This window comes from Pseudomonas sp. AG1028 (genome assembly GCF_007993955.1).
GTDB lineage: Bacteria > Pseudomonadota > Gammaproteobacteria > Pseudomonadales > Pseudomonadaceae > Aquipseudomonas > Aquipseudomonas straminea.
On record NZ_VIVP01000012.1, the window covers coordinates 1 to 56,544 of the forward strand.

Consider the following 56,544-nt stretch of genomic DNA (forward strand, 5'->3'; position numbering starts at 1 on the left):
ACGAATTGCTTGATTCAGTTGTTAAAGAACGTTTGGCTGAAGCTTTCGTCTCAACCGAGGCGCGCATCTTACAGCACCCTCATTTGCTGTCAAGCTGTTTTTGAAGAATTTTTTCTTTCTTCTCAACACCTTGCAGCGCCCGACCAGACCATCTTCTCCCCAGCGGGAGGCGCATTCTACAGCGTTACAAACCGCTGTCAACACCCTCTTTTACCGCCTTCGATCAACCTGACCGAAACACCAACAGAACCACTCAAACCGCCCTGTCGATGCCGGCGCATTCTACTCGAATTCGCCGTCCGTGCAACCTTTTATTTTCGTCTAACTCGTTGATCTACAAGGAGTTTTCAGATCAGGCTGCGCCGGAAGTGGTGCGCATTATAGGCCCCTCGAAACTCAGGTCAAGGGGTTATTTACGCTTTTATTCAGTTTTCAGCGTAACCCGCGCGAAAGCCTTCTTGCCGGCCTGGCAAACGTGGGTAGCGCCCAGCTTGAATACGAAGCTGCGATCAACCACCTGACCATCCACACGCACACCGCCGGAGCCGAGGAGATCACGCGCGACCGCCGCGTTCTTCACCAGGCCTGCTTTATTAAGCAGCGCGGCGATCGGCATATCGTCTCCAGCGGCCAGCTCGACCTCTGGCAGATCTTCAGGCAGCTCGCCATCCTTCATACGATTACCGGCAGAACGGTGGGCTGTAGCCGCCGCCTCTTCGCCATGAAAACGCGCGACGATTTCTTCGGCCAGCTTGATCTTGATATCACGCGGGTTCGCGCCAGCTTCCACGTCCTTCTTGAATTGATCGATCTCGTCCATGGTGCGGAAGCTGAGCAATTCGAAGTAACGCCACATCAGCGCATCCGGCATGGATACCAGCTTGTTGTACATGACGCCGGGTGCTTCCTGAATGCCGATGTAGTTACCCAGCGATTTGGACATTTTCTTCACGCCATCCAGCCCCTCAAGCAGCGGCATGGTGACGACGCACTGGGAAGACTGGCCATAAGCGCGCTGTAGCTCGCGCCCCATCAGCAGGTTGAATTTCTGGTCTGTGCCGCCGAGTTCGACATCGGCGCGCAGCGCCACGGAGTCGTAGCCCTGCACGAGCGGGTAAAGGAACTCGTGGATGGCGATCGGCTGGTTGCCGGTGTAGCGTTTGTCGAAGTCATCGCGCTCGAGCATGCGCGCCACGGTGTACTGAGAGGCCAAGCGAATGAAGTCGGCCGGCGTCAGCTCGTTGATCCAGGTGGAGTTGAAGGCAACCTCGGTCTTGGCCGGATCGAGGATCTTGAATACCTGAGCCTTGTAGGTCTCGGCGTTCTCCAGCACCTGCTCACGGGTCAGCGGTGGGCGCGTGGCGCTCTTGCCGCTAGGGTCACCGATCATGCCGGTGAAGTCGCCGATCAGGAAGATCACCTGATGCCCCAGATCCTGAAACTGGCGCAGCTTATTAATAAGCACAGTGTGCCCCAGGTGCAGGTCTGGAGCAGTCGGGTCGAAGCCAGCCTTGATACGCAGCGGCTCGCCGCGCTTGAGCTTTTCGACCAGCTCAGCTTCAACAAGGACTTCTTCTGCACCGCGCTTGATTAGCGCGAGCTGCTCTTCAACCGACTTCATAGGACTCACAGCCACCAGATTCAAAGGGGAGCCAACCATACAAGATCGCCAACAAATGACAAGTTTTGCCCTGCATCGCACATAACGGGCGCCGGCCATCACCTATAGGGTTGCCTCGATGTAGATTTGGTTATATTTTATACAGTTACTGCATATTCATCAGTATCTTCTTTTTCCTCTTCATCTTTTCACTTCACAAAAAGCAGCCCTATGACCTCTACAACTAAAGCGCCGCCGCTCTATCCAAAGACACACATCATCGCAGCCAGCGGCGTCGCCGCCCTTCTAAGTCTCGCTCTTCTGGTGTTTCCCTCCCGCGAAGTAGAAGCAAAGAAAACCTTTCTCAACCTGGACATGGACAACGGTTCCGAACAAGTCCAGCAGAATCTCCCCATCAATCAGGCAGGCGCCGACGCTCAGGTAGAAGCCGACTCACCGTTCGCACAGATAGAAGGTAGCGACGATTCGCAGAATGCCGAGATCGATGCCGACCCCGAAGTTGCCGAGCAGGAGCCTGAGGACCCACGCAACAAGACAGTCACCGTGGCCAATGGCGACACCCTCTCCACGGTCTTCAGCAAGGTCGGCCTGCCCGCCAATACCGTGCATGACGTGATCAACAGCAGCAAGGAAGCCAGCCAGCTGAGCCGCCTCAAGGTCGGCCAGGAGCTGCAGTTTCAGCTGAGCGAGGACGGCCAGCTGGAAAGCCTGCACAGCCAGCTAAGCGACCTGGAAAGCATCAGCCTCAGCAAGACCGACAGCGGCTATGACTTCAAGCGCGAGATGGTCAAACCGGATGTGCACGAATCCTACGCCCATGGTGTGATCAACAGCTCGCTGTTCGTGGCTGCCAAGCGCGCCGGCCTGTCCCACAATCTGACCATGGACCTGGCCAACATCTTCGGCTATGACATCGACTTCGCCATGGATATTCGTGAAGGCGACGAATTCGAAGTCATCTACCAGAACAAGAAGGTTGGCGACAGATCGGTCGGCACCGGCAACATTCTCTCCGCGCGCTTCACCAACCGCGGCAAGACCTACACGGCGGTCCGCTATACCGACAAGCAAGGCAACGTCAGCTATTACGATGCCGACGGCAACAGCATGCGCAAGGCCTTCATCCGTACGCCGGTAGATTTCGCGCGCATCAGCTCGCGCTTCTCCAACGGCCGCAAGCACCCGATTCTCAACAAGATCCGCGCTCACAAGGGTGTCGATTACGCCGCGCCGCGCGGTACGCCAATCAAGGCTGCCGGTGATGGCAAAGTCATCCTCGCTGGCCGCAAAGGCGGCTACGGCAACACCATCGTGTTGCAGCACGGCAGTCGCTACCGCACCCTTTATGCACACATGCAGGGTTTCGCCAAGGGCGTACGCACAGGCGGTACCGTCAAGCAGGGCCAGATCATCGGTTACATCGGCACCACTGGCCTGTCGACTGGCCCACACCTGCACTACGAGTTCCAGGTCAATGGCACCCACGTCGACCCGCTGAGCCAGAAGCTGCCCATGTCCGATCCGATCGCCCGCCAGGAGAAGCAGCGTTTCCTGCAGACGAGCAAGCCGCTCATGGCACGCATGGATCAGGAAAAAGCCACCATGCTCGCCCTCAACAAGCGCTGATCCCATGCTGTATCTCGGCGTGATGTCCGGTACCAGTCTCGACGGGCTGGACATCGCCCTTGTCGAGCAAGGCGAGCGCACTCGATTACTCGCCCACCACTACCAAGCCCTTCCAAATGATCTTCGCCAGCAACTGCTCGATTTGTGCAGCTCTGGCGCGGATGAGCTCGCCCGTGCGGCGCTCGCCGAGCAAGCCTGGGCAAGACTGGTCGCCGAGGGTGTCAACAGCCTGCTGCGCGAGCAGAACCTGCAGCCAGACGCCATTCGCGCCATCGGCAGCCACGGCCAGACCGTCCGCCACGAACCAGCGCGCGGTTTCACCATCCAGATCGGCAACCCTGCTCTGCTGGCCGAACTGACCGGCATCACCGTGGTGGCCGACTTCCGCCGACGCGACGTGGCAGCAGGCGGCCAGGGTGCGCCGCTGGTGCCAGCCTTCCATGAAGCGCTGTTCGCCAGCCCCGGCTCGGCCCGAGCCATTCTCAACGTCGGCGGTTTCAGCAACCTCAGCCTGCTAGAGCAAGGCAACCCCGCCAAGGGTTTCGACTGCGGGCCGGGCAACGTGTTGATGGATGCGTGGATTCACCATCACCTCGGCAAGAGTTATGACAAGGATGGTGCCTGGGCTGCCAGCGGCACCGTGCAACCCGAACTGCTGAAAGCGCTGCTGGCGGACCCGTTCTTCCAGACCACCGGACCTAAGAGCACCGGGCGCGAGCTGTTCAACATGCCCTGGCTGTTGCAGCAGCTGGCCACACAGCCGGCCTATCAGCCACAAGATGTTCAGGCCACCTTGCTGGAGGTTACGGCTACCAGCATCGTCAGCTCACTGCTGCAGGCACAGCCGGATTGCAGCCAACTGCTGGTCTGCGGTGGCGGCGCCCATAACAAAGCACTGCTGGAACGCCTGCAAGCGCTGCTGCCCGCGAGTGAGGTGAGCCGCACCGACGATCACGGCGTTCCCGCTGATTGGGTGGAGGCCATGGCGTTTGCCTGGCTTGCTCACTGCTGCCTCAACGGCATCCCCGCCAATAGGCCGGAGGTCACTGGCGCCAAAGGCCTGCGAGTGCTCGGCGCCATCTACCCGGCCTGAACAACGCCCAAACAAAAACGCCGCGCAGATGCGCGGCGTTTTCATATGACTCAGGACTCAGATCGAGAACGATGAACCACAACCGCAGGTGGTGGTCGCGTTGGGGTTCTTGATCACGAAGCGCGAGCCTTCGAGGCCTTCCTGATAATCCACTTCCGCACCGGCCAGGTACTGGAAGCTCATCGGGTCGACGACCAGGCTGACGCCCTCGCGCTCGACGATGGTGTCGTCATCGGCCACTTCTTCATCGAAGGTGAAGCCGTACTGGAAGCCCGAGCAACCGCCGCCCGTGACGAACACGCGCAACTTCAGGCGCGGATTGCCCTCTTCATCAACCAGGCTCTTCACCTTGCTGGCTGCACCCTGCGTGAACTGCATCGCAGCGGCAGGGGTGAAGGTTTCGACGCTCATGTTCTATCTCCCGGCGCCAGGCGCCAATACTGCGTGGTAGCGCTGTATTATCCGCTTACCCTACAAAACTGGTCAACTATTGAGCGTCATCCACGCGCTCGGGCAGCTCCAGTGGTCGGTCCTGCTCCTTGATCGGCCGCAGGCCGCCTTCAACCTGAGCGCCCATGGCCATTTCCATCAGGCCATAGTAGAGATTGCCGCGAACCCGGGCCTTGGCACCCAGCTCGACATGCTGGCTGGCGTAGACATCGCCAACGATCTCGCCATCGATCACTACATGGGGTGCGCGCACCTCGCCTTCAACCTGTCCTTCGGCGCTGACCCGCACCAAACCCTGCTCGGTGAGCAGGTCGCCGAGCACCTTGCCGTCGATCTGCACCGCGCCCTGGAACTCCAAGTTGCCGCGAAACACCGCACCCGCAGCGATCAGGCTGGTCTTGCCCGTGAAGCGCTGCATGTCTGCCTTTTCCTTGCCTTTATTCCACATGGCGAACCATCACCTATCCGTCAGTCCAATCGATTTGACGCTCGACGGCTTTTCCACCCTCGACATCAGCCTTGATACGTATGCGCTTGGGCACGAAGCCCGCAGGAAGTCTCAGTTCCCCCAGGCGGCCACCGTCGGGAATCGCCTGCAGATGCTTGAATGCGAAAGGAATCGCCTTGTCGGTTGAGCCTTCCGGCAGATCACCACTGAGCTGATTCAGTGGCAGGCTCTTCACCTTGCCGTTCAGGCTGCCTTCCAGCTGCACGTTCAAACGCCCCTGCAGGGGTTTGTCATCCTTGCCGATGCGGCTGAGCATGAGTTTGAAACGATAGCCCCCCGCAGACTCGCCTGGGTGAATATCGAAACTACGGATCAGCAGGCCATTGACCTTGCTGTCCGGGGCCAGCACGCCCTTGTAGAAAGCCAGCTCCTGTTGCTGTTTGAAGTTCTGTTCTTCCAAGAGCTTGATGGTCTGGCGGCTCTGTTCGTTGGACTGATGCGCCAGTTGCTCGCCGCTGCTGGCGACGGCCACGCGCTGGCGCAGTTCGTCGAGCTCGCGCGCCTGCTCATCGACCTGCACCTGCATCTGCTCGAATGTCTCGGTCCGCTGCTCGGAAGACCTGGCCTGCCACTCACTGCCCGCATAGAAGGCGGCCGGCACCGCTAGGAGCAGCACCACCAGCACAACCCGCAGGCGCCGCTCCTGTGCCCGATTGCTGGGGCGAACCTCCCAACCCGACATCAGCTTAGGTGCCCAGGCACACTGCAAGCGCCCGCAGGCGTTGCCATCGTAAACAAGGGAGAAACGTACATCGGGTGCCTCGAAAACAGTCGTCAAAGATCTGGATGATAAGGCTCACCCCGCCTGCGGCCAACCGTCTTGATGACTATTGAGATCACGGGCACTAGTATCGCAAGCCCCATCCGAGAAAAGGAACGGCAATGCTTTATCTGTGGCTCAAAGCCCTGCACATCGTCGCCATGGTCTGCTGGTTCGCCGGTCTCTTCTACCTGCCACGACTGTTCGTTTACCACGCCATGAGCGAGGACGAAGCAAGCCGCGAGCGTTTCAGCATCATGGAGCGCAAACTCTATCGGGGCATCATGACACCGGCGATGATCGCCACGCTGGTATTCGGCGTCGGCCTCTTGATGCTGGCGCCCGCCTGGATGAGCCAGGGCTGGATGCATGCCAAGCTGGCCCTGGTGATCCTCCTGGTCGGTTACCACCACACGTGCGGCGCCATGTACAAACGCCTGGCCCGTGGCGAGAACAAGCGTAGCCACGTGTTCTACCGCTGGTTCAACGAGGTGCCGGTGCTGATCCTGATCGCCGTCGTCATTCTGGTCGTGGTCAAGCCATTCTGATCCGCCGATGCGTCCTCGCTAGCAAGCTGAGAACCACCGCTCAGCCACATCGAAAATCGCCTCGCCGCCACTTGCCGAACGAATGGCGGCGGGATAGCTTCGGCGATCACTATTGTGCCTGCAGGCAAGGACGCGCATGAGCCAGATCCGCTACAAGATCGTTTTCGATGGAAGCCTGATGCCAGGCAACTCTCTGGACGAGGTCAAAGCCAACCTGGCCAGCCTGTTCAAGAGCGACAGCGCGCGCATCGACGCCCTGTTCGGTCGCGGCCCGGTAGCTATCAAACGTGACCTGGATGAAGCCCAGGCCGAGCAGTATCTCAATGTTCTGCAACGTGCCGGTGCCCGCGCTCGCAAGGAGCCGGATCTTACCGCCGCGCTGAGCCTGGTCGAAACCGATGAAGAAAAGGCCGTCAAGGCGGAACAGGCGCAGCCGCCACAAACCTCGATGACCTGTCCCAAATGTGGTCACACCCAACAGACCGCAGCAGAGTGCTCGGCGTGTGGTGTGATCATCGAGAAATACCTGGCCCGCCAGGCGGCCTTTGCAGAAACGAGTGCACAGCGGCCAGCGCCGGTTACTGCCGCTCAGCCACAGACGCCCTACTCGCCGCCCCGCGCGGATATCGATCCTTACGCTGGCCAGGTTGGTGAGCTGAAGATCAATTCGTTCAAAGGTCGTATCGGCCGCATGCGTTACCTGGCCTGGTCACTGGGGCTGCTGTTCGGATTTATTGCCCTCATGGCCGTACTTTCAGCGCTCACGACCGTGGCAGAAACCCTGAGCAGCATCCTGGCGATCGTCGCCTTCATTGGCCTGCTGGTGTTCAGTGCGCAGATCGGCGTGCAACGCCTGCACGACATGGGCTGGTCCGGCTGGTTGTGGCTGCTCAATGTGGTACCGCTTATCAGCAGCGTATTCTGGATCGTCATGATGGTGGTGCCAGGCCCTGCCGGCAGCAACCGCTACGGTCCGCCGCCACCGCCCAACAGCCTGGGCGTGAATCTGGTCGCCGGTATCTTTCTGATTCTGTTCATCGGCGGTCTGCTGATGATCTTCCTCAGCGGTTTCGCCATGCTCGCCGTGTTCGGTGGCTTGTTCGGGGAACTGCTCAAAGGCAGCTGATCGGCTGCCGGGCAGTTTATTTTCTTCGAAGCGCCCGCGATTGCAGCGCCGACAGGTCAGTTGCGGATAGGCTATGCACCTGAACTGTACGGTGTCTGGAGAACCTCATGTCACGTTATGCCCTGGTTACCGGTGCCTCGAGTGGCATCGGCCTGGCGCTGGCCGAAGCGCTGGCCCGCCGCGGGCGTAATCTGATCCTCGTGGCGCGCAAGCGCGATGCGCTGGAAAGCATCGCCTACGAGTTGACCCAACGCTTTTCCGTGGACGTGCTGTTTCGCGTCTGCGACCTCAGCGAACCCTTACAACTCTCCGGGCTGCTCCACGAGCTGGAGCAGAACGGCCAGGTCATCGAGCTGCTGGTGAACAACGCTGGTATCGGTAGCGGCGGCGCCTTCGTCGCGCAGGACTGGCGCCGCGAACAGCAGTTGCTGGAACTCAACGTTTTGGCCCTGGCGCGGCTTTGCCATGCCATCGGCACGGTGATGGCAGCGCGCGGCCATGGGCAGATTCTCAATATCGCCTCGGTCGCTGCCTTCCAGCCCGGCCCTTGGATGAGCAGCTATTACGCCAGCAAAGCCTACGTGCTGCATTTCTCCGAAGGTCTACGCGAGGAGCTGCGCCCGCATGGCGTGAAGGTCTCGGTACTCTGTCCGGGCCCGACCCACAGCGCCTTCTTTCGCAATGCGCAGCTCGACGCCTCGTCGCTCGAGCACGGCAAGCTGATGCTCAGCGCCGAAGAGGTGGCATTGATCGCCGTCCGCGGCCTGGAGCGCAATCGCGCGATCATCGTGCCCGGTTGGCGCAATCGCCTGCTGACGATGGCGCCGCGGCTGTTCCCGCGTTGGCTGGTGCGCCGCATCGCAGCGCGCCTCAATCGCCGCTTCGGCCGGGCCTGACTCAGTTGGCGCTGACCGTCCGCCCGCGCGCCCAGGCCCGCAGTTCGGCGAGGCGTTCGGCCATGATCACCGACAGCGGCGAGGTGGCCTGAATGCCGCGCAGCAGAGTGCCGGTATCGACCGACTGCTGCTGCGCCTGGGCGGCATACAGGGCACTGACCACCACCTGCTCGATCTCGGCGCCGGAAAATCCCTCGGACGCCACCGCCAGCTGCGCCAGATCGAAGGCCGAAGGCTCCAGCTCGCGGCGCTGCAGGTGGATACGGAAAATCTCGGCGCGGATTTCGGCCTCCGGCAGATCGACAAAGAACAGCTCGTCGAAACGACCCTTGCGCACCAGCTCCGGTGGCAAACGGTCGATCACGTTGGCGGTGGCGACCATGAACACCGAGGACTTGCGCTCGGCCATCCAGGTCAGCAGCGTACCTAGTACGCGCTGGCTGACGCCGCCGTCCTGATCACCACTGGCCAGGCCCTTTTCGATCTCATCGACCCACAGCACGCACGGCGACATCTGCTCGGCCAGCGCCAGCGTCTCACGCAGGTTGCGCTCGGTCTCACCGAAGAACTTGTTGTATAGGCAGCCGAAATCCAGACGCAGTAACGGTAGTCCCCACAAGCCGGCGACTGCCTTGGCGGCCAGGCTCTTGCCTGAGCCCTGCACGCCGACCAGCAGCACACCCTTGGGAATATCCACGCCTTCGCCGGCGAAGAAGATGCGCTGCCGCTCGCCCAGCCAGCGCTTGAGATTGCTCAGCCCACCGACATCGGCAAACCGCGCCGTATCGTGTTCGTAGCTGAGTACGCCATCGAGGTCGAGCAGCTCGAACTTGGCCTTGTTTAGCTCCGGCAGGTCTTCCTGGGTGATGGCGCCGTCGTCGCAGATCAGGTTGCGCGCCAGCAGCCGCGCTTCCGCGTGGCTCATACCGCGCAGGTTCTTGACCACCTGCTGCAGGGTGCGGTTGTCGGTACGCACCCGGCGATTGCGGTTGCGCTCGCTCCAGTGCGCCGCCTCCTCACGCACGATGGCCAGCAGCTCGTCCTCCCCTGGCAGCGCCACGTTGAAGCGCGCCGCGTAACGCTGCACCTCCGGTGGCAACCTGCAGGCATGGGACACCAGTACCAGGGTCGGCGCATGGGCACCGTCGGCCATGGCCACTTCCTTGAGCAGGCGCACCAGTTTGGGGTTGTCGTCGAGAAACGGATGCAGGTCGCACATCACGTAGAGACTGGCCTGCGGATCGGCCTTGATCAGCCGCAACGCTGCCTCGGGATCGTGGCTGCTGCCATCGGCGAAGGCCTCGCCGGCGATGTCGCCGCGCCGCAAGCCCTCGGTGATCGACCAGGTGAACAGGCTCAGGCCGCGGCGTACCGCCAGGCCGGTGAGGGTTTCCAGCACCCGCCGCTCGTCCCAGGACTCGATCAGCACCAGCTTGACCTTGGAATCAAGTACCAGCCCCAGATCGTGAATGTCGTTCTTCACAGCAACTCCTTATGCCCAAGCGGCAGCCAATAGTCCTGCCAACCACCCGCTGCGAGCAATAGGCGAATGCCGGCAGATAGAAGGGCCGCACAGTTGCGGCGGAAAGACGCTCCAAGCCGTGTACGGGCGGTTTGCGGTAAACTGCCCACTCATGTCATCGCCGGAGAGACCTCATGGCCAACGACCGCCAGTATTCGCCCGTCGACCGCCTGCTGCTGCAGGCCGATATGGCACTGCGCACGCTGCTGCCCTTCAGCGGCCAACCCTCGCGCCCGTCGCCTGCCATCGTCGAACAGGAAGCCGAGCTCGATACCCAGCAGACCCGTCATATCGCCGGGCTGATGCGCATCAACCACACCGGCGAGGTGTGCGCCCAGGCGCTGTATCAGGGCCAGGCGCTGACCGCCAGGCTGCCGCGCGTACGCGAAGCCATGGAGCATGCGGCGGATGAGGAAATCGATCACCTGGCCTGGTGCGAGCAACGCATCCGCCAGCTGGGCAGCCACCCCAGCGTGCTGAATCCGCTGTTCTACGGGTTGTCGTTCGGGGTGGGAGCAGTGGCCGGCCTGGTCAGCGACCGGGTCAGCCTGGGCTTCGTGGCCGCGACCGAGGATCAAGTGGTCAAGCACCTGGACGAACATCTGGAACAGATCCCCGAGCAGGACAACAAGTCCAGGGCCATTCTCGAACAGATGCGCAGCGATGAACTGGAGCACGCCAACAGCGCGCTGGATGCCGGCGGAGTGCGCTTTCCCGCTCCGGTCAAGCTGGGCATGACGCTGCTGTCCAAGGTCATGACCAAAACCACCTACCGCATCTGAAGCGGTCGATCACAGGGCGACGTTAAGTCGCCCTGTTCATTCAGGCGCCCAGTTCGACGATTTCGTAATCGTGGGTGATTTCCACGCCGGCGCGGCCGAGCATGATCGACGCCGAGCAGTACTTGTCCGCCGACAGTTCCACAGCGCGCTTGACCTGCGCTTCCTTCAGACCACGGCCCTTGACCACGAAATGCAGGTGGATCTTGGTGAACACCTTGGGATCTTCAGACGCGCGCTTGGCCTCCAGAAAGGCTTCGCAGCTCTCGACCGGCTGACGGGACTTCCTGAGAATGCTCACCAAGTCGAAGTTGCTGCAGCCACCCAGGCCGATCAACAGCATTTCCATAGGGCGCACGCCCAAGTTGCGGCCGCCGCTCTCGGGTGGCCCGTCCATCACGACGGCATGACCGCTGCCCGACTCGCCTAGAAACAGCGCTTCACCGGCCCATTGAACGCGAGCTTTCATCGTTGCAGCTCCTCATATGCAAAAGGCCGGCAGCTTATCACAGCGCGGCATTTGCACCGCGAGGCACGGATACTGTTAGAGTTCCCACCGTAACGTGCAACACCTCACAAATCGGACCACTGGTCGGCGCTGCCACCGATGATGATGCCGTTTTAATGGCACAATTCGATGCATGAGGTATGACGACGCTTCTGACTGATAACAACAAAGTAGTCATCCGGGCCGCACTATCAGCGCACCACCTTGCCCCGGAGCAGGACAGCGTCACCGAATTTCGCCTTTCACAGGCCTTCTTCATTTATTGGAATTCAGGCATGGTCGCTATCACGCTTACGCCCAAGGTCAAAAACTTCGACAAGCTGCTGTCCCACTGCCATCGCCGTCGCTACACGGCCAAGAGCACCATCATCTATGCCGGTGACCGCAGCGAAACGCTGTACTTCATCGTCAAGGGCTCGGTCACCATCCTCATCGAGGATGATGACGGCCGCGAGATGATCATCGCCTACCTCAACCCGGGCGACTTCTTCGGCGAGATGGGTCTGTTCTGCAAGGAAGGCGCCGAGAAAGAGCGCAGCGCCTGGGTTCGCGCCAAGACCGAGTGCGAAGTGGCCGAACTGAGTTATGCCAAGTTCCGCGAACTGACCCAGCAGGACCCGGACATCATGTTCGCCCTGGGCTCGCAGATGGCCGAGCGCCTGCGCAACACCACCCGCAAGGTCGGCGACCTGGCATTCCTGGATGTTACCGGCCGAGTAGCGCGCACCCTGCTCGACCTGTGCAAGCAGCCGGATGCCATGACCCACCCGGACGGCATGCAGATCAAGATTACCCGCCAGGAAATCGGCCGTATCGTCGGCTGCTCGCGGGAGATGGTCGGCCGCGTACTCAAGTCCCTGGAAGAGCAGGGCCTGGTGTTCGTGAAAGGTAAGACCATGGTGGTCTTCGGGACGCGATAAAAAAACGGGGCATCGATCGATGCCCCGTTTCTCTTTCAGGCCTTGGCGGCCACCGCCAGGGCTTCGACTTCAGGCCGTTTGATCAGCGCGTAGACCACACCGGTCACCAGGCTGCCCGCCACGATCGCCAGCAGATACAGCAACGCATGGTTGATGGCGTTGGGGATCAGCAGCACGAACAGGCCGCCGTGCGGCGCCATCAGCTTGCAGCCGAAGTACATCGACAGCGCACCGGTCAACGCACCACCGGCGATGCTCGCCGGGATCACACGCAGCGGATCCTTCGCAGCGAACGGGATCGCCCCCTCCGAGATGAAGCATAGCCCCAGCACGCCAGCGGCCTTGCCGGCCTCACGCTCGGTCTGGCTGAACTTGCGGCGCGCCAGCACGGTGGCGATGGCCATGCCGATGGGCGGCACCATGCCGGCAGCCATGGTCGCGGCCATCGGCGCGTAGCTCTGCGAGGCCAGCAGGCCGACCGAGAACGCATAGGCTGCCTTGTTGATCGGCCCACCCAGGTCCACGCACATCATGCCGCCGAGCAGCAGCCCAAGCAGGATGGCGTTGGTGGTGCCCATGTTCTGCAGGAACGACTCCAACGAGGCCATGATCGCGGCTACGGGCGTGCCCACCACATAGATCATCGCCAGACCGGTCACCAGGCTCGCCAGCAGCGGAATCAGCAGGATCGGCTTCAGTGCCTCGATGCTCTGTGGCAGGCGCAGCCAGCGATTCAGCGCCAACGCCAGGTAACCAGCCAGGAAGCCGGCGATGATGCCGCCCAGAAAACCAGTGCCCAGAGCACTGGCTAGCATGCCGCCGATCATGCCCGGCGCCAGGCCAGGACGGTCGGCAATCGAATAGGCGATATAGCCGGCCAGTACCGGAATCATCAGTGCGAAGGCGGCGTCACCACCGATCTTCATCAGCGCGGCTGGCAGGGTGCCCGGCTCCTTGAACGCCTCGATGCCGAACACGAACGACAGGGCGATCAGCAAACCGCCCGCCACCACCATCGGCAACATGAAGGACACACCGGTCAGCAGGTGCTTGTAGGGGCCGCTCCTGGTCGCGGGCTTGCCGCTCTCGGCGCTCTGCGCCTGTCCTGCGCCCTGCTGCAGCACGCCTTCGGCCAGCGCTTTCTGCAGCGTCTGCTTCGGCTGTTTGAGGGCGACACCCGTGCCACAGCGATAGACTTTCTTGCCGGCGAAGCGGTCGGTTTCCACTTCGATATCGGTGGCCAGCAGCACCACGTCGGCTGCTTTGATGCTCGCCTCATCGAGCAGATTGCGCGCACCGACCGAGCCGCGGGTCTCGACCTTCAGGTCGTAGCCCAGTTGCTCGGCCGCCTGTTGCAGCGCCTCGGCGGCCATGAAAGTATGCGCCACACCGGTCGGGCAGGCGGTGATCGCCACCAGTTTCGGCTTACCGTTGGCGGGTGCAGCAACCGGCGCGACCTGTTCGAGTACCTGCGCCCGCTCGGCAGCGACCAGCAGGAACTGTTGCGGATCAGCCAGTGCTTCGGACGGCGTGGACTGCACCACGCGCTTGCCGACGAAGCGCTGCAGATCCAACTCGCCGGTCTTGACCACCAGTACCAGCTCCGCCGCCTCGATGGCCGCCGCGCTCAGCGGCGAGCCAATGGCCTTGGCATCATGCACTTCGACCTGAGTGGACCAACCCAGGCGCTCGGCCGCCGCCTGCAGCAGGCGGGAACACAACACGCTGGTGACCTGACCATTGGGGCAGGCAGTAACGATCAGCACATTCATTGCAGCGACCTCTAATTATTGTTTCGACGTGACAGTCACGCCCACTTCCAGGCGGGCGAGCTGTTGCCGATCGTGAATTCCGAAACCGATTTGCGTGACTGCCTGGGCAGCGACAGCAGTGGCCAGGCGCAAGGTGCGCTCGGCAGGCCAGTCACTGAGCAAGCCATGCAGGGTGGCGGCAAGCAGCGAATCGCCGGCACCCACGGTGCTGGCCACCTCGACACGCGGCGGCTGGGCATTGAGCACGCCATGGGGGCCGAACCAGTCGGCACCTTGCGAGCCGCGCGAGAGCAGCACATGCTCGACCCCAGTGGCGCGCAGCTTGCCGACGGCGGCATCGAGTTGTTCGGACGATGCCTGCTGCAGATCACAAGCCTCGGCCAGCTCTTCCTCGTTGGGCTTGATCAGCCACGGGCTGGTCGCCAGACCGGCACGCAGCGCCGCTCCGCTGGTGTCCAGCGCTACCGGCAGGCCGGCGGCCGTCAGACGACGCAAGAATGCGGCGAACCATTCGACCGTCACGCCGCGCGGCAGGCTGCCGGCGACCACCACGGCGTCATGGCCGGCTGCGATCTCATCCAACTGGGCGAGCAGCTGCGCCTGGTGAGCCTCGTCCACCTCGGGGCCCGGCCCGTTGAGGTCGGTGATGCGTCCGTCGCGCTCGGCGAGCTTGATGTTGCTGCGCGTCTCGCCGGGCACCCGCACGAAGGCATCGGTAAAGCCGCGACGGTGCATCAGTTGCTCGAACGACGCGGCATTGGCCTGGCCGAGAAAGCCGCTGACCGTGACTTTATGGCCAAGGTCAGCCAGCACCTGGGCCACGTTGAGCCCCTTGCCCGCCGCGTGAGTGGTCATGCCCAGGCTGCGGTTGACGTTGCCGGCTTGCAGGGTGTCGAGGCTGACGGTCAGGTCCAGCGCCGGGTTGAGGGTCAGGGTAAGGATTCGCGCCATTTACTTCGCCTCCTCGACCAGCGCGCGCACCGCGGTGGCGCTTGGCAGCAGCAGCGCCTGGCGGGCCTGAGCCTGGCAGTGCTGCAGATCCAGCTCGCGCACCCGCGCCTTGACCAGCGGAATGCTGCGCGCCGCCACGCTCAGTTCGTCGACCCCCAGGCCAACCAGCAGCGGTACAGCGAGCATGTCGGCGGCCAGCTCGCCACAGACACCGACCCACTTGCCTTCGGCATGCGCGGCCTCGACGGTCATGCCGATCAGGCGCAGTACCGAAGGATGCAGGCCATCGGCCTGGGCGGACAGCGTCGGATGGCCACGGTCAATGGCCAGGGTGTACTGGGTCAGGTCGTTGGTGCCGATGCTGAAGAAGTCCACCTCGCGGGCCAGTACGGGTGCCAGCAGCGCAGCAGACGGCACCTCGATCATGATGCCCAGCTGCAGATCACTGAGCGGAATCTCCTGGCGCAGCTTGTCGACCATTTCCCGCGCGGTACGCCACTCTTCGGCCTGGCCGACCATCGGGAACATGATGCGCAGCGGGCGACCTTCGGCGGCCTGCAACAGTGCACGCAACTGGGTTTCCATGATGTCCGGGCGCTGCAAGGTCAGGCGGATGCCGCGCACACCGAGGAAGGGGTTTTCCTCTTCGGGCATCGGCCAGTAAGGCAGCGGCTTGTCACCGCCGACATCCAGGGTACGTACCACCAGCGGACGACCCTGCAGGGCGTCGAACACGCGGCGGTACTCGGCTTCCTGGGTCGCCACATCCGGCGCCTGGCTATGATTCATGAACACCAGTTCGGTACGCAGCAGCCCTACCGCTTCTGCGCCCAGTTCGACCGCGCCGACCGCCTCGCCGCTGGCGCCGATGTTCACGGCCACCTCGACGGCATGACCGTCGCGGGTGTGCGCCGGCTGCAGGCGTTCGCCATGGGCGCGCTCGCGGCGCTGCTCGCTGGCCTGCCGCTCACGCTCGGCCTGGTCCAGGGTCGCCTGGTCCGGCTGCACCCACAACTGGCCGCGGTCGCCGTCGAGCAGCAAAGCCGTACTTTGCTCCAGCAACAACAGGCTTTCACCGGCGCCGACTACACAGGGAATCCCCAGGGCACGGGCGATGATCGCGCTGTGGGCGGTCGCCCCGCCGCGGGCGGTGACGATGCCGGCCACGCGCTGGCGATCCAGGCTGGCGACATCCGACGGGCCGACTTCGCCCATCACCAGAATGTAGGGTTCGACCGGCTCCTGCGGCGCTTCGACGCCACACAGATGCGCCAGCACGCGGCGGCCAACGTCACGTAGATCTGCCGCTCGCTCGGCCAGCAGGGCGTCGTGCAGGGATTCCTGCTGCGCGGCGGCCGCTTCGATCTCGCCAATCCAGGCGGCCTGGGCGCTGGCACCGCTGGCCAGGCGCGCGTCGACATCCTCACGCAGCGCCGGGTCGCGGAGCATCGCCTGATGGGTGACGAAAATCTCGCGAATGCTGGCCTCCTCGCTGCGCTCGACCAGGCGCTGGATTTCGCCATCGATGTGCTGCAGCGCCTCATTCAGACGCTGACGCTCAGCCGCCACACCCTCGCCACGTTCAGGGTAATCCAGTTTCGGCACGCGCCGCACGAACGCCGGGCCACTGGCGATACCGGGCGAGGCCGCCACCGCATGCACACGCGAACCGGCTACCGGAGCGACGACGGTTTCCTTGGTAGGCGACTCGGCGACTGGCTCGGCAGCGTTCTCGACCTGTTCGGGCAGCGGCTCGACGTCTTCACCCAGGCCGGCGCGAACCGCCGCCTCGATGGCCGGCAAGGCCTGCTCGGCGATGGCCGGGTCGGCACTGAACTCCAATACCTGGCCGCGGCGCGCGCCGAGGGCCAACAACTTGCTCAGGCTCTTGGCCGATACGGTGGTCTCGGCGCCATCGGCTAGGCGTACGCGCACTTCACCGTCAAAGCCCTGGGCGATTTCGCTCAGGGTCTTGGCCGGGCGTGCGTGCAGACCGTGGGCGTTGGCCAGGGTGATGCGCAGGCTTGGCCAGTCGGCCGGCAGCTCGGCACCGAGCGCTTCGAGTACGCTGCGGCTAGTGGTGGCCTGGGTGAGCATGTCGCCCTGCCCGGCGATCAGCAGATCACACAGGCGCTCGAGTACCTGACGATGCCCTTCACCCAGGCAGGCCAGGCAGAACAGGCCCGCCACCGGCTGATCACCACGCTGCAGCGGCTGCGCTGGAGTCACGAACGCCAGGCCCGGGCGCTCGACGCCCTGCTCGCTGCTCAGCCACCACAGCCCGTTGCCCAGAGGCAGCGGCTCGGCCTGTACCAGATTGGCCGCGTAACCGGCGCCCGCGCAGCCGGCCTTTTTCAGCAGGCGCGCGCCCTGCCAGGTCAGCTCGTCGAGGTCGTCAGCTTGAACACTCAGATTCACCAGCTGTGCATCCAGCGCCAACTCCGGTGCGGCGCCCTGCAACAAGGCAAGGATCGCCTCGGCATCCACCGCCTCGCGCAGGGCCTGGCTCAGGTCGCCCTCGCCGAGCGCACGAGTGAGCAGTTGCAGCAGGTGCAGGTGCTCGTCGGAACGTGCGGCAATGGCGATGGCCAGGTAAACCCGCTGGCCGTCACCCCAGTCCACACCCTCAGGAAACTGGATCAGCCGCATGCCGGTCTCGAACACCTGATCACGGGTTTCCGGGGTGCCGTGGGGAATGGCGATACCCTGCCCCAGATAGGTCGACCCCTGGCGCTCCCGCGCCTGCATACCATCCAGATAACCGGCCGCCACCAGGCCGTCGGCGACCAGATTCTCGGCAAGCAGGGCCAGCGCCTGCTGCTTGTCGACGGCCTCTCGGCCCATCTGGATTTGCGAAGGGTGTAGTTCGAGCATGACGTTTTCTCCTGGAGCAAGACCGACTGCAGGCGGGCTTGGCGGACATTCTTGTTAGCTTAGTCGACTCGTTTGCTGAATCGTTTCATCTAGCACTGGCACGTTACCTGATAATGGGTAATCCTTGAAGGCCTGGCAGAGGAGATGACCATTTGAAGTTGACCGACATCGCCCGCCTGGCCGGCGTTTCTGTGACCACGGCCAGCTACGTGATCAACGGGCAGGCCGCCAAGCGTCGCATCAGCGCAGCTACCGTGCAGCGTGTGCTCGAAGTCGTCGAGGCGCACGACTATCGCCCCAACACCCAGGCCGCCGGCCTGCGCCGTGGGGAAAGCCGCTGCCTGGGGTTCATCCTGCCGGACCTGGAAAACCCGAGCTACGCGCGCCTGGCCAAACTGCTCGAACAGCGCGCCCGGGCAGCTGGCTATCAACTGCTGATCGCCAGCTCCGACGACCAGCCGGACAGCGAACGCCAGCTCATCGAACTGTTCCGCTCGCGCCGCTGCGATGCGCTGATCGTCGCCAGTTGCCTGCCCCAAGACGCGCCCGACTATCGCCATCTGGTCGCCGCCGGCACGCCAGTGATCGCCGTCGACCGCGCCCTGGATCCCGAGCACCTTTACTCGGTGGTCAGCGATGACTGTAAGGCCGGCGAGCAATTGACCCGCAGCCTGATACAGCCGGCCCAGCGCCATGCTGCGCTGATCGGCGCCCGGCTGGAATTGCCGATCAGCCAGGCCCGCGAGCAGGGTTTCCGCGAGGCACTGACCGGCTTCGACGGGTTGATCAGTGTCAGCCACGGCGAGCAGTTCAGCCGCCAGTGGGGCTACCGGCAAATGAAGGAACTGCTGGCCAAGGGCGGCCTTCCGGATGTACTGGTGACCACCGCCTACGTGCTGCTCGAGGGCGTACTCGACGCGCTGCACGAACACCCGGAGCTGGACACCCGTACCCTGCGACTCGGCACCTTCGGCGACGCCCAGCTGCTGGACTTCCTGCCGCTGCGCGTGAACGCCATATCTCAGCAGCACGAGCGTATTGCCGAACGGGTGTTCGACCGCCTGCTCGACGCCCTGGACGGCAGCTACCACCCGGGCCTGGATGCTATCGAGCGGGGTCTGAAGATCCGCCTCACCTAACGGCCTTGACGAATCTGCTGCAGTAGCGGCTCGCACTCGTTGGGCTGGTCACCACTCGGCGCGACCAGCGCCACCAGTCCGGCCGCCGGCGCGACCAGTGCTCCGAGGGCCAGCATCCCGGCACCGCGCAGTACCAGCGGCCCGGCCTTCACACCGGGGTTGGGGTTCTTGAAGGTGCCGCGCACGTAGAGCGGCGACCGCAACGAGAGGATCCGCAGTCCCTTGGACTCGGGGGTAATGGTCAGGTCGAGTTGCTCGTTGCCGAAGTTCACCGTGCCGTCCACGCCGATCAGCGCATTCTCGGTGTCGATCACCATCAGTTGCGGGCGCATCACACCTTGCTTGATGTCGAGATTGGCGGCTGCGCAGTTGATCTCCACCTCGTTGTCGCCGAACAGCCGGCCAACCAGGTAGTTGCCGACGTTCAGGCCGGCGATCTCCATCAGGTTGCGGCTGACCCGTCCGTCGTTGATCAGCAGCTTGACGTGCCCGTTGGCGCCGCCCAGCAGGGTCGCGACCGAGTTGCCGGTGCCAGTGATCGCTGCATCGCCGTTCAGCGCCCCGAGGCTGCTCTGCATCACCTCGACATTGGGGAACAGCTGACGCAGGCGGAAGTTGCGGGCCCGCAGCTGGGCCTGCGCCCGGAGCGGCGTGGCACTGCCGTCCAGGTGAAAAGTGGAATCCAGCCGGCCGCCGGCCACGCCGAAGCGCAGCGGCTCCAGACTGAGCTTACCGTCGTTGAGCACCACGTGGGTGAACAGGTCGGTGAAGGGCAGTTGCTCGCTGTGCACGATGCGCTTGCCTGTGAAACTGACGTCGGCGTCCATGTCGCGCCAGCGCTCGGTGCGAAACTCCTCCACGGGCAGCACCTTGTTACCGGGCTGAACGCTCGCCGCACCACGCTCCTTCTTCTCCGCATTGGAATCGGCACCGATCAGCGGCGCCAGGTCGGCGAAGCGCAACTGGTTGGACACCAACGCCCCGGAGAGCTTCGGTCGTGGCTTGCGGGCCACGAAGGTGAGATTGCCGTGGATGTCGCTGTCACCGATGCGGCCATTGAATTTCTCGTAGCGAAACAGCGGGCCGTCCGGATCCTGCAGTTGGGCAACCAGTCGCCCGTCTGTGGAATAGGCCGGCGTATCGGGCAGCGTAACGCCGGTCAGCGGGTACAGGTTGCCAAGGCTGGCGCCCGACAGGCGCAGACGCAGATCCAGGGCGCCCAGGTTCTTCGGATCGGTCAGGGTGCCGGCTACCTGCACCCGCGTGGTACCGGCGCGTACATCGGCCTGCACGGGGAATGGCACCTGGGCATCCTGCAGGGCCAGCAAACCGCCGATGCGGCCATTGCCGCTCAGGGCCTGGCCCTTGTAACGGCCCTTGGCCTGCCAGGCGAAGGCGTAATCCTGTGGCTTCGCGGCAGTCTCGTCTGCCTGGGTGGCCGTCTTGCCGACGATCTCGGCAAAGGCGATCGGCTTGCCGAGCGGCTCGACCTGCAGGTTCACACTGGCCTGGGAAACCTTATCGTCGACGCTGACCCGCGCCTTGTCGAAGCCGATGGTGCCGATGTCCATCACCCAGGGCGAGGCACTGTCCTCTTCCGGCTGCTCTTGCTCACCGAGATCGAAAGTCCAATTGGCGCGCCCATCGGCCAGGCGCTCCAGCACAGCATCGGCGCCGGTCAGCTGGATGCGCGGGATCGACACGGTTTTCCACAACAGCGGCAAGGGCGACAGGCTGGCTTCGACCCGCTCGAGATAAACGAAGTGCTCGCCCTTGGCCCAATCGGGGTTGCCCAGGCTAAGCTGCTCGGCAGACACGTGGGGCCAGGGCACCCAAGCGCGCAGGCCCGGCTCGTCGGCTTCACGCTGCCAGCGCACGGCGAGATTGCCCTCGATGGCGAACGGACGGTTGAGCGCTTCGGAAACCCGTGCATTGATGGTGGGCTTGAGCAGGTTCCAGTCGAACAGCACCAGAAACAGCATCAGGGCTGCGATCAGTAGCAGGAGACTGGCAAGGCACCAGCCGAGTATCTTGCGAAGACGCATCATGCGGCGGCCCCTTTTTATCGGCGATCCCCACAATCGCCGTCCCTGATCGTTCGACTGGCCAATACCGCCAATGACTCACAGAATGTTGTCATGCAGGCGCACAAACCTGCCGCCCTTACAACCTCGACCCTCGGCGGGCCCATGCAGCTGATCGACACCCATACCCACCTCGACTTCCCCGACTTCGATGCAGACCGCCAGCAAGTGCTTGCCGAAGCGCGCGCTCTGGGCGTCGAGAAACTGATGATATTGGGCGTCGAGCATGGCAACTGGCAGCGTCTGTGGGATCAGGTGCTGGCCCACGACGGACTATACGCGGCCTTCGGCCTGCACCCGGTTTATCTAGAAGGCCATCAGCCTGGAGATGTACAGCGACTGGAGCAGTGGCTGCTGGAGCGGCAAGGTCATGAGAAGCTCTGCGCGGTGGGCGAATTTGGCCTGGATTACTACTTGCCGGAGCTGGACCGCGAACATCAGCAGGTGCTGTTCGAGGCGCAACTGGAACTCGCACAACGCCTCGAGCTACCAGTTTTGCTGCATGTGCGACGCGCCCATGCCCAAGTGATCGCCACCCTGAAGCGCTTCAGGCTCAAGCGTGCCGGCATCATCCATGCCTTTGCCGGCAGCTACGAAGAAGCGCGGGAATATATGAAACTGGGTTTCAGGCTGGGATTGGGCGGTGCAGCGACCTGGCCCCAGGCCAAGCGCCTGCGCCAGGTCATCCCGCGCCTGCCGCTCGACGCCGTGGTACTGGAGACCGATTCACCGGACATGGCGCCGGCCATGTACCCGCATATCCGCAACAGCCCGGTTCACCTGCCGGCGATCTGCCGTGAGCTCGCCACGCTACTGGCGGTAGAGCCTGAGGAACTGGCCGCCGCCAGCAGCCGCAACGCCGCCGAGCTGTTCGGCTGGCGGATTTAGAAGAGCAGCGTCCACAGCGCGATAGCGGCATACCAAAGGATGGCCGCACGCACCAGCAACTGCCACAGATTGTCCAGCGTCTTCACTCCCGCTTCACCGAGGGTCGGCTCCGGCGTTTCAGCAGCGGAACGTGCCGCACCGGCTGCCAATTGCGCCGCCGAAATGTCCCAGCTCAGCACTTCATGCAGCAGGGCGCGGCTGACCGCGATGAAATTCCCGACCAGCGCGAAACTCGCCGCCAACACCCGCACCGGCAACCAGTCGAAGGCGTGACGCAGCTGCCCCGCGCGCTCACGCAGCGCCTCGGACTGGCCGTTTTCGACGATCAGCGCCAGCAGGCGATAAGCCAGCGCGGCGAGCGGGCCGAGCAGCACGTACCAGAAGATCACCGCGAAAAAGCTCTGATAGGCCTGCCAGACTAGATAGGTCTGCACGTTCGATAGCAGCGTCGACTCGCCTTCGGCCTGCACCCCCAGATCACGCTGAGCGACCAGATACGCCGCCTCGCCGTCACCGCGCCGCCAGCTGTCGCGAAACGGCCCGAGCGCGGCCAGCAGATCGCCACGGCCCAGGCTGTAGATCACCACCAGGAGATGGATCGGCAGCAGCAGCCAGCCGTAAGCCAACGGCGCCAGCAATTTCAGGACCGCAGCCAGAATCAGCAGCGGCACACCGACCAGCAGCGCGATGGCCAACCACGGCGAATCGCTGGTGGTGCCGCCACGCTCCATGCGAGCCAAGGCGCGCAGCCAGGGCTCGTCCTGCTGGATACGCTGACGCCAGGAGGAAAACTTCTCCACCCACAGCACCAGCAGCAACACCAGGAAACTCATGATGCCTCCTTATCAGTCATCAGTGACGCGCGCAGCCGCGCCCAGTCGAATGCCGGGCCTGGGTCGGTCTTGCGGCCCGGGGCGATATCGCTATGCCCACAGATGCGCGCCGATGTGATGGCCGGGTAGGCCTGCTGCAGCGTGCGCGTCAGTTGCGTTAGCGCAGCGTACTGCGCATCCGTGAACGGTAAATGATCGGTGCCTTCGAGTTCGATGCCCAGGGAAAAATCGTTGCAGTTCTCGCGCCCCTCGAAGGACGACACCCCGGCGTGCCAGGCACGATCCAGGCAGGACACGAACTGCAACATGCTGCCATCGCGTTCGATCAGAAAATGCGCCGATACCGTCATGCTGGCGATGCCGGCGAAATACGGGTGAGCATCGGCCTGCAGACAGTTGGTGAAGAACGCCTGCACCTGGCCGGTGCCGAATTGGCCCGGCGGCAGACTGATGTTGTGGATGACCAGCAGGGAAATCTCGTCCTGCGGACGCTTGTTGAAGTTGGGCGAAGGACAGTGCTGAATCCCTTGATACCAGCCGTCTTCGAGTCGCTTGCGCATAGGTGCTCCCCGAGTTTGCGCACACTCTAGGGGCTGACCAGCTTCTGGTGCAAGTCGTGGCGCGGCGCAGGATTCGGCGTCGCCCATAACGACTCACGGCCCTGACGGGCCGTGAGAAATGTATCGAGTAGAAGAATCGAGAGTGTCAGGCGCCCTTGAGGCGGCGCAGGTTGCCAATCACCGACTCCAGGGCGCGGTCGAAGAGCAGCGCATCATCGAGTAGCCTGACCGCGTTGCGGCGGAACTCCACGGCCAGGCCCATGCGGGTCTTCTCGAGCACTTTCATGCCCGTGCGGTTGACGAAGATGTACTTGCCGGTCGGCTTGATGATGGCTGCCAGCTTGCAGCGCAGCTTGTGCTCGTCGTCTTCCTGGAATTCGACCCAACTGCCGACGCGCAGGGCATCGACATAGCGCAACGACTCGTCGTCATCGGCCAGCACAGGCTCGTCCTGCGGCTCGCTGCGCGGTTGCCCCGGCGCTTCGAGCACGATTTCCTCGACGATCTCGACCATAGCCGAAATGCTGCTCTCTTCTTCCGGCTGCAGGTCGAGCAATGGCAGCTCGATACCCACGGCGGATAGCGCCGAGCGCTGCACCTCATCGGATTCAGTGGGTGCCGGGCGCTCGACATCGGGGATCGCGCGCCTGAAGCGCTGGAAGGCCTGCACGTGAAGCGCTTCGAGCTGACTAAAGAATTCGCTGGTGGAGAACGGATCGAAAGCGGCACTGGCCATGCCTTCACGCAGCGCCTTGAGCAAGCCGGGCACCAGTTCTAGCAGGCTCAGGCGAGCTTCCGGGTTCTCGTGGGGCTCCACGCTCCAGATCAGGTCGTCCATGGTGGCAAGGGTGCTCTGCCACTGTTCGGAATCGGTGCCGTGCTTGAGGCAGGTCAGCATCATGACCTTGCTCCAGGCTTCGCGCAGCAGACGCACCACCACCTCGGGCAGGGTCTTGCCGAGCAGGCGATCATTTAGCGCCTGTTCCACTTCGCGGCGGGCCATCTCGGCGCGCGCACTGCCCTCTTCGGCGTCGCGAGTGCGCTGCTCGAGCAGCTCGCTACGGCGGCGCTCGTCGCCGGTGAAGGCCAGGAAATCAGACAGCAGCTCGGAGAAGATTGCCGGATCATCGGTGAAATCATTGAGCAGTCGCTGCACGACCTGCTCGATCTTCTGGTACAGGCTGTCGCGCTGGTTGCTGTCGTGGTCGCCCCAGCCCAGTGCCGCGGTGGCGATCTCGTTGAGCAGGCGACGCGCCGGATGGCTGCCACGACTAAAAAAAGTCTTGTCGAGCACTGCGACCTTGAGCATCGGAATCTGCAAACGGGCGATCAGCGCCTTCAGCGAATCCGGCAGACTGCGGTCATCCAGGATGAATTCGAACAGCATCGACACCAGATTGATAACGTCTTCATCGACTTCACCGACTACGCGCACGCGGCCACTCTTGGCGCTGGCCCGGGTCAGCAGGTGCTCGAGCTGGGCGCGCAGGTCGACGTCCAAAGGGGCCTGGATCGGCGCGCGCTGCTGCATGTGGGAAAGCAGACGCATCAGGTCGTTGGTGGAAATCGGCATGGCATTGGCCGGCGCGTGGCGACGTGGCGCGATACCTTCGCGGGTTTGCGACAGCAATTCCTGCAGCGCACCAAATACCTCGCGGACTTCGTCATCGGCCATATCGCCAGAACGCTGGAAGCCTTCCAGCGCATCACTGCGCTCCGGACGCGAGCGACGCGTCGGCACGGCCTTGAGCTCCGGCAACACACCGGCTTCGATCAGCAAGGCATTGGAATCGCTGTACAGCTGTTCGAGGCCGCTAAGCACGTACTTTTCGAACAGCTTCAGAATGATCAGCTTGACCTTGATCTCGACGCCAAGGCCGCTGCACGACTCGAGGAACAGCTCACTGAGCAGAACCGGACCGAGGGGATTGGATTTGTCGTCGAGCTTCTTGCTGACGATGGCGTTCAAGCGCGTGGTCAGATGGGTAAGCGCCACCTGATCACGGCTCAGCACCTTGGCAATCATCGAATCCAGAGCGACGGTTTCTTCCAGCTCGTCATTCTGTACTAGAGACAGGCTATCGAAGGACACCGCATCCAGAGTCGGCGCCTTGCCGACAACCACATGCTGATTCAGACCGGCGAATGATTCGAAGACGCGCTGCAGGAAGCCACGTTCGATCCCCTTGCGCTTGAGGCGCAGGTCACGCATGGCTTCGAAAAAGGAATTTTGCTCGGCGTTACTGGTGGCGCGATCCGCCATGTCGAAAAGGGTGTCGTCGGCGTTATCGAACAACGCCTGCAGTGCCTGTTTGAGCTGATTGGCGGCACGGTCGCGAACCTGAATGAGCGATGCAGGCAACCTCGCAGCCGCGGGGTGGGCCGTGTCGGGAACCATCTTGTTAAGATGCACCACGTTGGCATCGGTTTTCATCAGGATCTCCTGCGCAGAGCGCTGGCGAAGCAAACTGGAACAGGAATGCGAGCACCTTCAAACGTCAAGGGTATGACGTCAATACTCCTGCATTAAAACATATCGGATTGCTACAGGAGATGCCAAGGCAATTTCTTGCAGATATGAAATGCATCACAGCCAATCCGACAGGGTACCGGCGGACTGGCTATGTGACCGACCGTTACGGTCTGGGTTCATTTTTACCCGATGAACGTAACAGCACCCTCCGCAGCCTTTATAATCGCCGCCTCAGCCAATCGGAGGCGCCATGCCGAACCTACTGCTTACCGAGCTTCGTGCCGAAATCGAGGCCAATGTCCGCCGCAGCCTGCGCGAGGATATCGGCAGCGGCGACATCACCGCCCAGCTGATTCCTGAGTCGCGCCTGGCCAATGCTACCGTGATCACCCGTGACGACGCGGTGATCTGCGGCACAGCTTGGGTCGATGAGGTGTTTCACCAGCTCGATGCCCGCGTCGCCGTACACTGGCAGGTGCAGGACGGCCAGCAGGTAACGCCCAACCAGGCGCTGTTCCACCTCGAAGGCCCGGCGCGGGCGCTGCTCAGTGGCGAACGCACGGCGCTGAATTTCCTGCAGACCCTGTCAGCCGTGGCCACTCGCTGCCAGCACTACGCCAATCTGGTGCAGGGCACCGGCGTGAAGCTGCTTGATACCCGCAAGACCCTGCCCGGTTTGCGCCTGGCGCAGAAGTACGCGGTCACCCAAGGCGGCTGCCACAACCACCGCATCGGTTTGTTCGATGCCTTCCTGATCAAGGAAAACCATATCGCGGCCTGCGGCGGCATCGCAGCAGCGGTAACCGCTGCGCGCGGTATCGCGCCGGGCAAGCCGGTCGAGGTGGAAGTGGAAAGCCTGGATGAGCTGCAGCAAGCCCTCGCCGCCGGCGCCGATATCATCATGCTCGATGAACTGTCGACCGATGACATGCGCCAGGCGGTGGCGATCACCGCAGGCCGCGCCAAGCTGGAGGCCTCCGGCGGCATCAATGACAGCACCCTGCGCGGTATCGCCGAGACCGGGGTGGATTACATCTCCATCGGCACGCTGACCAAGGACGTCAAGGCGGTGGACCTGTCGATGCGTCTATCTTTATAAGCAGCAGACAGAACAACGGCGCCCTCGGGCGCCGTTTGTGTATCAGTCCACATTCGGGCTGTTGACCAGCCGCCTGCGCTCCGGAAAAAACAGTTGGTCCAGCTCGGCACCCGGGTTGTTGGCGCGCATGAAGGCCTCGCCGACCAGGAAGGCATACACCTCGCTGATTTCCATCAGCTCGACATCAGCGCGATTGAGGATGCCACTCTCGGTGACCACCAGGCGATCCCGAGGGATGCGCGGCAGCAGGTCAAGGGTGGTTTCCAGGCTGACTTCGAAGGTGTGCAGGTTGCGGTTGTTGACGCCGACCAACGGGGTGTCGAGCACGTTCAGCGCGCGCCCCAGCTCATCGCCGTCATGCACCTCGACCAGCACATCGAGATCGAACGACTTGGCGGTAGCGGCCAGCTCGCCCATCTGCGCGTCGGACAGCGCCGAGACGATCAGTAGCACGCAGTCGGCGCCCAGCGCCCGGGCTTCGACGATCTGGTAAGGGTCGATCATGAAATCCTTGCGGATCACCGGCAGCGAGCAGGCGCTGCGCGCTTCCTGCAGGTAGCGGTCGGCACCCTGAAAGAAGTCGATATCGGTGAGCACCGACAGGCAGGTCGCGCCGCCCTCTTCATAGCTCCGAGCGATTTCCGCCGGCACAAAGTTCTCACGAATCACGCCTTTGCTCGGCGACGCCTTCTTGATCTCGGCGATCACCGCAGGCTGCTTGCTCTTGGCCTTTTCGATCAGCGCATTGGCAAAGCCGCGCACCGGGTCAGCAGCCCGCGCTTCACGCTCGACCTCGGCCAGGCTGACAACAGCGCGGCGCGCCGCCACTTCCTCGGCCTTGCGAGCGAGGATCTTTTCCAGAACGGTAGGAACGCTCACCCTTCATTCTCCTGTTTGAATACGGCAGTAAAGGACACCAGCTCCTCCATCTTCTCCCTGGCCAGGCCGGTGTGCAGCGCGTCGTGGGCCAGGCTCATGCCATCACGCAAGCTGTCGGCGTGGTCAGCTGCATAGAGTGCGGCGCCGGCGTTGAGCACGATGATCTCGGCGGCCTTCTGGCCTGCATCGGTCTTACGGCGACCCAGGGCGTCGCGGATTAGTTCCAGGGATTGCTCAGCGCCTTCGACGGTCAGGCCGATCAGGCTCTGGCTCCTGATGCCGAAGTCTTCAGGCTGGATGCGGTACTCGCTGACCACGCCATTTTTCAGTTCGGCGATGAAGGTCGGCGCCGCCAGGCTGATCTCATCGAGGCCATCCTGGGCATGCACCACCAGCACATGCTCGCTGCCCAGGCGCTGCAGCACCTCGGCCATCGGCCGGCACAGCGCCTGGCTGAACACGCCGACCACCTGATGCTTGGCGCCAGCCGGATTGGTCATTGGGCCAAGCATGTTGAACAGTGTGCGCAGACCCAGCTCGCGGCGCGGGCCGATGGCGTGCTTCATGGCGCCATGGTGGGACGGCGCGAACATGAAACCGACGCCAACGGTTTCGACGCAGCGCGCCACCTGCACGGGCGTGAGCCCCAGGTAGATGCCAGCGGCTTCGAGCACATCGGCGCTGCCGCTCTTGCCCGACACCGCGCGGTTGCCGTGCTTGGCCACTTTGCCGCCCGCCGCCGCGACGACGAAGGCCGCCGCGGTGGAAACGTTGAAGATGTTCATACCGTCGCCACCGGTGCCGCAGGTGTCGACCAGGCGCTCGGCCGCGATCTCAACCGGCGAGGCCAGTTCGCGCATCACGCTGGCGGCGCCGACGATCTCGTCGATGGTCTCGCTCTTCATGCGCATGCCCATCAGGAACGCGCCGATCTGCGCATCGGTGCACTGGCCGGTCATGATTTCACGCATGACGTCGCGCATCTCCTCGGTGCTCAGGTCGAGCTGGGCGACGATGCGGTTGAGGGCTTCCTTGATGTTCATGGGCGCACGCCTCCGGTCTGCTTGAGGAAGTTGGCGAAAAGTTCGTGGCCCTGCTCGGTCAGGATGGATTCGGGGTGGAACTGCACGCCCTCGACGTTCAGGGTTTTGTGACGCAGGCCCATGATCTCGTCGACGGCGCCGTCTTCGTGTTGCGTCCAGGCGGTGATCTCGAGGCAGTCCGGCAGGGTCTCGCGCTTGACCACCAGCGAGTGGTAGCGGGTCACGGTCACCGGCATCGCCAGGCCGGCGAACACGCCTTTGTTCTCATGGAAAACCGGACTGGTCTTGCCGTGCATCACCTGGCGCGCGCGCACCACGTCGCCGCCATAGGCCTGGCCGATGCTCTGGTGGCCCAAACAGACGCCGAGGATCGGCAGCTTGCCGGCGAAATGCAGGATGGCTTCGATGGACACGCCCGCTTCGGTCGGCGTGCACGGACCGGGTGAGACGACGATGCGTTCGGGCTTGAGCGCCTCGATCTCGGCGATGGTCAGTTCGTCATTGCGAATGACGTGCACGTCGGCACCCAGCTCGCCCAGGTACTGCACCACGTTGTAGGTAAAGGAATCGTAGTTGTCGATCATCAGCAGCATGTTGGCTTAACCCTTTGATGAACTGCTCTTGAGCAATCACTCCGGTTTCGAGATCCCCTATTCCCTTACAAACCACCTATGGCCTGGAGAATATTATTGAGGGTTCGAGTGGAGCAGAGAGAGTCGTCCGGCTGGGCCGGAGAATAAAATCAGGCGCGCCAACGCCAACGGGCGTGGGCTTTGATGAGGCGCATCAGAAGGGTACTGCTGGCGTTCACGAAGGATGTCTCGCGTTTATCTTGCGGCACAGTAGCCCAGCTGAGCCATGGCGTGCAACTGGCACAACGCCCTGGCAGACACGAGTTAATGACAGCTGAGCCGCCCAGGTTCACTGGCCGGCCTCAGGTGGGCGCGTCCAACCAGTCGATCACCTGCCCAGCAAGTTGCTCGGGCGACTCGCAGGTGCTGTCCAGGCGCAGCAGCGGGCAGCGCAGTTGCCCGGCGATCCACGCCTCGTGCATGCGCAGGCTGCGGGTCTGCAGATCGCCATGCTGGTAGCCGGCAGCCCACTCCAGAAAGGCCAGGCTCTGGGCATGCATGTCGCCGCCTGGCAGAACCCGCTCGCCGTAACGCTGCCGTTCGCGAGCCGCTAATCGCTGCATGCGTTCGGCGTCATCCAGCTGCAGGAACACGGCATGGGTGAACAGCGGCACCAGCGTCTCGCCCCAGCTGCACAGCGAACCGCTGAGGATCCAGTCGTTCGCCTGCGCAGCACTCGCGCGGATCTGCTCTACGCGCTGTTGCGGTTCGCGTTTGAAGCGATAAGGTGGCTCGCTCGGCAGCCAGTAGAAGTTGTCGGTATCCAGGTGCAACCAGCCACAGCGCTCGGCCAGTGCCGCCGCCAGGCTGGTGGTGCCGGCACCGGAGGCGCCGAATACATGTAACCGTACCGCCATGGATCAACATCCTCCCCAAAAGGAATTCATCATGATTCGCCCCTATCACGCCAACGACGCCAACGCCGTGCTCGATATCTGGCTGAGCGCCTCGATCCAGGCCCATGCCTTTATCGATGAGTCGTTCTGGCGCGACCAACTGACCGCCATGGGCGAGATTTATCTGCCCCAGGCCGAAACTCTGGTACTCGAAGAGGCCGGCCAAATCCTTGGCTTCGCGTCGCTGCATGAACACCGCCTGGCCACGCTATTCATCGCGCCGGGCGCTCAGGGGCGCGGGCTCGGCAAACACCTGCTCGACGAGGCCAAGCGCCGCCGCGACCTGCTGGAGCTCAGCGTGTACAGCGCCAACACCCGGGCGTGCGCCTTCTACCAGACCTGCGGCTTCGCCGTGGTGGCCGAGCAGAATGATCCGCACACCGGCCACCTGGAACAGGTGATGCGCTGGCAGCGTCAGTGAGCCGGAGAGCGGGCACTCTCCGGCACAGGATTGCCACTGTCAACGCCGCACACCTTGAGCTAGAGCGTTTCGCCTAGAGTCCGCACATAGTTCTGGCACATACCTAGGGCGATGATGGCGCGGTCGCCGCGTGCGGTGATGGCGACAATTCGTTGAGCAGCTGCTCGGTCAATGTCGGCTCGTCGGGTGCCATCCACCAGGCGTCCGGCACTGGCGGTGGTGGGCAGTTGGTCGTGGTGACCGGCATCGGCAGCTGCGGGCTCGGCGGTAAGGACTGACAGCCGTAGCTCAGCAGTGGCAAGACGATCGCGCAGACGCGCAGCCTGTTGTTCAGCATCGGTGAGCCTCCTGTATTGGGTTTGCGAAAACGCCTGCAGTTGCTGCTCGAGGGCCAGGCGCTTGTTCTGGGCGCTCTGGGTTTCACGAGCGGCTGCGTCGTACAGACGCGCCATGGCCTCGGCGTGGGACTGGTCGCGCGCGGCCAGTGCCTGCCCCAGGCGCCAGCCTTGCACCACCCAGCCGAGGCTGATGGCACCGAGCTGCAGCGCGAGAGCCAAGGCGCCGCCGATCAGCCATCGATAGCGTGCGGGAATCAATGTGAGCAGGCTCATGCTGTCACCTGCCCGCCGCAGGCAATGAACATGGCGAGCAGGTCATCCCGGTCACGCGACTGGGAGGCCAGCTCCTGCCGATAGATGCGCAATAGTGCTGCAAGATCGTGTTCGCGCTGGCCGTAGCCGGCGCCCGGCAGGCTGGCCCAGATGGGCGCTGCCGCACTGATCGCCTCGGCCACCTGGCCGGCCTGAATGGCTGCGAGCGCGCCGCACTCTTCGAGCAACTTCACCGCGGCCAGGTCCTGGGCCTCGGGCGTGAAGCGACCGCGAAACTTGTAGAGTTCGACGATGGCGTCCCAGGTGCGGGCCAGGAACTGGTAGCGGCCGGCCGCCGTGGACTGGATGTCGTAACGCGGCAAGTCGATGAGCTGGCGCGGGTGTGCGCTGTAGTCGTCGAACAGGTCGCCGCCCACCAGCACGTTGTAACCGTCGTCGCTTTCGGCAACGGTCGAGGTGCCTTCGCTCCAGGCGAGCATGTCGAGAAAGGCTAGTACGTTTTGGCCACCCGCCTGGGTGGCAGTAAGTCGGGCCATGGGAAGTCTCCGGATATCAAAAGCCGGTGACCCGCCAGAGCGGGTCACCGAGGTGGATCAACGTGGGCCGTAGGCCGTGGTGGTATTGCCGATGCGGGCCATCAACGAGCGCGTGTTGGGTTTGAGCGTGCCGTCGTTGCGGTCCATGCCGTTCGGGTCGTCATCGTCATCGCCGGGGCCGGCCAGCCACTGGAAGCGCAGGACGTGGTTGGCATCGAAATACTTGTGCAGCTCGGTGAAGTAGGTGCGCATGCCGGGCAAATGATCGGGCCCGCCGAACTCGCCGGCGATACCGCGCTTGCCGTTGGCCTTGAGCCAGTCGATGAAGGGATACCAGTCGGCCACGCGCTCGCGGTAGGCGATCGACTCGGTAGCCTGATTCCACTTGCCACCGCCCTGCCCCTCTTTATCGGGGTACTGGTGCGCTTCATAGAGCAATCGGCCTCCAGGGTCCTGCAGGTTCTTGAGCGCGTCCGAACTACGCGGCCAGTACAGGGCCGAGGCGAACGAATTACCGGCCACGGTGATGAAGTGTCGCGGATCGACCTCGCGTACCGCGGTGATCAGCCGCTGCACGTTGTTGGTCCACAGGGTTTCGACGTTGACGCCGCCATCAGGCACGCTGCCCATGTTGTGTGGCTCGTTCATCAGGCCGTAGCCGAACACGCCGGGCTCATCGCGAAACTCCCGGGCGATGGCCGCCCAGATACGCGCCAGCAGGGTGTAGTTGACCGGGCAATCGGGCGCGCCGATGGCCGTCCACAGGGCGTAGCCGCCGTTCCACGCCTGCACCACACGACCACTGACAGGCCCGCTGGCACGCACGTACCAGCGGCAGTAGTTGTGCATGTCGAGCAGCGAAAAGCCGCCCCAGCTATGGATATGCCGGATCGCCTTGCGGATTTCCTCCACGTAGCTTTGGCGCAAGGTGAAGCCGCCAGCACCGTCGAGAATGACAATGCGCTCTCCGGCGAACGGCAGCCGTACGGCGAAGGGCTTGCCGCCGATGCTTCCGGCATAGGACTTGATGTAGTCCGGCTGATGGCCGCGCGGGGCAACGGTGAAGTAGTGGGTGTCCAGCTTCGCCGTAGCAATGGGATCGACGTAGGGGTTATTGCCGAGGCCCGCCGCGTTGAAGCCGATCAGCGGGAATTCGCCGGCGGCGGCCATTTGGTCAAAGGTTTTGATAGCCATGGTGTTTCCTCCAGACATGAAAAAGCCCGCACGGTGGCGGGCCAGGGTGAGTACGGCGGCGGAGTGCGCCGCCGTACGGATTCAGATAGCAGTTGTTGTCAGTCGCCGCGTCGGGTCAGGCATCCCGATCGCCTGGCGGCTTGTCGCTCAGGCTGCCGCCGCGACGACGAATGGCGGCCAGCATCAGCGTCACCACCAAGCCGGCGCCGGCGAAACCGGCAGGCCCCGGATAGGCGAAGGGGTGGATGCCGTGCAACTGGAAGTCGGTGATGGCCGGGGCACACAGGTACCCCATCACGGCCGACGTCAGGAAAAACGCCAACCGGTTCCACATGGGCAGGTTCTGCGTAGTGGTGAAATACACCAGGGCCCCGCACAAGGCGCCGAGTGCAGCCTCGCCATTGATTGGAGCGATCAGCGCGGCGAGATGCTCGCCGAGCACGCCGAACAGCACGGCGCTGCTGAATTCAGTCATTGTTATCGTACTCCCCGAGGCCGATGGCCCCGACGACATGAGGTTATGCCGCCCCCTGAAACGCCAGAGCCCCGCACGTGGCGGGGCTCTGTTAAAGGAAGGTCGGGTGTTGCAGCGCGCCGCGCGGCGCATGGGTTGCCAAGGATTGAGTCACGAGGCTGGCTGACTGCTCGCCCACCTCTGTGACGGTGATGAATGTATAACCCGCGATTCTCACCGTCTCAAGGGCACGCCGGTAATCAGCGCCGACACACCGGAAAAAAACGGACACGCACCCGTTTCAGACTGCCGGCTAGAGCGGCACACACGCGAGAGCGCCCGACGCGGGGCTCTCGAGGGCGGCGTTTACAGGGAGGGAAACAGGCCGAACGGCGTGAATTGCCGCCGGCAGAAATGAAAAGCGCACCAAGAACCTGTTCATGTCCTTCAGCCCAGGTTCGTCTTTTTGGCAGCTAAATGGCGGGAACGGACGTTCGCTGATCTACTGTGGGAGCGCGCCATGCGCGCAAAAAATCGCGGGCATGGCCCGCTCCCACAGGTACTGCATCAATGTCAGCTTTTGCCTTATAACGGCCTATGACATGGTCTCAGGCGGCGCGCTTCAGAAGCTGTGATTCGATGGCCCGGTGGGCCTGTCCCAGTCGCCGATAGAACTGCGCCCGGCTGCATCCGCAGGCCGTCCATTTCTCACGCTGGGGCTCGGCGCCGCAGTACTGCTCGACGACGACCTGCCGCTGCTGCGGGGACAGGTGCTTGCTGACGATCCAGTCGATCTCCGTCGTTCTGTCCATCAACACGCGGCTGCCGCGGGCGGCACGATTAAGCACACCTTGTGATGCCATCAACGACGCGATGACGCTGGTGCCCATGTTCGAGCCACCTTGCGCCTCACCATCTTGCCGTGCCTCGCCCCAGCGCTGTAGCGCCTCGTCTATATAGCCGATCATCATCTACCTCCTGCCATCGCCGATGGCTATGCCATGAACCCATTCGGCAGGTCGCACAGCGCCACCTACCGATCATCGTCATTTAAAAAATAATCACGATACGTGATTCATTCAAGCGACAAACTGCGCTATAAATATTTCACATCGTGATTAGCGGAGTGGAACAATGGAGACCCTAGGGCAACGCATCAAACGCCTGCGCAAGAGCAAGGGCCTGAGTCAGCAGTCGCTGGCCGAAACCTGTGGCTGGTCATCCCAGTCGCGCATCGGCAATTACGAAAGCGACCTGCGCGAGCCCGCTCTATCCGATTTGCTGCTGCTGGCACCGGCGCTCGGCGTCAGCCTCGCCGAGCTGGCCGGCACCGATGATCTGCCGGAAGCACCACCTGCCGACACCCTGTCCGTCGGCCACGCCCGCGGCGGTGCGGTGCCGGTGGTGGGGCATGCGCAGCTGGGTACTCAGGGTTATTTCGAGGAGATCGACTTTCCCGTCGGCCATGGCGACGGCTACCTGCGCATTCACAGCGACGACCCCAATGCCTACGGGCTACGGGTGAACGGCGACAGCATGCACCCGCGGATCAAGAACGGCGAATACGTGCTGATCGAGCCGAACAAGCCGTTCCACGCCGGTGACGAGGTAATGGTCCGTACCCTGGACGGCCAGGCGATGATCAAGGAATACATCTACCTGCGCGACGGCATGTACCGCTTCGACAGCGTCAACCAGAACCACCCGCCCATCCATATCCACCAGGACAACGTCACCAAGATTCACCTAGTGGGCGGCATCCTCAAATCCTCGCGTTTCACTGAAGAGTAGCGGCGCGCCAATGAACCCGAGCGAGAACTGACCCATACCGAGCCCGACCATGAACACTCAGCCTGAGCCGCACCTGCCGCTCCAGACGCTGGAGCTTCTATTCCGCACCCACGGCGACGTGCTGGTGCCCATCGACCGCGTACGCACGGTGTATTTCCGTCACCTGAGCGCCGACAACTTCATCCGCGCCATCGCCACCGGCCGCCTGAACCTGCCCATCACCACCCTGGACAGCAGCGCCAAGGCGCCCAAGTTCATCGAGCTGCACCATCTGGCCGCCTATATCGACAGCTGCGCCAAAGCCGCCGATGCCAGTGGCGAAGGCAGCCTGTGCGCCGAAAGCCAGGGCGGTTATTCGCTGGAGCGGGCTCAGGAGCCGCGCCGCGCGTAAGCGGCCAGGATGGTGCGCTCGGACTGCACCAGGTAGGCGTCCAGCGCCTTGGCGGCGTCGTGCGGGCGGCAGGCTTCGAGGTGTTCGAGAATCGCCGCGTTCATGTCGATATAGGGCGCGTGCAGAAATTCGGCGTCATTGAGCAGCCCGAACACCAGACGCAGCTCGGCGGACAGATGCCGGTAGAAGGTATTCAGCCGCTGGCTGTCGGCCAGTTCGACAATGGCCGCGTGAAAGGCCATGTTGGCCGTGCCCACAGCGCCCCAGTCGAGCTCTTTGGCGCTGCGCTGCGCCGCGTTCACTGCCTCGCGCATGCGCTTGACCGCCGGATGCTTGGGATAGGCCTGGGCCAGCGCCTGGCATTCGACGAAACGCCGCGCCCGGTATATCTCGATGATCGAGGCCATATCCGGCACGGACACGAACACGCCGCGATTGGGTTCGTGCTTGAGCAGGCCTTCCTGGGTCAGCACGCGGAAGGCTTCGCGCAGGGTATTGCGTGAGATATCCAGGCTTTCGCTGAGCGCCGCCTCGGACAGCCGCTGCCCCGGCACCAGTTCGCCCTCGACCAACTTGCGGCGAATTTCCGCGGTCACGGTCTCGCCGAGGGTGCGCGGGTTGTCAGATACGTCGTTGTTCATCATCGATCCACCAGGCCAGGGCTGGGCTCTGCACAGAGCCGAATGCAACGATGGTCACCGAGCGGCACGCTCGAGGCAAGTGGCCAGGCTGTCACCGCGCGCACCATGGTGAAACACCGCTGGGTATCGAGGTAACAAAACAGTGCAAATAAATCATCAATGCAAATAATATTGTTGAACAATAAAAGCGCCTAGAATCAACAGATCGAATACTTTCATTACCATGTGGCATGTTGATTGCCTTACACACCTGCAACCGTTACCCCGTCCCAGGAGTGTTCCATGCAGGCCCAGACCACCGGCGACTTCGCCCGCTCACGCCGCTCATCGCTGATCGCGGCCATCTTCCTGATGGCCACCTCGGCCATCGGCCCTGGCTTCATCACCCAGACCGCCACCTTCACGGCCACCATGGGCGCGGCTTTCGCGTTCGGCATCCTGGCGTCGATCCTGATCGACTTCGTGGTGCAGTTGAACGTCTGGCGCATCGTCACCCTGACCCGCATGCGCGCATCGGACATCGCCAACGCGGCAATTCCCGGCAGCGGTTATCTGCTGGCGGTGCTGGTGATCTTCGGTGGGCTGGTATTCAACGTCGGCAACATCGCCGGCGCTGGCCTGGGCCTGAACGCCCTGATGGGCCTCGATCCGAAATGGGGCGGCGCACTCAGCGCCCTGGTGGCCATCGGCATTTTCCTCTCCAAGCGCGCGGGCCTCGCCGTCGACCGGCTGATCGTGGTGCTGGGCGTGCTGATGATCCTGCTTACCCTGTTCGTCGCCATCGCCTCCAACCCGCCTCTGGGCGACGCGCTGCGCCAGACCGTGTGGCCGGACGAGATCAACTTCGCGATCATCACCACCATCGTCGGCGGCACCGTCGGCGGCTACATCACCTACGCCGGCGCTCATCGCCTGCTAGATCGCGGCCTGGTCGGCGAAGAGCACATCAAGGAAGTCACCAAGGCGGCGCTGAGCGGCATCGCGGTAACCGGTCTGATGCGATACGTACTGTTCCTGGCCATTCTCGGTGTGGCGGCCAGCGGTGTGGTCATCGACATCTCCGGTAAAGGCGCCAACCCGGCCGCCCAGGCGTTCCAGGCCGCCGCAGGCGAGCTGGGTCTGCGCACCTTCGGCCTGGTGCTCTGGGCCGCTGCCATCACCAGCGTGATCGGCGCCGCCTATACCTCGATGTCGTTCATCACCGCCTTCATGCCCGGCATCAGCGAGCGCGGCCGCAACATCGCCACCGTGGCGTTCATCGCCGTGTCCCTGGCCATCTATGTCGCACTGGGCACCGCACCGGCAGCGCTGCTGCTGTTCGCCGGCGGTTTCAACGGCCTGATCCTTCCCATCGGCCTGAGCATTTTCGTTTACGTGGGCTGGCGCCGCAGCGACCTGATGGGGGGCTACCACTACCCACGCTGGCTGCTGGCCCTCGGCGCCCTGACCTGCCTGCTGACCTGGTACATGGCGGCCAAATCGGTCGGCCCGATCCTGGCCTTCGTGAACCTGTAAGGAGAGAACGACATGCCTTCCATCGACCTCAACAGCGACCTGGGCGAGAGCTTCGGCCAATGGTCCATGGGCGACGATGCCGCGATGCTCGACATCGTCACCAGCGCCAACGTCGCCTGCGGTTTCCACGCTGGCGACCCGGCCGGCATCCTGCGTACCCTCAAGGCCGCTGCGGCCAAGGGCGTGACCATCGGCGCCCATGTCGCCTACCCGGACCTGGTCGGCTTTGGCCGCCGCAATATGGATATCGCCAGCGACGAGCTGACCGCCGACGTGATCTACCAGATCGGCGCCCTGCAGGCCCTGGCCACTGCCGCCGGCACCACGGTGCGCTACGTGAAGCCCCACGGCGCGCTCTACAACACCATCGCCCACGACACGCGCCAGGCCCTGGCGGTGATCGAGGCGATTCGCGCCGTGGATGCACGCCTGGTGATGGTCGCCCTGGCTGGTTCGCCGCTCATCGAGCTGGCCCGCCGCGAAGGCCTGACCTGCATCGCCGAAGCCTTCGCCGACCGCGCCTACACGCCGCAAGGCACCCTGGTGTCGCGCCGCGAAGTGGGCGCCGTGCTGCACGACGCCGAACAGGTGGCCCAGCGCATGCTGCGCCTGGTACAGACCGGCGAGGTCGAAGCCATCGACGGCAGCGTCACCTGTATCGAAGCCGACTCCATCTGCGTGCACGGCGACAGCCCCGGCGCCATCCAGATGGCCCGCGAGGTGCGTCAGTTGCTGGAGCAGTCCGGCGTATCCCTGCAAGCTTTCGCCGGAGCCGCCCGATGAACGCCATCCAACGCGCCCAGCTGGCCGCCATTGCCGCCGCCCGCCAGGCCCGCGCCGAGTACCGCAACGGCCGCGTCGCGCCTACGGCCGGTATCGCGCCGGGCATGACCCAGGCCAACCTTATCGCCCTGCCCCGCGACTGGGCCTATGACTTTCTGCTCTACGCCCAGCGCAACCCCAAGGCCTGCCCGGTGCTCGACGTGAGCGACGCCGGCAGCCCGCACACGGTACTGGCCGAGGGCGCCGACCTGCGCACCGACCTGCCGCTGTACCGCATCTGGCGTGAGGGCAAGCTAGCCGAGGAAGTCAGCGACGCCACCGCCGCCTGGGCGGAACACACCGACATGGTGACCTTCCTGATCGGCTGCAGCTTCACCTTCGAGACCGGCCTGCAGGAAGCCGGCATCGAAGTGCGGCACATTGCCGACGGCTGCAACGTACCGATGTACCGCACCAACCGCGCCTGCCGCCCGGCTGGGCGCCTGCATGGCGAGATGGTGGTGTCGATGCGGCCGATCCCGGCGGATCGCGTCGCCGAGGCAGCCGGCATTTCCGGGCGCTATCCCTCGGTACATGGCGCTCCGGTGCATATCGGCGAGCCGCAACGCCTGGGCATCGCCGATCTGCAGGCGCCGGATTTCGGCGACGCGGTGCGCATCGAGCCCGGCGAAGTACCGGTGTTCTGGGCCTGCGGCGTGACGCCCCAGGCGGCAGTCATGGCCTCCGGCGTGCCGTTCGCGATCACCCATTCGCCAGGCCATATGTTCATCACCGACGTGCCTGACAGCACGTACCACGTATAGGACAAGCCCGTGCGTTTTCTCCCAGCCAACCTCGATACGCTGCTCGTCGAACTGCAGGATCTCGACGAGACCCTGGCGCTGTTCGACGCGCTGCAGGCCGAGCCTATCGCCGGGGTCGAGGAAATCGTCCCGGCGGCCCGTACCCTGCTGATCCAGTATCGGCCCAGCGCCGTCGACCGCCAGGCGTTGATCGACGATCTCGCCCGCCGCGACCTGAGCCGGCGCAGCGCCCGCGAGAGCCGCCGCGTGGAAATTCCTGTGCACTACAACGGCGAGGACCTCGACGAGGTCGCCGGGCTGCTCGGCATCAGCCGTGAAGAAGTGGTGCGCCGCCACACCAGCGCCGATTACGAAGTGGCCTTCTGCGGCTTCGCCCCCGGCTTCGGCTACCTGGCCGGCGGCGCCGACTTCCAGGTGCCGCGCCGGCAGACGCCGCGCACGCGCATTCCAGCCGGTGCCGTGGCCCTGGCCGGCAATTTCAGCGGTATCTACCCCAAGGCCAGCCCCGGTGGCTGGCAGATCATCGGCGTCACGCCGCTACAGATGTGGGATTTGGGCCGCGACGAGCCGGCCCTGCTGCGCCCCGGCTACAAGGTGCGCTTCCAGGATGCCGGCCCACTGCCGGCTGGTGGTTTGCCAACGCACGAGCAGCCAACTGCCGGTGAAACGCCAACCGGCGCTTATCTGGAAATCCTCAGCCCCGGCCTGCAAACGGTGCTGCAGGACCTCGGTCGCGCCGGCCATACCGACCAGGGCGTGTCGATGTCCGGCGCGCTGGATCGCGGTGCCCTGCGCGCCGCCAACCGCGCAGTGGGCAACGACTCAGCCTGTGCCTGCCTGGAAGTGGTGCTCGGCGGCCTGAGCTTCGTCTGCCACGGCCGCACGCTCATCGCCGTCAGCGGGGCGCAGACGCCCATCACCGTAACCACCGTCAGCGGCCTGCAGTGGCAACCCGGCAATTACCAGCCCATCGAACTGGATGACGGCGACCGCGTCAGCCTCGGCGCGCCCCAGGCCGGGCTGCGCAGTTACTTGGCGATTCGCGGCGGCTTTCAGGTGGCGCCGGTGCTGGGCAGTTTGTCCTACGACAGCCTGGCCCAGGTCGGCCCGCCGCCGCTCAAGGCCGGCGACCGGCTGGGTTTCGATACGATCAGCGCCGGTTGCAGCGTATCGACGAGTGAAGGCCCGGCTTTCGAGCTGCCCACCGCCAAGGACATCATCACCCTGGACGTGGTCATGGGCCCGCGCAGCGACTGGTTCACCCCGGCGGCTATCGAGCGCCTGAGCAGCCAGCTGTGGCGCGTCACGCCGCAATCCAACCGGGTCGGTATTCGTCTCGAGGGCGAGGTACCGCTGGAGCGCTGCAACCCTGCCGAGTTGCCCAGCGAAGGCACCTCACTGGGCGCCATCCAGGTGCCCGCCAGCGGCCAGCCGGTGCTGTTCCTCGCCGACCATCCGCTGACCGGCGGCTATCCGGTGATCGCCGCCGTGGCCAGCCACCACCTGGATCTGGCCGGGCAAATCCCCATCAACGCGCAGATCCGCTTCAACCCGATCGAGGTGTTCGTCGAGCTCGAGCCCGACGCCTCCCTTCTCACTGCCGATGCGAAGAACCAACCATGAAAAAAGTCCTGATCGCCAACCGCGGTGAAATCGCAGTGCGCATCGCCCGCGCCTGCCGCGACCACGGCGTGGCCTCCGTGGCCGTGTACGCCAATGCCGATATCGATGCCCTGCACGTGCGCCACGCCGACGAAGCCTATGGGCTGGACGGCGAGCGCCCGGCCGACACCTACCTGAACATCGGCAAGCTGCTGGCCATCGCCAAGCGCGCAGGCGCCGATGCCGTGCACCCCGGCTACGGTTTTCTCTCCGAGCGCGCCGACTTCGCTCGTGCCGTGCAAGACGCCGGGCTGATCTGGATCGGCCCGAACCCGGAAACCATCGACGTGCTCGGCGACAAAGTCGAGGCACGCAAACTCGCCCAGCAGGTCGGCGCGCCCCTGGTTGCCGGCACCCCCGGCCCGGTGCAGAGCGCCGCCGAAGTGCTGGCCTTCGCCGAGCAGCACGGCCTACCGATCGCCATCAAGGCCGCGTTCGGCGGCGGTGGGCGCGGCATGAAGGTCGCCTGGCGCATGGACGAAGTGGCCGAGCTGTATGCCTCGGCGGTGCGTGAAGCCGAGGCCGCCTTCGGCCGCGGCGAGTGCTTCGTCGAGCAGTTCCTCGACCGCCCGCGCCATATCGAAGCCCAGGTGATCGCCGATAGCCAAGGCAACGTGGTGGTGATCGGCACCCGCGACTGCTCGCTGCAACGCCGCAACCAAAAGCTGGTGGAGGAAGCGCCAGCACCTTTCATCACCGATGAGCAGCGCCAACGCATTCATCAGTCCGCCCACGATATCTGCGCCAAGGCCGGCTACGTTGGCGCCGGCACCGTGGAATACCTGCTCAGCGCCGACGGCACCCTGTCGTTCCTGGAAGTGAACACCCGCCTGCAGGTCGAGCATCCGGTAACCGAGGAAACCGCGGGCGTCGACCTGGTGATCGAACAGCTGCGCGTCGCCGACGGCCTGCCACTGTCGTTCACTGAAACGCCGACTCCGCGCGGCCACAGCTTCGAATTCCGCATCAACGCCGAGGATGCCGGCAAGGGCTTTCTGCCCACCCCGGGCAAGATCAGCGAATTCCGCTCCCCGAGCGGCCCGGGCGTGCGCCTGGACAGTGGCGTGGAAAGCGGCTCCAGCGTGCCTGGCACATTCGACTCGATGATGGCCAAGCTGATCGTCACCGGCGCCACCCGCGAGCAGGCCATCGCCCGCGCGCGCCGCGCCCTGGCCGAGTTCCAGATCGACGGCATCGCCTCGGTGCTGCCCTTCCACCGCGCGGTGATGGATCACGACGATTTCACCGGCGGGCACTTCGCCGTACACACGCGCTGGATCGAAACCGACTTCGCCGAGCAGATCACCCTGGCACCGCGTACCTTGCCGGTGGCCGGCGAGGCGGTGCTACGCACCTTCATCGAGATCGACGGCAAGCGCCACGAACTGGGCCTGCCGAGCGCCCTGCTGCAAGGTCTGGCGCCATTGGACGGTAACACTCAGCCAACGCCTCAAGCCGCTGCGCCGGCTGCCGGAGAAGGCCTGGTCAGCGCGCCGATCTCCGGCAACCTGCACGCCTGGCTGGTCGAGGACGGCGCCCAGGTCAAAGCCGGTGAGGTGATTGCGGTGATGGAAGCCATGAAGATGGAAACCCAGGTCACCGCCCCGGCGGATGGCACCCTGCGTATCCGTGAACAGGCCGGCGCCTATCTGGACGCCGGCGCGGCGCTGGCCAAACTCGAAGGCTGAGATCGGCCCCGGGTATCGCTACGCTCCACCCAGGCTACACCCGTGGGAACGGGCCATGCCCGTGATTTCGCGCGCATGGCGCGCTTCCACAGGATGTAGCGCGGTAGGGCGTACTCGCGAAGCAGTACGCCGTTGCCCTTTTGCCAGGATCGGCATGGTTTGGCGGACTGTTCGCTTCGCTCCTGAGTCCGCCCTACGAACTGCGTCCGAAGTAGCCTGGCGCTGAGCGCAGCGATACTGAGGAAGTCGAAAACAAGAAGGGCAGCCTAGGCTGCCCTTCTTGTTTTTCGCTCGGATCAGAGCGAGCCCTGCTCCGCCAAGGCCACGGCCTTGAACATCGCGCGGCGCTTGTTGAGGGTTTCTTCCCATTCCAGTGCAGGCACCGAGTCGGCAACGATGCCGGCACCGGCCTGGACGTGCAACTCGCCGTCCTTGATCACTGCGGTGCGGATGGCGATGGCGGTGTCCATGTTGCCGTTCCAAGCGTAGTAACCGACCGCGCCACCGTAAACGCCGCGCTTGACCGGTTCCAGCTCGTCGATGATTTCCATGGCGCGAATCTTCGGCGCGCCGGACAGGGTGCCGGCCGGCAGGATGGCGCGCAGGGCGTCCATCGAGGTCAGCCCTTGCTTCAGCTCACCAGTGACGTTGGAGACGATGTGCATGACGTTGGAATAACGCTCGATGACCATCTTCTCGGTCAGCTTCACCGAGCCGATTTCCGAGACGCGGCCGGTGTCGTTGCGGCCCAGATCGATGAGCATCAGGTGCTCGGCGACTTCCTTGGCATCGGCCAGCAGATCCTGTTCCAGCGCCAGGTCCTGCTCCTCGGTGGCGCCACGGGGGCGGGTGCCGGCTATGGGCCGCACGGTGACCAGGTTGTCCTCGACACGCACTAGCACTTCCGGCGACGAGCCGACCACGTGGAAATCGCCGAAGTTGAAGAAGTACATGTACGGCGTCGGGTTGATGCAGCGCAGCGCGCGGTACAGGTCAATCGGCGCGGCCTTGAAAGGGATTGACATGCGCTGGGAAATCACCACCTGCATGCAGTCGCCGGCCAGGATGTAATCCTTGATGGCATCCACCGAGCGCTCGTAATCCTCGCGGCTGAAGCTGGAACGGAACGCCGGCTCCGCACCCGCCGGCTTGTTCAGATCCACGCCCAGGCGCGGCGTGAACGGCTGACGCAGCTTGTGCAGGATGTCCTGCAACTGCTGCTGGCCACGGGCGAACGCATCGGCTTCGGCGGGGTCGGCCAGGACGATGGCGTGCATCTTGCCGGCCAGGTTATCGAACACCACCACGGCATCGGAGACGTTGAGCAGGATGTCCGGGGTGCCCAGCGCGTCGGGGTTCACCCCGGCGGCCAGCTTGGGCTCGACGTAACGCACGCTGTCATAGGCGAAGTAACCGACCAGGCCGCCATTGAAGCGCGGCAAGCCGGCGATGCTCGGCACCCGGTAACGGGCCTTGAAATCCTCGACGAAGGCCAGCGGGTCGGCACATTGGTGACGCTCGACTTCGACGCCGTCGGTGGTGATCACCACCTCGTGACCGTGCACGCGCAGCACGGTGCGCGCCGGCAGGCCAATGATCGAGTACCGGCCCCATTTCTCACCGCCCTGCACCGATTCGAGCAGGTAGGAGTTGGGCGCGTCGGCGAGCTTCAGGTAGATCGACAGCGGGGTGTCGAAGTCGGCGATGGTTTCGCAGGCGAGCGGAATGCGGTTGTAGCCTTCGGCGGCTAAACGCAGGAATTCTTCGTGGATCATGATCAGCCTCGTGGCATGAGAAATCGGTCGGGTGCAAACGGGCCGCGCGCAGCGGCAGGGAATGTCAGGCGCGCCAGCGCCAACGGGCCAGGGCCTTGATGACTTTCATCCAGAGTTTGCAGGTGACCGCCACGGGAGCATCTCGAAGAGGGGGAAACAACGAGCGGCCAAGGTAGCGCAGCCGCTCGACGCAAGCAACCGATTGCCGCTACAGCAGCTCGGCCATGCTATCGACCACCAACTGCGGCTCTTCTTCGGCGATCGGTCGACCGTGGTTATAGCCGTAGCTGACCGCCACGCAGGGCACACCGGCGGCGCGAGCGGCGAGTACGTCGCTGCGCGAATCGCCGACGAACAGCGATTGCGCGGCCGTCACCCCGGCCAGGCGCATCACCTGCAGCAAGGCAGCCGGATCGGGCTTCTGCTGCGGCAGGGTATCGCCGCCGATGATCCAGCGGAAATAACCACCGAGGCCGACCTGCTCCAGCAGCGGCGCGACGAAACGCTCCGGCTTGTTGGTGACCACCGCCAGTTCGACGGCGGCGGTACTCAGGGCTTCGAGCAGTTCGTGCACACCCGGATACAGGGTGATCAGCTCGTGGCAGTCGGCATAGATATCGAGAAAGCGCGCCAGCGCCTCGTCGCTTTCAGCCTCACCCACCGCAGAATGATCCAGGCCACCGGCCAGGGCGCGGCGCACCAGCACACGGGCGCCATTGCCGACCCACTGGCGCACGCGCTCGACACCGGCAGGCTCGCGGCCCAGTTCGACCAGCATGCGGTCGACGGCCGTGGCCAGGTCCGGTACCGAGTCGACCAGGGTGCCGTCCAGATCGAACATCACCAGGCGCGGCAGCTCACCGGCGCACAGCGCGCGCAGCGGTTTCATCTACGCACCTGGGCCAGTTCGGCGCGCATGGCGTCGATCACCGCCTTGTAGTCCGGCTGGTTGAAGATCGCCGAGCCGGCGACGAAGGTGTCGGCGCCCGCTTCGGCGATCTCGCGGATGTTCTGCACGTTCACGCCGCCGTCGATTTCCAGGCGGATCTCGCGACCGCTGGCGTCGATCAGCGCGCGGGCTTCACGCAGCTTGTCGAGGGTGCCGGGGATGAACTTCTGCCCGCCGAAGCCGGGGTTGACGCTCATCAGCAGGATCATGTCGACCTTGTCCATCACGTACTTGAGCACGTCCAGCGGGGTGGCCGGGTTGAATACCAGGCCGGCCTTGGCGCCACCGGCCTTGATCAACTGCAAGCTGCGGTCGACGTGCTCGCTGGCTTCCGGGTGAAAGGTGATGTACGAGGCGCCGGCCTCGATGAAGTCACCGATGATGCGATCCACCGGCTTGACCATCAGGTGCGCGTCGATGGGCGCAGTGATGCCGTACTTGCGCAGCGCCGAGCAGACCATCGGGCCGATGGTCAGGTTGGGCACGTAATGGTTGTCCATGACATCGAAATGCACGATGTCCGCCCCGGCGGCGAGTACGTTGTCCACTTCCTCACCCAGGCGGGCGAAGTCGGCGGAAAGGATCGACGGGGCGATGGCGAAGGGTTGCATGGCGCACCTCTGAGTGCTGGGTCACGGTGGCGCGCATTGTACTCGCTGAGCGAATGGCTGCCAGCGTGGCCGATGGTCGTACCGTTCTCTCCGGTGCCAGAAATAAAAGCTTGGCCTACTCCCGAGAAAGGCGGCCAGTATCCTGCGGTTGAGCGCAGCGATACCCAGGTCGACCCCGCGTGTCGCAGCGTTCGACCCGGGCTACCTGTCCTACGTGGAGGGCGCCCTAGCGGCGAGTTTCACAGCCAGTCGCGGCTAAAGCACGTCCCATAGCCTGTACCGGCGCCTCAGATACCCAGGCAGAGGTACTTGATCTCCAGGTACTCGTCCAACCCGTACTTGGAGCCTTCACGCCCCAGGCCGGACGCCTTGATGCCGCCGAACGGCGCCACCTCATTGGAGATCAGCCCGGTGTTGATGCCGATCATGCCGTACTCCAGCGCCTCGCCGACACGGAAGGCGCGGGCCAGGTCGCGGGTGTAGAAATAGCCGGCCAGGCCGAACTCGGTATCGTTGGCCTGGCGCACCACTTCGGCTTCGTCGCTGAAGCGGAACAGCGGCGCCAGCGGGCCGAAGGTCTCCTCGCGGGCCACGCGCATGGCGCTGGTCACGTCGGCCAGCACGGTGGGTGCGAAGAAATTGCCGCCCAGCGCCTGACCGCCCTGCAGCACCCTGGCGCCCTTCTCCAGCGCATCGGCCAGATGGCTCTGCACCTTGGCCACGGCGTTGGCGTCGATCAGCGGGCCGGTGGTCACGCCGGCCTCGGTGCCCGACCCGACCTTGAGTTTTGCCACCGCCGCCGCGAGCTTCTCGGCGAAGTCATCGTACACGCCGTCCTGCACGTAGAGACGGTTGGCGCACACGCAGGTCTGCCCGGCGTTGCGGTACTTGGCGACCATGGCGCCCTCGACCGCAGCGTCCAGGTCGGCATCGTCGAAGACGATGAATGGCGCATTACCGCCCAGTTCCAGAGACAGCTTCTTCAGGGTCGGCGCGCACTGCTCCATCAGCTTGATGCCGACACCGGTGGAGCCGGTGAACGACAGCTTGCGCACGATGGGGTTGGCGCACAGCTCACCGCCCACTTCGCGGGAGCGCTCGGCATCGGCCGGCAGCACGCTGAACAGGCCGGCCGGAATGCCGGCGCGCTCGGCCAGCACGGCCAGCGCCAGGGCGCTGAACGGCGTCTGCGGCGCCGGTTTGAGCACCATGGCGCAGCCGGCAGCGAGGGCCGGCCCGGCCTTGCGGGTGATCATCGCCGCCGGAAAATTCCACGGGGTGATCGCCGCAGCCACACCGATCGGCTCCTTGGTGACGATCAACCGCTTGTCAGCTTGATGGCCCGGAATGGTGTCGCCATAGACGCGTTTGGCTTCCTCGGCGAACCACTCGATGAACGAAGCGGCGTACAGCACTTCACCCCGCGCTTCGGCCAGCGGCTTGCCCTGCTCGGCGGTCATGATCTGCGCCAGGTCGTCCTGATTGGCGAGCATCAGTTCGTACCATGTGCGCAGGCGCGCGGCGCGCTCCTTGGCGGTCAGCGCGTGCCAGGCTGGCTGCGCCGCCTGGGCGGCCTCGATGGCGCGGCGGGTTTCCTCGGCGCCCAGATTGGGTACCAGGCCCAGGGATTGGCCATTGGCCGGGTTGAAGATTTCCGTGGCACGGCCATCGGCGGCATTGCACCACTGGCCGTCGACATAGGCCTGGTGACGCAGCAGATCGGGATCGTTGAGTTGCATGATTGACTCCTCCGGCCAGGGCCTGATGCCCTGGCGGTAATGATGAGAGGGAAAGCGGTCACTCTGCCGGCGGCAGATCCTTGCTGAAGGTCTGGTCGTTCTCGCCGCGGAAGAAACGCGTGCCGTAGATCAGTACGCACAGGCCCAGGCCGATGGCGAACGCCCAGGCGGCGCCCTTGATCGCCAATACCGCGCCTATCACCCCGGCGATACCCAGGTCACGCTGGCTGCGCGCCTCCATGATGCCCAGGCGCACGCTGACGTAACCCTGGATCAGCAGGGTCAGCGCCAGCGCCACGCCGAGAATCGGCTGCACCAGAGTGACCACCGGCAACAGCAGCAGGCCGGTGTTGGTGCCCCAGCGGAACGAGCCGACTCCGCCGTAGATAGACTTCATCGCCTTGGGGCCACCCTTGAAGCGTTCGGTGATCACCACCTGCATGGCCGCCCACTGCGGCCCGCACATGGCCACGTCAGGGCCGAACACGCTCATGAAGGCATTACGCCCGCCGAAGATCAGGTGCGAACGATTGGGGTTGAAGTCGATCTTCTCGTCGGTGCGCACCTTGCCGCCTTCCTCGAGGATCGCCTTGTTGCTGAGCACGTCGCCGAACACCACCAGATAGGCGGCCAACACCGTGGGCAGGGCGGTGAGAAACATCATCAACGGCGGCATGCCGAGGCCGAACACGGTGTATTCCTGCCACAGGGTGACGAAGTCCGGCTTGCTGATGCCCCACTCGATGTTCGGCCACGGCGCCTCGCCAAAGATCGGCGCGACGATCACTGCCAGGAGAATGATCGGGAAGATGCCCAGCTTGGCGAAATTCCACCAGAAGCGGCTGCGCTTCTTCAGCGCCTGGAAGTGCATGGAGAACACCAGGTAGAAGGCCACGCCGATAGCAATGGAAATGGTCCAGGGAAAGGCATCGAAACGACCGCCTTCCTTGAACACGGTGACCACCGCGCTGAGGCCGGCGCCCATGATGATCCCCGCCTTGAGGGCCGAGGGCACCAGCGACACCACCTTGCGCGCCATGCCGGTCATGCCCAGGCCGATGGAAAATACCCCCAGCATCAGCTGGAAGGCGATCAGCGCATGCACCCGCTCAGGGCCCTCCGGGAACTGGGCGCAATAGGCCATGAGCATGGGGATGGCCGGGGTGATCCAGCCTGGCACCACCGGGTCGCCGAGCAGGTGGTGCACCAGGTACAGCAGGCCGTTGAGCATGACCACCGCCAGCGCCACCTCGAAGGGCATGCCGAGGAACTCGGTCATCAGCGGGATCGCCGCCAGATCCACCGCACACATGAGCAGGCCCTGCATGTAGTCGGAGATCTCAAAGCGGTAGTGGATGAAAGGCAGGCGCAGCTTGAATGGCCCCAGGGGCGTGTAAGGCGCTTCCGGGGCTTGTTGATGCAGCTCGGACATCGTGGATTTACCTAGTGTTATTAGTATCGGTCGTAAACCAGCACGCCCCGACGGAACCGGGGCGCTTTCATCAGGTGCAGCGGATGGGTCAGTAGGCGGCGCGGTAGATCTGCTCGATATCACCGGCGGTCAGGCGCCGCGGGTTGTTGCGCATCAGGCGGTCGATCTTGCTGGCCTCCTCGGCCATGGCCGGGATGGCGTCCTCGGGCACGTTGAAGCTGCGCATACCCTTGGGAATGTCGACGCTGGCACACAGCTCGGCCATGGCCTCGACGGCCAGGTCGGCGGCGGCCTTGTCGCTCAGGCCGTGCGTTTGCACGCCCAGAGCGCTGGCAATCTCGGCCATGCGCTCGACGCAGGCCAGTTTGTTCCAGGCCATCACGTAGGGCAGCAGCAAGGCGTTGCTGACCCCATGGGCGATGTTGAAGCGCCCACCTAGCGGGTAAGCGAGCGCATGCACGGCGCCGACACCGGCGTTGCCGAAGGCCATGCCGGCCATCAAGCTGGCGGTGGCCATGTCTTCGCGTGCCTTGATGTCGGCCGGGTTGGCGTAGGCTTTGGGCAGCGCCTTGGCGATCCGCCTGATGGCGCCGATGGCCAGGGCATCGGTGATCGGCGAGGCATGCACCGACAGGTACGATTCCACCGCGTGCACCAGGGCATCGACGCCGCTGGCGGCCGTCACGCTGCGCGGGCAGGTCAGGGTCATCACCGGGCTGACCAGGGCCACATCGGGCAGCAGGTAGTCGCTGACGATGCCTTTTTTAAGCTGCGCCTTCTTGTCCGACAGGATCGATACGTTGGTCACTTCCGAGCCGGTGCCGGCGGTGGTCGGGATGGCGATCAGCGGCGGGCCCTTGCGCTTGACCTGATCGATGCCGAACAGCTCTTCCAGCGCGCCGTCATGACCGACGTAACCGGCCACCGCCTTGGCGATGTCGATGGCGCTGCCACCGCCGACGCCGATCAGGCCGTCATGGCCGCCGTCGCGGTACACCTTGGCGCAGGCCTCGACGATGGCAATTTCGGGCTCCGGCTTCACACCGTCGAAAATGCCGTAAGCACGCTCGCCGAGCTGCTTGAGCACGTGGTCCACGGTGCCCGACTTGATCAGGATGGCGTCGGTGACGATCAGCGGGTTGGCGATGTTCAGGCGGGGCAGTTCGTGCGCCAGTTGCTCGACGGCGCCCTGCCCGGTGAGCAGCTTATTGGCGATCTTGAAGGCGGAAATAGTCATCATCAGGCCCTTTTTGTGCGTTGTCTTGCGGACGGGTTCGGGCCTGTCATAGCGATTCCTGTGCCAGCCTCGCGAAACCCTCGCCGTAGAAGGGTTGCGTCGATATGTCACAGGTTAGCGGCGGTGGCTTTCGATCAGAAAATGGATCAAATCACCGCCATTTGATCCATTTTCCAATCAGCCTTGCTCCCAGCGCTTCATCTTCTGCACCAGCGTCGCCTGGCTCAAGCCAAGCGCCCTGGCGGCTTCACGGGTGGTCTTGTGCTGCACCAGCGCATCGCGGATCAGCCGCCGTTCGAGCTGCTCGACCTGCTTGCGCAGCGGCAGGCTGCCTTCCCTGGGGCTCGCCGGCAGGGCGCGCATTTCCTCGGGCAGGTCGAACAGCTCCACGGCCTCGCCGGTACAGGTCACCACCAGCCGCTCGACCAGGTTGATCAGCTCGCGGATGTTGCCGGGCCAGGCGTAATCGGTGAGCGCATCCAGGGCTTCCAGCCCCCAGGCCAGTTCCCGCCCGTAACGAGCGTTGAATTCGGCCAGGTAGAAATCGAGCAGTGGCTGAATCTCCTCCGGTCGCTCGCGCAGCGCGGGAATATGGATCGGCACGACGTTGAGGCGGTAATAAAGGTCGGCGCGAAAGTGCCCTTCGGCGACCATCTGACGCAGGTCATGGTGAGTGGCGGTGATGATGCGCACGTCCACTTCCTTGAGCTCCAGGCCGCCCACCGGGATGAAGCGGCTCTCCTCGATCACCTTGAGCAGCTTGACCTGCAGGGCCAGCGGCAGGTCGCCGATCTCGTCGAGAAACACCGTGCCCTGATGGGCCAGCTCGAGCAGCCCGCGCTTGCCCTTGCTGCCGGCGCCGGTGAAGGCACCCGCCACGTAGCCGAACAGCTCGGCCTCGATCAGGTTCTCCGGCAACGCACCGCAGTTGAGTGCCAGGAACGGCTGGGCCGCGCGCGGGCTGCGCTTGTGGATGTACTGGGCGATCAGCGTCTTGCCGACGCCGGTTTCGCCTTGCAGCAGCACCTTCACGTCGCTGGCGGCCACCTGCCGGGCCTGGGCGAACAGGCGCCCGGAAGCCGGCAGGTTGGCCACCGGCGAGGCATCGAGCAAATCGTCACGCTGGCCGGCGTGCAGCTTCGCGGTGCTGTTGCGCAACTGCTTGAGCTGCTGCAGTTCATCGCGTTCGTGCTTGATGCGCAGCAGTTCGGTCATGTCGCGCACCGTGCTGACCACATAACGCACGCGGCCGGCCGTATCGAGAATCGGCGTGCCACTGACCAGCAGGCGCTTGCCCTGGCTGACGCTCTGCATCAGCGACAGGGCGCGACCCTCCTTGAGCACCCGCAGGGACACCGACTGGGAGATCACGCCCTGCTCCACCAGCGCCTGCATGTGCTGGCCGACCACATCCTCGCTGCGCAGACCGGTCAACCGCTCGTAGGCACCATTGACCTTGAGGGTGATGCCGTCGGCGTCGGTGATGTAGACGCCGTCGTGCAGCGCGTCGAGCAACTCGCGAAAACTGGGGTCGTCGAAATCCATCGGGCTTTCCAGGTACGGGCGGAAGACCTGGCAGTGTACTCGCAGACGACGACAGGCATGAAAACCCGCCAGGGCGCGAGCGAAAACGGCGGCATAAAAAAACCGCCGCAACCCAAAGGGCTGCGGCGGCTACGGCTACGCCGCGAAAACGCTTATTCGCTGACCTGGGTGCGCATCTTCTCGCTGCGCCCGCGCAGCCATTCCAGGGTCAGCAGCAGCAGAATCGAGAAGCCGATCAGCAGGGTCGCCGCGGCGGCGATGGTCGGGCTGAGGTTCTCGCGGATACCGCTGAACATCTGCCGTGGCAGGGTGACCTGCTCGGGGCCGGCGAGGAACAGGGTGACCACCACCTCATCGAACGACGTGGCGAAGGCGAACAGCGCGCCGGAGATCACGCCCGGTGCGATCAGTGGCAGGGTCACCCGGCGGAACGCAGTGATCGGCGAGGCGCCGAGGCTGGCCGCCGCACGCACCAGGTTGTAGTTGAAGCCCTGCAGGGTCGCCGACACGGTGATGATCACGAAGGGCACGCCGAGTACCGCGTGCACCACGATCAGCGACAGGTAGCCGTTGGCCAGGCCCAGCGGTGCGAAGAACAGGTAGCTGGCAACGCCGACGATGACCACCGGCACCACCATGGGCGAGATCAGCAGGCTCATCACCAGCGCCTTGCCGCGAAACTCCGAACGGGTCAGGCCAATGGCCGCCAGGGTGCCGAGAATCATCGCCAGCACGGTCGCCGCCGGGGCGATGATCATGCTGTTCTTGAGGGCGCGCATCCAGCCAGCCGAGCCGAAGAAGTCCTCGTACCAGCGCATCGAGAACCCTTGCATCGGGTAGATCAGAAAGGTGCCGGAGTTGAACGACAGCGGCACGATGACCAGGATCGGCAGCACCAGGAACAACAGCACCAGGCCGCAGAGCAGGCGCAAGCCGTAGTACCAAGCGCGCTCAACAGGAGACATGTAAGGACTCAGCATTTTCTAATCTCCGTTCATTAACCCAGACGCAACCGACCCGCACCCACCAACCAGCTGTACACCACGTAGAGCAGCAGCGTGGCGACCAGCAGCAAGCCGCCCAGCGCGGTGGCCATGCCCCAGTTGATGGTGGTGTTGGTGTAGAAGGCGACGAAGTAGCTGACCATCTGGTCGCTCGGGCTGCCGAGCAGCGCAGGCGTGATGTAGTAGCCGATGGACAGGATGAACACCAGCAGGCAACCGGCGCCGACACCGGCCAGGGTCTGCGGGAAGTACACCCGCCAGAAGCTGGCGAACGGGTGACAGCCCAGGGAAATCGCGGCGCGCATGTAGGTCGGCGAAATGCCTTTCATGACGCTGTAGATCGGCAGGATCATGAACGGCAGCATGATGTGCACCATGGAGATGTACACCCCGGCGCGGTTGAACACCAGCTCCAGCGGCTGGTCGATCAGCCCCAGCTTGATCAGCGCCGTGTTGATCAGCCCGCCGGACTGCAGCAGCACGATCCACGCCGCCACGCGCACCAGGATCGAGGTCCAGAACGGCAGCAGCACCATGATCATCAGCAGGTTGCCCTGGCGGGTCGGCAGGTTGGCCAAGAGATACGCTAGCGGATAGGCCAGCGCCAGGCAGATGGCGGTGATCACCGCGCCCATCCAGAAGGTGCGGGCGAAGATGTCGAGATAGATGGCCTGGTCCGGGGTGGTCTTGACCACGGCGCCGGAGTCGTCGACGCGATGATCCAGCGCAGCGAGCAGGTAGTAGGACGTCCACGAGCTGCTGTTGCGGCGAATCACCTGCCAGTAGGCAGGGTCGCCCCAGCGCTCGTCGAAGGATTCCAGCGCATCCTTGTAGGAAGCAGGCTCGGCTTCGAACGGCAGCGAGCGGCCGGTCTTGGCCAGCAGGCTGCGATAGCCGGCCAGCTCCATGTTCAGGCGCTTGGACAGATCGCCCAGCTTCTGTTGTTCGCGGGCGTCGGCCAGGTCCAGGGCCAGCGCCTTGTAGACAGGCTCTTCGGGCAGGCCGCGGCCGTCCCAGCTGTCGATGGCTTCGACGGTGCGCGGCAGCGAGCCGACCACGTCCGGGTTATCCACGCTGCGGTTGAGCAGCGCCACGATCGGCACCAGAAAGGTGAAGACGAGAAACAGCACCAACGGCAGGATCAGGGCCTGGGATTTCAGGCGATTCATCCGCTCGGCGCGCGCCAGCCGCTGCTTGAGCGTAGGGCCGGCGACCTCGGCATTGGGCACTGCTAGGGCCATGGGGATAACTCCGGTGAAGCCAATAAGAATTCGGGGGTAAAGCCGGAGCGCCGATACGCCAGCGCTCCGTTAAGCGAAGGGGCAAGGCGCTCACGCCCTGCCCCGCTGCGCGCCGTTACTTGGCGGCCCAGGCGTTGAAACGCTGCTCCAGCACTTCGCCGAAGTCGGCCCAGAAGGTCACGTCCATGGCCACCTGGTTGGCTATGTTCTGCGGAGCGGTCGGCAGGTCGGCGGCGACCTTGGCGTCGAGCAGGTCGACAGCTTTCGGATTCACCGGGCCGTAGGCGATGTTTTCCGAATAGGTCTTCTGGTTTTCCGCCTGCAGGGTGTAGGCGATGAACTTCATGGCCTCGTCCTTGTTCTTCGCGCCCTTCGGGATGGCCCAGGCGTCGAAGTCGTAGATGCCACCGTCCCATACCACTTTCAGGCTGCTGCCCTCTTTCTGGGTGGCGGCTATGCGGCCGTTGTAGGCCGAGCTCATGACCACGTCACCGGAAGCGAGGTACTGCGGCGGCTGAGCACCGGCTTCCCACCACTGGATGTACGGCTTGAGTTCGTCGAGTTTCTTGAACGCGCGCTCCTGGCCGTCCTTGCTCGCCAGTACCTTGTAGACGTCTTTCGGCGCGACGCCGTCGGCCATCAGGGCGAACTCGAGGGTGTACTTGGCGCCCTTGCGCAGGCCGCGCTTGCCCGGGAATTTCTTCACGTCCCAGAAATCCGCCCAGCTGGTCGGCGCGGTGCTCAGCTTGTCGGCGTTGTAGGCCATGACGGTCGACCAGACGAAGAAGCCGACGCCGCACATCGACGCCGCGCCCGGCACCAGGGCCTTCTTGTCGCCGACTACCGCGTAGTCGATCTCTTCGAACAGGTCTTCGTCGCAACCACGGGCCAGTTCGGGGGACTCGACCTCGACCAGGTCCCAGGACACGCTGTTGGTGTCGACCATGGCTTTGACCTTGGCCATCTCACCGTTGTACTCGCCGGCGATGATCTTGCCGTTACCGGCCGCTTCCCACGGCTGGTAGTAGGCCTTGACCTGGGCGTCCTTGTTGGCGCCACCGAAGTTGATGACGGTGAGGTCTGCAGCGTGAACCTGTGCAGCGCAAACCAGGCCCAGTGTCAGCGCGGAAAGGGAGAATATCTTCGACATTTTTATGTTGGCTCCAAGTGCTGTGGTAAAGCGCAAAACGCCGATCATTCCGCCGACAGCGGATCGAGGGCGCGAACGTGCTCGACCTGCCAGCCGAGCGGGATCACATCACCGACCGCGAGCCCGGGATCGAGCTCGGCAATCGGCTGTTTGACGAAGAAGTCGGTCTTGCCACAGACCTCCAGGCGCACGCGCACGTGGTCGCCCAGGTAGATGAATTCCGATACGCGGCCGGAGAAGCGGTTGTCGCAGCCCTCGGCGGCGGTATTGAGGCGAATGCGCTCCGGGCGGATCGACAGGCTCACGGCATCACCCGGTTGGCCGACGTTGACGGCCAGGGCCTGGACCTTCTCGCCCCGGCCCAGCTGTACGGTGCAGGTGTCGCCCGTACGCTCGACCAGTTCGCCGGCGAAGCGGTTGTTCTCGCCGATGAACTGCGCCACGAAGGTGTTGCGCGGCGACTCGTAGAGCTCGCGCGGCGGGGCGATCTGCTGAATCTCGCCCTGGTGGAACACGGCGACGCGGTCGGACATGGTCAGCGCTTCGCTCTGGTCGTGGGTCACATAGACCACGGTCACGCCCAAGCGCTGGTGGATGTGCTTGATCTCCATCTGCATGTGCTCGCGCAGTTGCTTGTCGAGCGCGCCGAGCGGCTCGTCCATCAGCACCAGCTGCGGTTCGAACACCAGGGCGCGAGCCAGGGCTACACGCTGCTGCTGGCCACCGGAGAGCTGCGCCGGGTAACGGCCGGCGAAGGCGTCCAGCTGCACCATGGACAGGGATCGTTTGACCTTCTCGCCGACGTCGGCCTTGCTCATGCCGCGCACGCTGAGCGGGAAGGCCAGGTTCTCGGCCACCGTCATGTGCGGGAACAGGGCGTAGTTCTGGAAC

Annotated in this window: 52 protein-coding genes (1 of these 52 only partly in view); 18 read left to right on the plus strand and 34 right to left on the minus strand. The window is 64.1% G+C overall.

Annotated elements, in window-relative coordinates; translation table 11 throughout:
• Nucleotides 1–421: 421 nt before the first annotated feature.
• On the minus strand, nucleotides 422–1,621 hold the full coding sequence (tyrS, locus tag FB481_RS19330) for a tyrosine--tRNA ligase (protein ID WP_147177531.1): 1,200 nt from the start codon (nucleotides 1,619–1,621) through the stop codon (nucleotides 422–424).
• A gap of 210 nt (nucleotides 1,622–1,831) precedes the next feature.
• Between tyrS and FB481_RS19335 the strand changes: the two genes are divergently transcribed.
• The gene (locus FB481_RS19335) at nucleotides 1,832–3,247 is read left to right on the plus strand and encodes a peptidoglycan DD-metalloendopeptidase family protein (RefSeq protein WP_093507344.1); all 1,416 of its coding nucleotides are present in this window, start codon (nucleotides 1,832–1,834) and stop codon (nucleotides 3,245–3,247) included.
• A 4-nt stretch (nucleotides 3,248–3,251) separates the two neighbouring features.
• On the plus strand, nucleotides 3,252–4,340 hold the full coding sequence (locus FB481_RS19340; protein ID WP_093507342.1) for an anhydro-N-acetylmuramic acid kinase: 1,089 nt from the start codon (nucleotides 3,252–3,254) through the stop codon (nucleotides 4,338–4,340).
• 57 nt (nucleotides 4,341–4,397) lie between these two features.
• Here FB481_RS19340 and erpA read toward each other — a convergent pair whose 3' ends face one another.
• The 3 genes from erpA to FB481_RS19355 all read right to left on the minus strand — a co-directional run bounded on the left by erpA (nucleotide 4,398) and on the right by FB481_RS19355 (nucleotide 5,980).
• Complete coding sequence (gene erpA, locus FB481_RS19345; RefSeq protein ID WP_147177419.1) at nucleotides 4,398–4,751, minus strand: iron-sulfur cluster insertion protein ErpA; 354 nt, start codon at nucleotides 4,749–4,751, stop codon at nucleotides 4,398–4,400.
• A gap of 76 nt (nucleotides 4,752–4,827) precedes the next feature.
• Nucleotides 4,828–5,238: a polymer-forming cytoskeletal protein gene (locus FB481_RS19350; RefSeq protein WP_093507338.1), complete on the minus strand. Its 411-nt coding sequence runs from the start codon at nucleotides 5,236–5,238 to the stop codon at nucleotides 4,828–4,830.
• Nucleotides 5,239–5,251: 13 nt separating this feature from the next.
• Entirely contained in the window at nucleotides 5,252–5,980 is a 729-nt protein-coding gene (locus FB481_RS19355) for a DUF6776 family protein (RefSeq protein WP_147177420.1), read from the minus strand.
• A 200-nt stretch (nucleotides 5,981–6,180) separates the two neighbouring features.
• Here FB481_RS19355 and hemJ point away from each other — a divergent pair, with 200 nt between their 5' ends.
• From hemJ to FB481_RS19370, 3 genes are all read left to right on the plus strand, one after another.
• A complete protein-coding gene (gene hemJ / locus FB481_RS19360) occupies nucleotides 6,181–6,606 on the plus strand; it encodes a protoporphyrinogen oxidase HemJ (protein WP_093507334.1) in 426 nt (141 codons plus the stop codon).
• 136 nt (nucleotides 6,607–6,742) lie between these two features.
• Nucleotides 6,743–7,732, plus strand: a complete 990-nt coding sequence (locus tag FB481_RS19365) for a DUF805 domain-containing protein (protein WP_147177421.1) — start codon at nucleotides 6,743–6,745, stop codon at nucleotides 7,730–7,732.
• Between the two features lie 107 nt (nucleotides 7,733–7,839).
• A complete protein-coding gene (locus FB481_RS19370) occupies nucleotides 7,840–8,628 on the plus strand; it encodes an SDR family oxidoreductase (protein WP_093507330.1) in 789 nt (262 codons plus the stop codon).
• Between the two features lies 1 nt (nucleotide 8,629).
• Here FB481_RS19370 and FB481_RS19375 read toward each other — a convergent pair whose 3' ends face one another.
• Nucleotides 8,630–10,111, minus strand: a complete 1,482-nt coding sequence (locus FB481_RS19375; RefSeq protein WP_147177422.1) for an AAA family ATPase — start codon at nucleotides 10,109–10,111, stop codon at nucleotides 8,630–8,632.
• Between the two features lie 173 nt (nucleotides 10,112–10,284).
• Between FB481_RS19375 and coq7 the strand changes: the two genes are divergently transcribed.
• Nucleotides 10,285–10,932, plus strand: a complete 648-nt coding sequence (gene coq7 / locus FB481_RS19380) for a 2-polyprenyl-3-methyl-6-methoxy-1,4-benzoquinone monooxygenase (RefSeq protein ID WP_093507326.1) — start codon at nucleotides 10,285–10,287, stop codon at nucleotides 10,930–10,932.
• Between the two features lie 40 nt (nucleotides 10,933–10,972).
• On the opposite strand, the gene FB481_RS19385 is transcribed toward coq7, so the two are convergent.
• A complete protein-coding gene (locus FB481_RS19385) occupies nucleotides 10,973–11,398 on the minus strand; it encodes an OsmC family protein (protein ID WP_147177423.1) in 426 nt (141 codons plus the stop codon).
• Nucleotides 11,399–11,712: 314 nt separating this feature from the next.
• Between FB481_RS19385 and crp the strand changes: the two genes are divergently transcribed.
• Nucleotides 11,713–12,357, plus strand: a complete 645-nt coding sequence (gene crp, locus FB481_RS19390; RefSeq protein ID WP_013789731.1) for a cAMP-activated global transcriptional regulator CRP — start codon at nucleotides 11,713–11,715, stop codon at nucleotides 12,355–12,357.
• Nucleotides 12,358–12,392: 35 nt separating this feature from the next.
• Here the strand turns inward: crp and FB481_RS19395 are convergent, their stop codons facing one another.
• The 3 genes from FB481_RS19395 to ptsP are packed head-to-tail and all read right to left on the minus strand — an operon-like array spanning nucleotide 12,393 to nucleotide 17,954.
• Nucleotides 12,393–14,129 carry a PTS fructose-like transporter subunit IIB gene (locus tag FB481_RS19395; protein WP_147177424.1) on the minus strand — a complete coding sequence of 579 codons (1,737 nt, stop codon included), beginning with the start codon at nucleotides 14,127–14,129 and terminating at the stop codon, nucleotides 12,393–12,395.
• A gap of 15 nt (nucleotides 14,130–14,144) precedes the next feature.
• Entirely contained in the window at nucleotides 14,145–15,080 is a 936-nt protein-coding gene (gene pfkB / locus FB481_RS19400) for a 1-phosphofructokinase (RefSeq protein WP_147177425.1), read from the minus strand.
• A complete protein-coding gene (gene ptsP, locus FB481_RS19405; RefSeq protein ID WP_147177426.1) occupies nucleotides 15,081–17,954 on the minus strand; it encodes a phosphoenolpyruvate--protein phosphotransferase in 2,874 nt (957 codons plus the stop codon).
• 152 nt (nucleotides 17,955–18,106) lie between these two features.
• Here ptsP and cra point away from each other — a divergent pair, with 152 nt between their 5' ends.
• Nucleotides 18,107–19,093: a catabolite repressor/activator gene (cra, locus tag FB481_RS19410; protein ID WP_147177427.1), complete on the plus strand. Its 987-nt coding sequence runs from the start codon at nucleotides 18,107–18,109 to the stop codon at nucleotides 19,091–19,093.
• Here cra and FB481_RS19415 read toward each other — a convergent pair.
• Nucleotides 19,090–21,141, minus strand: coding sequence for an AsmA family protein (locus tag FB481_RS19415; protein WP_147177428.1), 2,052 nt, complete (start codon nucleotides 21,139–21,141; stop codon nucleotides 19,090–19,092). The two genes, cra and FB481_RS19415, sit on opposite strands and share 4 nt — an antisense overlap.
• Before the next feature lie 141 nt (nucleotides 21,142–21,282).
• Between FB481_RS19415 and FB481_RS19420 the strand changes: the two genes are divergently transcribed.
• Nucleotides 21,283–22,065, plus strand: a complete 783-nt coding sequence (locus tag FB481_RS19420) for a TatD family hydrolase (protein ID WP_147177532.1) — start codon at nucleotides 21,283–21,285, stop codon at nucleotides 22,063–22,065.
• Here FB481_RS19420 and ampE read toward each other — a convergent pair.
• The 3 genes from ampE to FB481_RS19435 form a co-directional block, all read right to left on the minus strand.
• Nucleotides 22,062–22,898, minus strand: coding sequence for a regulatory signaling modulator protein AmpE (gene ampE, locus FB481_RS19425; protein WP_147177429.1), 837 nt, complete (start codon nucleotides 22,896–22,898; stop codon nucleotides 22,062–22,064). The two genes, FB481_RS19420 and ampE, sit on opposite strands and share 4 nt — an antisense overlap.
• Complete coding sequence (ampD, locus tag FB481_RS19430) at nucleotides 22,895–23,458, minus strand: 1,6-anhydro-N-acetylmuramyl-L-alanine amidase AmpD (RefSeq protein ID WP_147177430.1); 564 nt, start codon at nucleotides 23,456–23,458, stop codon at nucleotides 22,895–22,897. Before ampD ends, ampE begins: the two co-directional genes overlap by 4 nt.
• Nucleotides 23,459–23,603: 145 nt before the next feature.
• Nucleotides 23,604–25,892: a DUF1631 domain-containing protein gene (locus FB481_RS19435; protein ID WP_147177431.1), complete on the minus strand. Its 2,289-nt coding sequence runs from the start codon at nucleotides 25,890–25,892 to the stop codon at nucleotides 23,604–23,606.
• A 289-nt stretch (nucleotides 25,893–26,181) separates the two neighbouring features.
• On the opposite strand from FB481_RS19435, the gene nadC reads away from it, so the two are divergent.
• A complete protein-coding gene (gene nadC, locus FB481_RS19440; protein ID WP_147177432.1) occupies nucleotides 26,182–27,030 on the plus strand; it encodes a carboxylating nicotinate-nucleotide diphosphorylase in 849 nt (282 codons plus the stop codon).
• A 42-nt stretch (nucleotides 27,031–27,072) separates the two neighbouring features.
• Here the strand turns inward: nadC and trpC are convergent, their stop codons facing one another.
• The 4 genes from trpC to FB481_RS19460 form a co-directional block, all read right to left on the minus strand.
• A complete protein-coding gene (trpC, locus tag FB481_RS19445; protein WP_147177433.1) occupies nucleotides 27,073–27,909 on the minus strand; it encodes an indole-3-glycerol phosphate synthase TrpC in 837 nt (278 codons plus the stop codon).
• Complete coding sequence (gene trpD / locus FB481_RS19450) at nucleotides 27,906–28,952, minus strand: anthranilate phosphoribosyltransferase (RefSeq protein ID WP_147177434.1); 1,047 nt, start codon at nucleotides 28,950–28,952, stop codon at nucleotides 27,906–27,908. The genes trpC and trpD overlap by 4 nt, the downstream gene beginning before the upstream one ends.
• Complete coding sequence (locus tag FB481_RS19455) at nucleotides 28,949–29,545, minus strand: aminodeoxychorismate/anthranilate synthase component II (protein ID WP_147177435.1); 597 nt, start codon at nucleotides 29,543–29,545, stop codon at nucleotides 28,949–28,951. Before FB481_RS19455 ends, trpD begins: the two co-directional genes overlap by 4 nt.
• Nucleotides 29,546–29,886: 341 nt before the next feature.
• Complete coding sequence (locus FB481_RS19460; protein WP_147177436.1) at nucleotides 29,887–30,441, minus strand: AAA family ATPase; 555 nt, start codon at nucleotides 30,439–30,441, stop codon at nucleotides 29,887–29,889.
• A gap of 31 nt (nucleotides 30,442–30,472) precedes the next feature.
• Between FB481_RS19460 and FB481_RS19465 the strand changes: the two genes are divergently transcribed.
• Complete coding sequence (locus FB481_RS19465) at nucleotides 30,473–30,901, plus strand: N-acetyltransferase (RefSeq protein WP_147177437.1); 429 nt, start codon at nucleotides 30,473–30,475, stop codon at nucleotides 30,899–30,901.
• Nucleotides 30,902–30,960: 59 nt separating this feature from the next.
• On the opposite strand, the gene FB481_RS23235 is transcribed toward FB481_RS19465, so the two are convergent.
• From FB481_RS23235 to FB481_RS19490, 5 genes are all read right to left on the minus strand, one after another.
• Nucleotides 30,961–31,512, minus strand: coding sequence for a lysis protein (locus FB481_RS23235; protein ID WP_178109904.1), 552 nt, complete (start codon nucleotides 31,510–31,512; stop codon nucleotides 30,961–30,963).
• Nucleotides 31,509–32,048: a glycoside hydrolase family 104 protein gene (locus FB481_RS19475; protein WP_147177439.1), complete on the minus strand. Its 540-nt coding sequence runs from the start codon at nucleotides 32,046–32,048 to the stop codon at nucleotides 31,509–31,511. Before FB481_RS19475 ends, FB481_RS23235 begins: the two co-directional genes overlap by 4 nt.
• Before the next feature lie 57 nt (nucleotides 32,049–32,105).
• Nucleotides 32,106–33,242 carry a glycoside hydrolase family 5 protein gene (locus FB481_RS19480; RefSeq protein ID WP_178109905.1) on the minus strand — a complete coding sequence of 379 codons (1,137 nt, stop codon included), beginning with the start codon at nucleotides 33,240–33,242 and terminating at the stop codon, nucleotides 32,106–32,108.
• 115 nt (nucleotides 33,243–33,357) lie between these two features.
• The gene (locus FB481_RS19485) at nucleotides 33,358–33,717 is read right to left on the minus strand and encodes a putative holin (protein ID WP_093507288.1); all 360 of its coding nucleotides are present in this window, start codon (nucleotides 33,715–33,717) and stop codon (nucleotides 33,358–33,360) included.
• A gap of 587 nt (nucleotides 33,718–34,304) precedes the next feature.
• Nucleotides 34,305–34,667 carry a hypothetical protein gene (locus tag FB481_RS19490; RefSeq protein WP_178109906.1) on the minus strand — a complete coding sequence of 121 codons (363 nt, stop codon included), beginning with the start codon at nucleotides 34,665–34,667 and terminating at the stop codon, nucleotides 34,305–34,307.
• Between the two features lie 163 nt (nucleotides 34,668–34,830).
• On the opposite strand from FB481_RS19490, the gene FB481_RS19495 reads away from it, so the two are divergent.
• Together FB481_RS19495 and FB481_RS19500 are read left to right on the plus strand one after the other, a co-directional pair.
• Entirely contained in the window at nucleotides 34,831–35,487 is a 657-nt protein-coding gene (locus FB481_RS19495) for an XRE family transcriptional regulator (protein WP_147177441.1), read from the plus strand.
• 49 nt (nucleotides 35,488–35,536) lie between these two features.
• Nucleotides 35,537–35,878, plus strand: a complete 342-nt coding sequence (locus FB481_RS19500; protein ID WP_147177442.1) for a pyocin activator PrtN family protein — start codon at nucleotides 35,537–35,539, stop codon at nucleotides 35,876–35,878.
• Here the strand turns inward: FB481_RS19500 and FB481_RS19505 are convergent.
• Nucleotides 35,857–36,519: a GntR family transcriptional regulator gene (locus FB481_RS19505; RefSeq protein WP_147177443.1), complete on the minus strand. Its 663-nt coding sequence runs from the start codon at nucleotides 36,517–36,519 to the stop codon at nucleotides 35,857–35,859. The genes FB481_RS19500 and FB481_RS19505 overlap by 22 nt on opposite strands.
• A gap of 282 nt (nucleotides 36,520–36,801) precedes the next feature.
• Between FB481_RS19505 and FB481_RS19510 the strand changes: the two genes are divergently transcribed.
• From FB481_RS19510 to FB481_RS19530, 5 genes are read left to right on the plus strand one after another with little or no spacing between them, the layout of a single operon-like run.
• On the plus strand, nucleotides 36,802–38,034 hold the full coding sequence (locus FB481_RS19510; RefSeq protein WP_147177444.1) for an NRAMP family divalent metal transporter: 1,233 nt from the start codon (nucleotides 36,802–36,804) through the stop codon (nucleotides 38,032–38,034).
• A gap of 12 nt (nucleotides 38,035–38,046) precedes the next feature.
• Nucleotides 38,047–38,817, plus strand: coding sequence for a LamB/YcsF family protein (locus FB481_RS19515; protein WP_147177445.1), 771 nt, complete (start codon nucleotides 38,047–38,049; stop codon nucleotides 38,815–38,817).
• The gene (locus FB481_RS19520) at nucleotides 38,814–39,620 is read left to right on the plus strand and encodes a putative hydro-lyase (RefSeq protein ID WP_147177446.1); all 807 of its coding nucleotides are present in this window, start codon (nucleotides 38,814–38,816) and stop codon (nucleotides 39,618–39,620) included. Before FB481_RS19515 ends, FB481_RS19520 begins: the two co-directional genes overlap by 4 nt.
• A gap of 9 nt (nucleotides 39,621–39,629) precedes the next feature.
• On the plus strand, nucleotides 39,630–41,243 hold the full coding sequence (locus tag FB481_RS19525) for a 5-oxoprolinase/urea amidolyase family protein (protein WP_147177447.1): 1,614 nt from the start codon (nucleotides 39,630–39,632) through the stop codon (nucleotides 41,241–41,243).
• On the plus strand, nucleotides 41,240–42,970 hold the full coding sequence (locus FB481_RS19530; protein ID WP_147177448.1) for a biotin carboxylase N-terminal domain-containing protein: 1,731 nt from the start codon (nucleotides 41,240–41,242) through the stop codon (nucleotides 42,968–42,970). The genes FB481_RS19525 and FB481_RS19530 overlap by 4 nt, the downstream gene beginning before the upstream one ends.
• A gap of 296 nt (nucleotides 42,971–43,266) precedes the next feature.
• Here the strand turns inward: FB481_RS19530 and trpE are convergent, their stop codons facing one another.
• From trpE to FB481_RS19585, 11 genes are all read right to left on the minus strand, one after another.
• Complete coding sequence (gene trpE, locus FB481_RS19535; protein ID WP_093507268.1) at nucleotides 43,267–44,745, minus strand: anthranilate synthase component I; 1,479 nt, start codon at nucleotides 44,743–44,745, stop codon at nucleotides 43,267–43,269.
• 208 nt (nucleotides 44,746–44,953) lie between these two features.
• Nucleotides 44,954–45,634: a phosphoglycolate phosphatase gene (locus tag FB481_RS19540; RefSeq protein ID WP_093507266.1), complete on the minus strand. Its 681-nt coding sequence runs from the start codon at nucleotides 45,632–45,634 to the stop codon at nucleotides 44,954–44,956.
• Nucleotides 45,631–46,305 (minus strand): ribulose-phosphate 3-epimerase, encoded by a 675-nt coding sequence (gene rpe, locus FB481_RS19545; protein WP_093507264.1) that lies wholly within the window; start codon nucleotides 46,303–46,305, stop codon nucleotides 45,631–45,633. Before rpe ends, FB481_RS19540 begins: the two co-directional genes overlap by 4 nt.
• Before the next feature lie 287 nt (nucleotides 46,306–46,592).
• Complete coding sequence (gabD, locus tag FB481_RS19550; protein ID WP_093507262.1) at nucleotides 46,593–48,044, minus strand: NADP-dependent succinate-semialdehyde dehydrogenase; 1,452 nt, start codon at nucleotides 48,042–48,044, stop codon at nucleotides 46,593–46,595.
• A 58-nt stretch (nucleotides 48,045–48,102) separates the two neighbouring features.
• Entirely contained in the window at nucleotides 48,103–49,476 is a 1,374-nt protein-coding gene (locus FB481_RS19555) for a hypothetical protein (RefSeq protein ID WP_093507260.1), read from the minus strand.
• Nucleotides 49,477–49,564: 88 nt separating this feature from the next.
• Nucleotides 49,565–50,713, minus strand: coding sequence for an iron-containing alcohol dehydrogenase (locus FB481_RS19560; RefSeq protein WP_147177534.1), 1,149 nt, complete (start codon nucleotides 50,711–50,713; stop codon nucleotides 49,565–49,567).
• 177 nt (nucleotides 50,714–50,890) lie between these two features.
• The gene (locus FB481_RS19565) at nucleotides 50,891–52,258 is read right to left on the minus strand and encodes a sigma-54-dependent Fis family transcriptional regulator (RefSeq protein ID WP_093507258.1); all 1,368 of its coding nucleotides are present in this window, start codon (nucleotides 52,256–52,258) and stop codon (nucleotides 50,891–50,893) included.
• A 152-nt stretch (nucleotides 52,259–52,410) separates the two neighbouring features.
• Entirely contained in the window at nucleotides 52,411–53,238 is an 828-nt protein-coding gene (locus tag FB481_RS19570; RefSeq protein ID WP_075933866.1) for an ABC transporter permease, read from the minus strand.
• 17 nt (nucleotides 53,239–53,255) lie between these two features.
• Nucleotides 53,256–54,503: an ABC transporter permease gene (locus FB481_RS19575; RefSeq protein ID WP_093507256.1), complete on the minus strand. Its 1,248-nt coding sequence runs from the start codon at nucleotides 54,501–54,503 to the stop codon at nucleotides 53,256–53,258.
• 115 nt (nucleotides 54,504–54,618) lie between these two features.
• Nucleotides 54,619–55,653 (minus strand): ABC transporter substrate-binding protein, encoded by a 1,035-nt coding sequence (locus tag FB481_RS19580; protein WP_147177449.1) that lies wholly within the window; start codon nucleotides 55,651–55,653, stop codon nucleotides 54,619–54,621.
• A 44-nt stretch (nucleotides 55,654–55,697) separates the two neighbouring features.
• Nucleotides 55,698–56,544 carry the 3' portion of an ABC transporter ATP-binding protein gene (locus FB481_RS19585; RefSeq protein ID WP_093507252.1) on the minus strand. The gene runs 263 nt beyond the window's last position, so 847 of the gene's 1,110 nt are visible here — the last part of the coding sequence; its start codon lies off the right edge, out of view; the stop codon is at nucleotides 55,698–55,700.

Bases quoted from the DNA above. Each gene is read 5' to 3' on its own strand.
- trpD (WP_147177434.1), bottom strand. From the start codon at position 28,952: ATGAACATCAAGGAAGCCCTCAACCGCATCGTCGCCCAGCTCGACCTG.
- gabD (WP_093507262.1), bottom strand. From the start codon at position 48,044: ATGCAACTCAACGATCCCGATCTGCTGCGTCACCAGGCCTATGTCGAC.
- FB481_RS19340 (WP_093507342.1), top strand. From the start codon at position 3,252: ATGCTGTATCTCGGCGTGATGTCCGGTACCAGTCTCGACGGGCTGGAC.
- FB481_RS19520 (WP_147177446.1), top strand. From the start codon at position 38,814: ATGAACGCCATCCAACGCGCCCAGCTGGCCGCCATTGCCGCCGCCCGC.
- trpE (WP_093507268.1), bottom strand. From the start codon at position 44,745: ATGATCCACGAAGAATTCCTGCGTTTAGCCGCCGAAGGCTACAACCGC.
- FB481_RS19485 (WP_093507288.1), bottom strand. From the start codon at position 33,717: ATGACTGAATTCAGCAGCGCCGTGCTGTTCGGCGTGCTCGGCGAGCAT.
- hemJ (WP_093507334.1), top strand. From the start codon at position 6,181: ATGCTTTATCTGTGGCTCAAAGCCCTGCACATCGTCGCCATGGTCTGC.
- ampD (WP_147177430.1), bottom strand. From the start codon at position 23,458: ATGCGCAAGCGACTCGAAGACGGCTGGTATCAAGGGATTCAGCACTGT.
- FB481_RS19395 (WP_147177424.1), bottom strand. From the start codon at position 14,129: ATGAATGTGCTGATCGTTACTGCCTGCCCCAATGGTCAGGTCACCAGC.
- FB481_RS19570 (WP_075933866.1), bottom strand. From the start codon at position 53,238: ATGCTGAGTCCTTACATGTCTCCTGTTGAGCGCGCTTGGTACTACGGC.
- FB481_RS19530 (WP_147177448.1), top strand. From the start codon at position 41,240: ATGAAAAAAGTCCTGATCGCCAACCGCGGTGAAATCGCAGTGCGCATC.
- FB481_RS19515 (WP_147177445.1), top strand. From the start codon at position 38,047: ATGCCTTCCATCGACCTCAACAGCGACCTGGGCGAGAGCTTCGGCCAA.
- FB481_RS23235 (WP_178109904.1), bottom strand. From the start codon at position 31,512: ATGAGCCTGCTCACATTGATTCCCGCACGCTATCGATGGCTGATCGGC.
- ptsP (WP_147177426.1), bottom strand. From the start codon at position 17,954: ATGCTCGAACTACACCCTTCGCAAATCCAGATGGGCCGAGAGGCCGTC.
- pfkB (WP_147177425.1), bottom strand. From the start codon at position 15,080: ATGGCGCGAATCCTTACCCTGACCCTCAACCCGGCGCTGGACCTGACC.
- FB481_RS19475 (WP_147177439.1), bottom strand. From the start codon at position 32,048: ATGGCCCGACTTACTGCCACCCAGGCGGGTGGCCAAAACGTACTAGCC.
- FB481_RS19455 (WP_147177435.1), bottom strand. From the start codon at position 29,545: ATGCTGCTGATGATCGACAACTACGATTCCTTTACCTACAACGTGGTG.
- FB481_RS19575 (WP_093507256.1), bottom strand. From the start codon at position 54,503: ATGGCCCTAGCAGTGCCCAATGCCGAGGTCGCCGGCCCTACGCTCAAG.
- FB481_RS19495 (WP_147177441.1), top strand. From the start codon at position 34,831: ATGGAGACCCTAGGGCAACGCATCAAACGCCTGCGCAAGAGCAAGGGC.
- ampE (WP_147177429.1), bottom strand. From the start codon at position 22,898: ATGAGTTTCCTGGTGTTGCTGCTGGTGCTGTGGGTGGAGAAGTTTTCC.
- erpA (WP_147177419.1), bottom strand. From the start codon at position 4,751: ATGAGCGTCGAAACCTTCACCCCTGCCGCTGCGATGCAGTTCACGCAG.
- coq7 (WP_093507326.1), top strand. From the start codon at position 10,285: ATGGCCAACGACCGCCAGTATTCGCCCGTCGACCGCCTGCTGCTGCAG.
- FB481_RS19480 (WP_178109905.1), bottom strand. From the start codon at position 33,242: ATGGCTATCAAAACCTTTGACCAAATGGCCGCCGCCGGCGAATTCCCG.
- FB481_RS19465 (WP_147177437.1), top strand. From the start codon at position 30,473: ATGATTCGCCCCTATCACGCCAACGACGCCAACGCCGTGCTCGATATC.
- FB481_RS19435 (WP_147177431.1), bottom strand. From the start codon at position 25,892: ATGAAAACCGATGCCAACGTGGTGCATCTTAACAAGATGGTTCCCGAC.
- FB481_RS19565 (WP_093507258.1), bottom strand. From the start codon at position 52,258: ATGGATTTCGACGACCCCAGTTTTCGCGAGTTGCTCGACGCGCTGCAC.
- FB481_RS19500 (WP_147177442.1), top strand. From the start codon at position 35,537: ATGAACACTCAGCCTGAGCCGCACCTGCCGCTCCAGACGCTGGAGCTT.
- FB481_RS19490 (WP_178109906.1), bottom strand. From the start codon at position 34,667: ATGATGATCGGCTATATAGACGAGGCGCTACAGCGCTGGGGCGAGGCA.
- FB481_RS19460 (WP_147177436.1), bottom strand. From the start codon at position 30,441: ATGGCGGTACGGTTACATGTATTCGGCGCCTCCGGTGCCGGCACCACC.
- FB481_RS19365 (WP_147177421.1), top strand. From the start codon at position 6,743: ATGAGCCAGATCCGCTACAAGATCGTTTTCGATGGAAGCCTGATGCCA.
- FB481_RS19415 (WP_147177428.1), bottom strand. From the start codon at position 21,141: ATGATGCGTCTTCGCAAGATACTCGGCTGGTGCCTTGCCAGTCTCCTG.
- FB481_RS19560 (WP_147177534.1), bottom strand. From the start codon at position 50,713: ATGACTATTTCCGCCTTCAAGATCGCCAATAAGCTGCTCACCGGGCAG.
- crp (WP_013789731.1), top strand. From the start codon at position 11,713: ATGGTCGCTATCACGCTTACGCCCAAGGTCAAAAACTTCGACAAGCTG.
- FB481_RS19505 (WP_147177443.1), bottom strand. From the start codon at position 36,519: ATGAACAACGACGTATCTGACAACCCGCGCACCCTCGGCGAGACCGTG.
- FB481_RS19540 (WP_093507266.1), bottom strand. From the start codon at position 45,634: ATGAAACCGCTGCGCGCGCTGTGCGCCGGTGAGCTGCCGCGCCTGGTG.
- nadC (WP_147177432.1), top strand. From the start codon at position 26,182: ATGCCGAACCTACTGCTTACCGAGCTTCGTGCCGAAATCGAGGCCAAT.
- rpe (WP_093507264.1), bottom strand. From the start codon at position 46,305: ATGCAACCCTTCGCCATCGCCCCGTCGATCCTTTCCGCCGACTTCGCC.
- FB481_RS19350 (WP_093507338.1), bottom strand. From the start codon at position 5,238: ATGTGGAATAAAGGCAAGGAAAAGGCAGACATGCAGCGCTTCACGGGC.
- FB481_RS19335 (WP_093507344.1), top strand. From the start codon at position 1,832: ATGACCTCTACAACTAAAGCGCCGCCGCTCTATCCAAAGACACACATC.
- FB481_RS19510 (WP_147177444.1), top strand. From the start codon at position 36,802: ATGCAGGCCCAGACCACCGGCGACTTCGCCCGCTCACGCCGCTCATCG.
- FB481_RS19370 (WP_093507330.1), top strand. From the start codon at position 7,840: ATGTCACGTTATGCCCTGGTTACCGGTGCCTCGAGTGGCATCGGCCTG.
- FB481_RS19385 (WP_147177423.1), bottom strand. From the start codon at position 11,398: ATGAAAGCTCGCGTTCAATGGGCCGGTGAAGCGCTGTTTCTAGGCGAG.
- FB481_RS19580 (WP_147177449.1), bottom strand. From the start codon at position 55,653: ATGTCGAAGATATTCTCCCTTTCCGCGCTGACACTGGGCCTGGTTTGC.
- FB481_RS19355 (WP_147177420.1), bottom strand. From the start codon at position 5,980: ATGTCGGGTTGGGAGGTTCGCCCCAGCAATCGGGCACAGGAGCGGCGC.
- FB481_RS19555 (WP_093507260.1), bottom strand. From the start codon at position 49,476: ATGTCCGAGCTGCATCAACAAGCCCCGGAAGCGCCTTACACGCCCCTG.
- FB481_RS19420 (WP_147177532.1), top strand. From the start codon at position 21,283: ATGCAGCTGATCGACACCCATACCCACCTCGACTTCCCCGACTTCGAT.
- tyrS (WP_147177531.1), bottom strand. From the start codon at position 1,621: ATGAAGTCGGTTGAAGAGCAGCTCGCGCTAATCAAGCGCGGTGCAGAA.